The 57,671-nt window shown below is 61.5% G+C and carries 50 protein-coding genes and 1 tRNA gene (2 of these 51 running past the window's edge); 36 read left to right on the forward strand and 15 right to left on the reverse strand.

Translation table 11 applies throughout. The features are described 5' to 3' along the window. On the forward strand, positions 1 to 519 hold the 3' portion of the coding sequence (locus PR017_RS01425) for a 2'-5' RNA ligase family protein (RefSeq protein WP_111217427.1). 3 nt of this gene lie to the left of the window's left edge; only the last 519 of its 522 coding nucleotides appear in the window; the start codon falls outside the window, past its left edge; the stop codon is at positions 517 to 519. A 121-nt stretch (positions 520 to 640) separates the two neighbouring features. Here PR017_RS01425 and edd read toward each other — a convergent pair whose 3' ends face one another. The 5 genes from edd to PR017_RS01450 all read right to left on the reverse strand — a co-directional run bounded on the left by edd (position 641) and on the right by PR017_RS01450 (position 7,590). Beyond that, positions 641 to 2,458 carry a phosphogluconate dehydratase gene (edd, locus tag PR017_RS01430; RefSeq protein WP_111217429.1) on the reverse strand — a complete coding sequence of 606 codons (1,818 nt, stop codon included), beginning with the start codon at positions 2,456 to 2,458 and terminating at the stop codon, positions 641 to 643. A 68-nt stretch (positions 2,459 to 2,526) separates the two neighbouring features. After that, positions 2,527 to 3,225, reverse strand: coding sequence for a 6-phosphogluconolactonase (pgl, locus tag PR017_RS01435; RefSeq protein ID WP_111217431.1), 699 nt, complete (start codon positions 3,223 to 3,225; stop codon positions 2,527 to 2,529). A 10-nt stretch (positions 3,226 to 3,235) separates the two neighbouring features. Further along, complete coding sequence (gene zwf / locus PR017_RS01440) at positions 3,236 to 4,711, reverse strand: glucose-6-phosphate dehydrogenase (protein ID WP_111217433.1); 1,476 nt, start codon at positions 4,709 to 4,711, stop codon at positions 3,236 to 3,238. 128 nt (positions 4,712 to 4,839) lie between these two features. Beyond that, on the reverse strand, positions 4,840 to 6,138 hold the full coding sequence (locus tag PR017_RS01445) for an NAD(P)/FAD-dependent oxidoreductase (protein ID WP_111217435.1): 1,299 nt from the start codon (positions 6,136 to 6,138) through the stop codon (positions 4,840 to 4,842). 15 nt (positions 6,139 to 6,153) lie between these two features. Then, positions 6,154 to 7,590, reverse strand: a complete 1,437-nt coding sequence (locus PR017_RS01450) for a glutamine synthetase family protein (protein ID WP_111217437.1) — start codon at positions 7,588 to 7,590, stop codon at positions 6,154 to 6,156. 144 nt (positions 7,591 to 7,734) lie between these two features. Here PR017_RS01450 and PR017_RS01455 point away from each other — a divergent pair, with 144 nt between their 5' ends. The 7 genes from PR017_RS01455 to PR017_RS01485 all read left to right on the forward strand — a co-directional run bounded on the left by PR017_RS01455 (position 7,735) and on the right by PR017_RS01485 (position 16,432). Beyond that, positions 7,735 to 8,916: a BaiN/RdsA family NAD(P)/FAD-dependent oxidoreductase gene (locus tag PR017_RS01455; protein WP_111217439.1), complete on the forward strand. Its 1,182-nt coding sequence runs from the start codon at positions 7,735 to 7,737 to the stop codon at positions 8,914 to 8,916. A 150-nt stretch (positions 8,917 to 9,066) separates the two neighbouring features. Further along, positions 9,067 to 9,210 (forward strand): hypothetical protein, encoded by a 144-nt coding sequence (locus tag PR017_RS01460; RefSeq protein WP_164498229.1) that lies wholly within the window; start codon positions 9,067 to 9,069, stop codon positions 9,208 to 9,210. Positions 9,211 to 9,526: 316 nt separating this feature from the next. After that, positions 9,527 to 12,064, forward strand: coding sequence for a methyl-accepting chemotaxis protein (locus tag PR017_RS01465; RefSeq protein WP_111217443.1), 2,538 nt, complete (start codon positions 9,527 to 9,529; stop codon positions 12,062 to 12,064). A 294-nt stretch (positions 12,065 to 12,358) separates the two neighbouring features. Beyond that, on the forward strand, positions 12,359 to 13,456 hold the full coding sequence (locus PR017_RS01470) for a polyamine ABC transporter substrate-binding protein (RefSeq protein ID WP_111217445.1): 1,098 nt from the start codon (positions 12,359 to 12,361) through the stop codon (positions 13,454 to 13,456). Between the two features lie 98 nt (positions 13,457 to 13,554). Further along, a complete protein-coding gene (locus tag PR017_RS01475; RefSeq protein ID WP_111217883.1) occupies positions 13,555 to 14,697 on the forward strand; it encodes an ABC transporter ATP-binding protein in 1,143 nt (380 codons plus the stop codon). A 4-nt stretch (positions 14,698 to 14,701) separates the two neighbouring features. Then, positions 14,702 to 15,613, forward strand: a complete 912-nt coding sequence (locus PR017_RS01480) for an ABC transporter permease subunit (protein ID WP_111217885.1) — start codon at positions 14,702 to 14,704, stop codon at positions 15,611 to 15,613. Positions 15,614 to 15,616: 3 nt separating this feature from the next. Continuing rightward, complete coding sequence (locus PR017_RS01485; protein WP_111217447.1) at positions 15,617 to 16,432, forward strand: ABC transporter permease; 816 nt, start codon at positions 15,617 to 15,619, stop codon at positions 16,430 to 16,432. On the opposite strand, the gene PR017_RS01490 is transcribed toward PR017_RS01485, so the two are convergent. Beyond that, entirely contained in the window at positions 16,433 to 18,322 is a 1,890-nt protein-coding gene (locus PR017_RS01490; protein ID WP_111217449.1) for an AsmA family protein, read from the reverse strand. It abuts the gene before it with no gap. Between the two features lie 162 nt (positions 18,323 to 18,484). On the opposite strand from PR017_RS01490, the gene PR017_RS01495 reads away from it, so the two are divergent. Further along, positions 18,485 to 20,437, forward strand: a complete 1,953-nt coding sequence (locus tag PR017_RS01495; protein ID WP_111217451.1) for an acetoacetate--CoA ligase — start codon at positions 18,485 to 18,487, stop codon at positions 20,435 to 20,437. A 217-nt stretch (positions 20,438 to 20,654) separates the two neighbouring features. Here the strand turns inward: PR017_RS01495 and PR017_RS01500 are convergent, their stop codons facing one another. Further along, a complete protein-coding gene (locus PR017_RS01500; protein ID WP_111217453.1) occupies positions 20,655 to 24,650 on the reverse strand; it encodes an ATP-binding protein in 3,996 nt (1,331 codons plus the stop codon). A gap of 453 nt (positions 24,651 to 25,103) precedes the next feature. Between PR017_RS01500 and PR017_RS01505 the strand changes: the two genes are divergently transcribed. From PR017_RS01505 to PR017_RS01535, 7 genes are all read left to right on the forward strand, one after another. Continuing rightward, positions 25,104 to 25,180: transfer RNA gene (locus PR017_RS01505), tRNA-His, on the forward strand. 223 nt (positions 25,181 to 25,403) lie between these two features. After that, on the forward strand, positions 25,404 to 26,060 hold the full coding sequence (locus PR017_RS01510; protein WP_111217455.1) for a response regulator: 657 nt from the start codon (positions 25,404 to 25,406) through the stop codon (positions 26,058 to 26,060). Next, positions 26,057 to 27,436, forward strand: a complete 1,380-nt coding sequence (locus PR017_RS01515; protein WP_111217457.1) for a sensor histidine kinase — start codon at positions 26,057 to 26,059, stop codon at positions 27,434 to 27,436. Before PR017_RS01510 ends, PR017_RS01515 begins: the two co-directional genes overlap by 4 nt. An 85-nt stretch (positions 27,437 to 27,521) precedes the next feature. Next, positions 27,522 to 28,187, forward strand: a complete 666-nt coding sequence (locus PR017_RS01520) for a glycosyltransferase family 29 protein (protein ID WP_111217460.1) — start codon at positions 27,522 to 27,524, stop codon at positions 28,185 to 28,187. Positions 28,188 to 28,250: 63 nt separating this feature from the next. Next, positions 28,251 to 29,084: a glycosyltransferase family 25 protein gene (locus PR017_RS01525; protein ID WP_111217462.1), complete on the forward strand. Its 834-nt coding sequence runs from the start codon at positions 28,251 to 28,253 to the stop codon at positions 29,082 to 29,084. A gap of 9 nt (positions 29,085 to 29,093) precedes the next feature. Next, the gene (locus PR017_RS01530) at positions 29,094 to 29,795 is read left to right on the forward strand and encodes a polysaccharide deacetylase family protein (RefSeq protein ID WP_111217464.1); all 702 of its coding nucleotides are present in this window, start codon (positions 29,094 to 29,096) and stop codon (positions 29,793 to 29,795) included. A gap of 16 nt (positions 29,796 to 29,811) precedes the next feature. Then, positions 29,812 to 31,152 (forward strand): O-antigen ligase family protein, encoded by a 1,341-nt coding sequence (locus PR017_RS01535; protein WP_279619509.1) that lies wholly within the window; start codon positions 29,812 to 29,814, stop codon positions 31,150 to 31,152. A gap of 7 nt (positions 31,153 to 31,159) precedes the next feature. Here the strand turns inward: PR017_RS01535 and PR017_RS01540 are convergent, their stop codons facing one another. Continuing rightward, the gene (locus PR017_RS01540) at positions 31,160 to 31,435 is read right to left on the reverse strand and encodes a hypothetical protein (protein WP_111217468.1); all 276 of its coding nucleotides are present in this window, start codon (positions 31,433 to 31,435) and stop codon (positions 31,160 to 31,162) included. A 188-nt stretch (positions 31,436 to 31,623) separates the two neighbouring features. On the opposite strand from PR017_RS01540, the gene PR017_RS01545 reads away from it, so the two are divergent. Continuing rightward, positions 31,624 to 32,052 (forward strand): DUF4174 domain-containing protein, encoded by a 429-nt coding sequence (locus tag PR017_RS01545; RefSeq protein WP_111217470.1) that lies wholly within the window; start codon positions 31,624 to 31,626, stop codon positions 32,050 to 32,052. A 33-nt stretch (positions 32,053 to 32,085) separates the two neighbouring features. Beyond that, positions 32,086 to 32,241 carry a hypothetical protein gene (locus PR017_RS01550; RefSeq protein ID WP_164498230.1) on the forward strand — a complete coding sequence of 52 codons (156 nt, stop codon included), beginning with the start codon at positions 32,086 to 32,088 and terminating at the stop codon, positions 32,239 to 32,241. Positions 32,242 to 32,250: 9 nt separating this feature from the next. On the opposite strand, the gene PR017_RS01555 is transcribed toward PR017_RS01550, so the two are convergent. Then, a complete protein-coding gene (locus PR017_RS01555) occupies positions 32,251 to 33,132 on the reverse strand; it encodes a LysR family transcriptional regulator (protein WP_111217472.1) in 882 nt (293 codons plus the stop codon). Between the two features lie 118 nt (positions 33,133 to 33,250). Here PR017_RS01555 and PR017_RS01560 point away from each other — a divergent pair, with 118 nt between their 5' ends. The 8 genes from PR017_RS01560 (at position 33,251) to PR017_RS01595 (ending at position 41,852) form a co-directional block, all read left to right on the forward strand. Beyond that, positions 33,251 to 34,747: a CoA-acylating methylmalonate-semialdehyde dehydrogenase gene (locus PR017_RS01560; protein WP_111217474.1), complete on the forward strand. Its 1,497-nt coding sequence runs from the start codon at positions 33,251 to 33,253 to the stop codon at positions 34,745 to 34,747. A 170-nt stretch (positions 34,748 to 34,917) separates the two neighbouring features. Next, positions 34,918 to 35,406 carry an iron-responsive transcriptional regulator RirA gene (gene rirA, locus PR017_RS01565; RefSeq protein WP_111217476.1) on the forward strand — a complete coding sequence of 163 codons (489 nt, stop codon included), beginning with the start codon at positions 34,918 to 34,920 and terminating at the stop codon, positions 35,404 to 35,406. Between the two features lie 345 nt (positions 35,407 to 35,751). After that, a complete protein-coding gene (locus tag PR017_RS01570) occupies positions 35,752 to 37,347 on the forward strand; it encodes an ABC transporter substrate-binding protein (protein WP_111217887.1) in 1,596 nt (531 codons plus the stop codon). Between the two features lie 84 nt (positions 37,348 to 37,431). Next, positions 37,432 to 38,436 (forward strand): ABC transporter permease subunit, encoded by a 1,005-nt coding sequence (locus PR017_RS01575; protein ID WP_111217480.1) that lies wholly within the window; start codon positions 37,432 to 37,434, stop codon positions 38,434 to 38,436. A gap of 10 nt (positions 38,437 to 38,446) precedes the next feature. Beyond that, positions 38,447 to 39,337: an ABC transporter permease subunit gene (locus PR017_RS01580; protein WP_111217482.1), complete on the forward strand. Its 891-nt coding sequence runs from the start codon at positions 38,447 to 38,449 to the stop codon at positions 39,335 to 39,337. After that, the gene (locus PR017_RS01585) at positions 39,337 to 40,353 is read left to right on the forward strand and encodes an ABC transporter ATP-binding protein (protein ID WP_111217484.1); all 1,017 of its coding nucleotides are present in this window, start codon (positions 39,337 to 39,339) and stop codon (positions 40,351 to 40,353) included. Before PR017_RS01580 ends, PR017_RS01585 begins: the two co-directional genes overlap by 1 nt. Continuing rightward, positions 40,350 to 41,303, forward strand: a complete 954-nt coding sequence (locus tag PR017_RS01590) for a peptide ABC transporter ATP-binding protein (protein ID WP_111217486.1) — start codon at positions 40,350 to 40,352, stop codon at positions 41,301 to 41,303. The genes PR017_RS01585 and PR017_RS01590 overlap by 4 nt, the downstream gene beginning before the upstream one ends. Positions 41,304 to 41,327: 24 nt before the next feature. Further along, on the forward strand, positions 41,328 to 41,852 hold the full coding sequence (locus PR017_RS01595; protein ID WP_111217488.1) for a gluconokinase: 525 nt from the start codon (positions 41,328 to 41,330) through the stop codon (positions 41,850 to 41,852). Positions 41,853 to 41,862: 10 nt separating this feature from the next. Here the strand turns inward: PR017_RS01595 and PR017_RS01600 are convergent, their stop codons facing one another. The 4 genes from PR017_RS01600 to PR017_RS01615 form a co-directional block, all read right to left on the reverse strand. Further along, a complete protein-coding gene (locus PR017_RS01600; protein ID WP_111217490.1) occupies positions 41,863 to 43,083 on the reverse strand; it encodes a YeeE/YedE family protein in 1,221 nt (406 codons plus the stop codon). A gap of 133 nt (positions 43,084 to 43,216) precedes the next feature. Further along, positions 43,217 to 44,464, reverse strand: coding sequence for an NAD(P)/FAD-dependent oxidoreductase (locus PR017_RS01605; protein ID WP_111217493.1), 1,248 nt, complete (start codon positions 44,462 to 44,464; stop codon positions 43,217 to 43,219). A gap of 87 nt (positions 44,465 to 44,551) precedes the next feature. Continuing rightward, complete coding sequence (locus PR017_RS01610) at positions 44,552 to 45,049, reverse strand: isoprenylcysteine carboxyl methyltransferase family protein (RefSeq protein WP_111217495.1); 498 nt, start codon at positions 45,047 to 45,049, stop codon at positions 44,552 to 44,554. After that, the gene (locus PR017_RS01615) at positions 45,046 to 46,143 is read right to left on the reverse strand and encodes a type III polyketide synthase (RefSeq protein WP_275113009.1); all 1,098 of its coding nucleotides are present in this window, start codon (positions 46,141 to 46,143) and stop codon (positions 45,046 to 45,048) included. Before PR017_RS01615 ends, PR017_RS01610 begins: the two co-directional genes overlap by 4 nt. Before the next feature lie 154 nt (positions 46,144 to 46,297). On the opposite strand from PR017_RS01615, the gene PR017_RS01620 reads away from it, so the two are divergent. The 6 genes from PR017_RS01620 to PR017_RS01645 all read left to right on the forward strand — a co-directional run bounded on the left by PR017_RS01620 (position 46,298) and on the right by PR017_RS01645 (position 51,231). After that, entirely contained in the window at positions 46,298 to 46,834 is a 537-nt protein-coding gene (locus tag PR017_RS01620) for a tetratricopeptide repeat protein (protein ID WP_111217499.1), read from the forward strand. A 62-nt stretch (positions 46,835 to 46,896) separates the two neighbouring features. Next, complete coding sequence (locus PR017_RS01625) at positions 46,897 to 47,550, forward strand: RNA polymerase sigma factor (protein WP_111217501.1); 654 nt, start codon at positions 46,897 to 46,899, stop codon at positions 47,548 to 47,550. Further along, complete coding sequence (locus PR017_RS01630) at positions 47,547 to 48,347, forward strand: anti-sigma factor family protein (RefSeq protein ID WP_111217503.1); 801 nt, start codon at positions 47,547 to 47,549, stop codon at positions 48,345 to 48,347. Before PR017_RS01625 ends, PR017_RS01630 begins: the two co-directional genes overlap by 4 nt. A 145-nt stretch (positions 48,348 to 48,492) precedes the next feature. Then, a complete protein-coding gene (locus tag PR017_RS01635) occupies positions 48,493 to 50,049 on the forward strand; it encodes a Ppx/GppA phosphatase family protein (RefSeq protein ID WP_111217505.1) in 1,557 nt (518 codons plus the stop codon). 13 nt (positions 50,050 to 50,062) lie between these two features. Beyond that, positions 50,063 to 50,782 (forward strand): RlmE family RNA methyltransferase, encoded by a 720-nt coding sequence (locus PR017_RS01640; RefSeq protein ID WP_111217507.1) that lies wholly within the window; start codon positions 50,063 to 50,065, stop codon positions 50,780 to 50,782. A gap of 65 nt (positions 50,783 to 50,847) precedes the next feature. Further along, entirely contained in the window at positions 50,848 to 51,231 is a 384-nt protein-coding gene (locus PR017_RS01645) for a VOC family protein (RefSeq protein ID WP_111217509.1), read from the forward strand. A gap of 15 nt (positions 51,232 to 51,246) precedes the next feature. Here PR017_RS01645 and PR017_RS01650 read toward each other — a convergent pair whose 3' ends face one another. Then, positions 51,247 to 52,674 carry a DHA2 family efflux MFS transporter permease subunit gene (locus PR017_RS01650; RefSeq protein ID WP_111217511.1) on the reverse strand — a complete coding sequence of 476 codons (1,428 nt, stop codon included), beginning with the start codon at positions 52,672 to 52,674 and terminating at the stop codon, positions 51,247 to 51,249. Between the two features lie 286 nt (positions 52,675 to 52,960). Between PR017_RS01650 and PR017_RS01655 the strand changes: the two genes are divergently transcribed. The 4 genes from PR017_RS01655 to PR017_RS01670 all read left to right on the forward strand — a co-directional run bounded on the left by PR017_RS01655 (position 52,961) and on the right by PR017_RS01670 (position 56,790). Further along, positions 52,961 to 53,833, forward strand: coding sequence for an MBL fold metallo-hydrolase (locus PR017_RS01655; RefSeq protein ID WP_111217513.1), 873 nt, complete (start codon positions 52,961 to 52,963; stop codon positions 53,831 to 53,833). Positions 53,834 to 54,097: 264 nt separating this feature from the next. Next, positions 54,098 to 55,603, forward strand: a complete 1,506-nt coding sequence (gene guaB / locus PR017_RS01660; RefSeq protein ID WP_111217515.1) for an IMP dehydrogenase — start codon at positions 54,098 to 54,100, stop codon at positions 55,601 to 55,603. A 60-nt stretch (positions 55,604 to 55,663) separates the two neighbouring features. Beyond that, positions 55,664 to 56,173, forward strand: coding sequence for a hypothetical protein (locus PR017_RS01665; RefSeq protein WP_240538885.1), 510 nt, complete (start codon positions 55,664 to 55,666; stop codon positions 56,171 to 56,173). A 200-nt stretch (positions 56,174 to 56,373) separates the two neighbouring features. Further along, on the forward strand, positions 56,374 to 56,790 hold the full coding sequence (locus PR017_RS01670) for an MAPEG family protein (RefSeq protein WP_111217517.1): 417 nt from the start codon (positions 56,374 to 56,376) through the stop codon (positions 56,788 to 56,790). Here PR017_RS01670 and PR017_RS01675 read toward each other — a convergent pair whose 3' ends face one another. Further along, positions 56,791 to 57,671, reverse strand: the 3' portion of a protein-coding gene (locus tag PR017_RS01675) for a hydrogen peroxide-inducible genes activator (RefSeq protein WP_111217519.1). Its footprint extends 19 nt past the window's final position; 881 of the gene's 900 nt are visible here — the last part of the coding sequence; its start codon lies off the right edge, out of view; its stop codon occupies positions 56,791 to 56,793.

Raw genomic sequence — 57,671 nt, forward strand, 5'->3', positions numbered from 1 at the left:
CCGCATGCAATCAGTATCAAATGCCTGAATGACACAGCCGCACCGCTATTCAGGCTTTGGGATGAAGCCAGCCGGTTTGAGGCTGTCCCTTCCATGCGCGAATTGATTTACCCTCCGCACATCACGCTCGCGGTCTTTCCGGACGATAGCGGCAGCCTAGACACAGTGCTTGACGATGTCTTCACATCCCAAAGCCGATTGCCCCTGACCTTTGACAGCATCGGCTATTTTGAAAACGATCTGCTCGTTCTATGGGCCAGGCCGCATAGGTCTGACGCACTGCTCGCGCTCCATGAACGGCTGCATCAACACATTGATCCTGCCATTTGCCATGAGCACTACCGTCGCGGGCAATGGGTGCCTCATTGTAGCCTCGCGACCAATGTGCCGAAGGTCCACGCCACCGCAGCTATCCAGTGGGCTGAAAATAGAAAAGAAGAATTTTCCGTAGACTTCGATGCCGCTGACCTCGTCTGCTTCCCACCGGTTATGGTTATGAAAGAATACAAACTAGTCTGAGAAGTGCGAAAAGTTGCGACGGAGAGGGCTGAGAGGGGCACCGCCGATAGTTTCGCTATGTGGAGTGAAATCATTGCAGGGGAGGGCTACCTTACCTCCCCCACAATATCGGCCGTCTGCCTCAGGAAAACACGCCCGCGCCCTGGTCGGCCGGGCCGGCGGCGCGGCGGAAGGGGGCGAACAATTCGCGGCCCATACCGAATTCGTTGTCCGACAGGTCGATCATGACTGGTGTGCGTTCCGCAAGGTCAGCGGCATCGACCATCAATTCAAGAGTGCCGGCGATGGCGTCGATGCGGATCATGTCGCCTTCCTGGATGCGCGCGATCGGGCCGCCGTCAACGGCTTCCGGAGTTACGTGGATCGCTGCCGGGATCTTGCCGGAGGCGCCGGACATGCGCCCGTCGGTGAGCAGTGCCACCCGGAAGCCGCGATCCTGAAGGACTCCGAGCGCCGGTGTCAGCTTGTGCAACTCCGGCATCCCGTTGGCTTTAGGTCCCTGGAAGCGCACCACGGCGACGAAGTCGCGGTTAAGCTTGCCGTCCTTGAAGGCTTCCTGCAACTCCTTCTGGTCGTGAAAGATCACCGCAGGGGCCTCGATGACGTGGCGCTCCGGCTTGACGGCAGAAATCTTGATGACTGCCTTGCCGAGATTTCCGCGCAGCATCTTCAGCCCACCATTGCCCTGGAACGGCATTTCGATACTGGCGAGCACCTTCGGATCGGCACTCTTCTCGGCCGACGGCTGGCGTGTGACCGTGCCGTTTTCGCCAAGCAGGGCGTCGACGGTATAAGCCTCCAGCCCATGGCCGAACACGGTTCTGACGTCGTCGTGCACGAGCCCGTGCTTCAACAGCTGCTTGATGAGGAAGCCCATGCCGCCGGCGGCATGAAAATGGTTCACGTCGGCCTGGCCGTTCGGATAGACGCGGGCCAGCAGCGGCACGGCGTCGGATAGCTCGGATATGTCCTGCCAGGTCAGCATGATGCCGGCCGCCCGTGCCATGGCGACGAGATGCATGGTGTGGTTGGTCGAGCCGCCGGTTGCGTGCAGGCCAACGACGCCGTTGACGATCGAGCGCTCGTCGATCATTTCGCCAGCTGGCGTGTATTCGTTGCCGAGCGCCGTGATTGCCAGCGCCCGTTTGGTCGCCTCGCGGGTGAGCGCCTCGCGCAAGGGCGTGCCGGGATTGACGAAGGAGGCGCCGGGCATGTGCAGGCCCATGATCTCCATCAGCATCTGGTTCGAGTTGGCGGTGCCGTAAAACGTGCAGGTACCCGGCCCATGGTAGGATTTGGACTCTGCTTCCAGCAACTCCGCCCTACCGACTTTACCTTCGGCGAACAACTGGCGGACGCGTGATTTCTCGTCGTTCGCAAGGCCCGATGTCATCGGCCCGGCGGGAATGAAGATCGCCGGCAGATGACCGAAACTCATGGCGGCAATGAACAGGCCCGGCACGATCTTGTCGCAAACGCCGAGATAGACCGCGGCATCGAACATGTTGTGCGACAGGCCGACGGCCGCCGACATGGCGATCAGGTCGCGCGAAAAAAGCGACAGTTCCATGCCCGGCTGTCCCTGCGTCACGCCATCGCACATGGCTGGAACGCCGCCTGCCACCTGCGCGATGCCGCCGGCCTCGGTGGCAGCGGCCCGGATGATATCGGGATAGCGCTCGAAGGGCTGGTGGGCCGAAAGCATGTCGTTGTAGGACGTAATGATCCCGAGATTGACAACCTGATCTGCGGCCAGGGCATCCTTCTCGGAGGGGGAACAGACGGCGAAGCCGTGGGCCAGATTGGCGCAGCCGAGCGTGCTGCGCTGCGCGCCCTTGCTGCCCATGCTTCGCAGGCGACCCAGGTATCGTTCGCGGCTTGCCTTTGAGCGTTCGACGATGCGGGAGGTGATCGCAGATATGCGTGCGTCAGCTGACATGAGGAACCCCTGTCTTCAATCGGTTGCCGTGTTTTTGTGGCGGCGCGGACGCGGCCTCCGGGCTCCGGTCAGGGAGCCCAATAGATTTCGACTGACGAGGCAGCCCGGCGCAGGATGGCGCGGATCGGCATCTCGGTCTCTTCGCCGGCAGCTTCTGCCTTGGCGAGAACGTCTTTCTTGCTCTCGCCCTCGATATGCAGCACCAGAAGGCGGGCATCGTGAAGGCTGGCAAAGGTGAAGGTCAGGCGCGGTTCGCCGGCCCCTTCGGCTTCCATGGTGATTATGCCGCGTGGTGTCTGGGGATCCAGCGCCTTGGCAAGATTGCTGCCGCCTGGAAAGAAGGAGGCCGTATGACCATCGCCGCCCATGCCGAGAATGGCGATATCGAACGGATCGTCGATGCCCCTGGTCTCGGCCGTCGCGATGACGGCGGATTTTTCGGCATCGGCCGCCGGCTGGTATAGCGGCAGGAATTTGGCTGCCGCCGCATTGTTCTTCAGAAGGTGCTGCTTGACCAGAAGATGGTTAGAACGTGGATTGTCGGCGGGCACGAAGCGCTCGTCGACCAGGGTTATGGTCACCTTGCTCCAGTCAATGGCGCGCGATGACAGCGCTTCGAAAAAAGCCTTTGGCGTCGAACCGCCGGAGACCGCGATGCTGGCCGTGCCCCGCGTGGCAACGGCAGCCGAAAGAGTTTCGGCAACCTTGTCCGCCAGACCGGTGGCGAGCGCCGCGCCGCTTTCAAAAGCATGCATGTTTGCTGTCATCGCAGTTGCCTCAGATTTCGTCGTGCCAGGTGCGTCCGTCGCGCTCGATCAGCGCGATCGATTGGCTTGGTCCCCAGGTGCCGGATGTGTAGCCCTGAACCTGCTGACCGGTGGTTTCCCAGCCCTTGAGGATCGGATCCACCCACTTCCAAGCGGCCTCGACTTCGTCGCGGCGCATGAACAGAGTCTGGTTGTTGCGAATGACGTCCATCAGCAGCCGCTCGTAGGCATCGGCGCTGCGGACGTGGAACGCATTGGCAAAGCTCATGTCGAGCGAAACGTTGCGCAGGCGCATGCCGCCCGGGCCCGGATCCTTGATCATCAGCGACTGCTTGACGCCTTCGTCAGGCTGCAGGCGGATGATCAGCTGGTTCTGCTGAACGCGGCCGGCAGCGGCGTCGAAGATAACGTGCGGCAAAGACTTGAAGGTGATGATGATTTCAGACATGCGGCCGGCAAGACGCTTGCCGGTGCGGATGTAGAAGGGAACGCCGGCCCAGCGCCAGTTGCCGATTTCGGCCTTTATGGCAACAAAGGTTTCGGTGTTGGAAACGCCGCCCTCGAGTTCGTCAAGGTAGCCCTTGACTGGGCCGCCTGCCGAAGCGCCGGCACGGTACTGGCCCCGCACGGTTGCCTGCTCGACGTTGGAGGCGTTGATCGGCTTCAGGGCGCGCAGCACCTTGAGCTTCTCGTCGCGCACCGCTTCCTGGTCCATCGACGAGGGAATTTCCATCGCAACCAGGCAGACGAGTTGCATGATGTGGTTCTGCACCATGTCGCGCAGCGCGCCGGCGGTGTCGTAGTAACCGGCACGACCTTCGAGGCCGACGGATTCGGCAACGGTGATCTGCACGTGGTCAATGTGATTGGCGTTCCAAAGCGGCTCATAGAGCGCATTGGCAAACCGCAGTGCCATCAGGTTCTGGACGGTTTCCTTGCCGAGATAGTGGTCGATGCGGAAGATCTGTTCTTCCTTGAACACCTTGCCGATCGTGTCGTTGAGTTCGAGTGCCGAGGCCAGGTCGCGGCCGATCGGCTTTTCGACGACGATGCGCGTCGACTTTGTGATCAGCTTGTGATCGCGGATCTTTTCCGAGATGTCGCCGAAAATGCCAGGCGCAACGGCCAGGTAGAAAGCACGGACGCGGTCTTTCCCGTCGTCGAGAAGCTTCTTCAGCTTGTCCCAGCCGGCATCGGACTTGGCGTCGACCGGAATGTAGAACAGGCGCGCGAGGAATTTTGCGACTTCTTCCTCTTTGTACTCGCCCTTCTTCAGGTGTTCCTTGAGGGCGGCCTTCGCGAAGTTGCGATATTCCTCATCGGAAAGTGCGCTGCGGGATGCGCCGATGATGCGGGTCGGCTCGGTGAACTGGCCTTCGATCTGCCGATGATACAGGGCGGGCAAAAGCTTGCGCTCGGCAAGATCGCCACTGCCACCGAATACGACATAGTCAAAGGGTTCGACGGGGATGATTTGGCTGCTCATGAGGTGTCTCTCAATCAGACTGGGGTGGCGCCTTTTTAATCTAATCGATTTAAAAAGGCCAGTGTGCGTTGCAAGGAATCTCTACTCTGCTTGTAAAACGAATTGTGATCGACGCAAACGGCAAAAGGTCAAAACCTGTCGCGCAGCGCAAACCATGTCAGTGCGAGGAACAGAAGCGGCGCCCGGAAGCGACCGCCGCCGGGGAAGGCGGGGATGTCGAGCGACCGGAACAGATCGAGGTCCGTCGAGCCGCCAAGCACCATGTCGGCATAGAGCTTGCCGCAATAGTTCGCCAGCATCACGCCATGGCCTGAATAGCCGCCGATCGAGGTGACGCCGGGCATGACCTCACGCACGAACGGTTGCCGCGTCATGGTGATGCCGACCGATCCGCCCCACGCATGGCTGATCTCGATGTCTATCAACGCCGGATAAATCTCCGAGATCTGCCGGACGATGTGTTGCTTTATGTCGCGCGGATTGTCAGCCGTATAGGCCTCGCGGCCGCCGAACAGCAGCCTGCCGTCCTTGGACTTGCGAAAATAGCGCACCACAAAGCGCGAATCAGCCACGGCTTCCCCACCGGGGATGATGCCGGGGAACTTGTCGAGCGGCACTGTCGTTCCGATGAACGAGCGCAGCGGCATGACATGGCCGGAGGTCACCGGTTCCAGATTGCCGATATAGCCGTTGCAGGCGATGAGCACGCGGCGGGCTGTTATCGTCCCGGACGGCGTGTCGATCATGGTCTTGCCGCCGGATTGGCGGATGGCGGTGGCCTTGGTCATCTCGAAGATCGAGGCGCCTGCCGCCTGCGCCACGCGGGCCAGCCCGATCAACAGCTTCAGGGGGTGGATATGGCCGGTGCCGACATCGCGCACGCCGCAGAAATAGCGCGTCGATCCGAGCCTCTCCTGCGTTTCCGCCTGGTCCATGAACTTCATGTGCGGATAATCGTAGCGCGTGGCGGCGATCTCGGCATTCTCGACATAGGCCTGTCGGTACCCCTTCTTGTGGGCAACATTCATCTGGCCCGGCATGTAGTCGATGTCGATCCCGTTTTCCTTGGCGAAATCGAGAAGGTTGTGCTTGGCGCGCTCAGCAAGAGCGAACAGCGCCTTGGAGCGCTCGTAGCCGAGCGTCTCCTCCAGCTCTTCCGGCCACCAGCGCTGGCCCGTGCCCAGCTGGCCGCCGTTGCGCCCCGAAGCGCCATCTCCAAAACGCTCTGCCTCGATCAGCACGACGTCGACGCCTGCCTTGGCAAGATTATAGGCGGCCTGCAGCCCGGTATAACCGCCGCCGACGATGGCGACGTCGGCGTTGCGCGAGCCGTCGAGTGTCGGATAGGTCGGCCGTTCGCCCGAGGTCGCCTGGTACCAGGACAGGCCGGGGGCGATGGGGCTTTGCCACGTATCGGATAATGCCATCAGCAGTGTCTCGTTTTAAACGTTGAGCAGCAGGAACTCGCGTTCCCACGGGCTGATCACCTGCATGAAGGTTTCGAACTCGCCGCGCTTGACGCCCGCGTAGAGGCCGATGAACTCACGCCCGAATACCTCCTCGAAAGCTGGTTCGCCTTCCAGAAGGGCAATGGCCTCCAGCAGGCCGCGCGGCAGGTCGATCGATCCCTCGTTGGCCGAATCCTCGGTCGGCGCCGTCGGTTCGATCTCGCGGGTGATCCCGAGCAGGCCGGAGGCGAGCGATGCCGCGAGCGCCAGGTAGGGGTTGGCATCGGAACTTGGAAGGCGGTTCTCGACGCGACGGGCCTGCGGGTCCGAGACGGGTACCCGGAAGGCGGTGGTGCGGTTGTCGTAGCCCCAGGCATTGTTCACCGGGCAGGACATGTTCGGCATCAGCCGGCGATAGGAATTGACGTAGGGCGCCAGCATCGACAGCGCGCTTGGCACGTATTTCTGCATGCCGCCGATGAAGTGGAAGAACGCCTTCGATGGCGAGCCGTCTTCGTTTGAAAACACATTGCGGCCAGTCTCGATATTGACGATCGACTGGTGGATATGCATCGCCGAGCCCGGCTGCGCCTGCATCGGCTTGGCCATGAAGGTGGCGTAGATATTGTGTTTCAGCGCCGCCTCGCGGATGGTCCGCTTGAACATGAAGACCTGGTCGGCGAGTTCGATCGGGTCGCCGTGACGAAGGTTGATTTCCAGCTGCGCCGGACCTTCCTCGTGGATCAGCGTGTCGATCTCGAGGCCCTGCTTTTCGGAGAAGTGGTAGATATCGTCGATCAACTCGTCGAATTCGTTGATGCCGGCGATCGAATATCCCTGGCCGGCAAGGATCGTCCGTCCGGACCGGCCCTTTGGCGGATGCAGCGGATAGTCGGGGTCGTCGTTCTTGGCGACGAGATAGAACTCGATTTCGGGCGCCACCACCGCTTTCCAGCCACGCGCCTGGTAGAGCGCCATCACCCGCTTCAACAGGTTGCGCGGCGTATAGGACACCTGCTGGCCGTCGGAGTCGACGATGTCGCAAATGACCTGCGCCGTCGGGTCGCTTTCCCACGGCACGACAGAAAGCGTCGACAAGTCCGGCACCAGCTTGAGGTCGCTGTCGCGCGGCTCGTAGCGAAAGCTCTCGGTCTCCTCGGGATACTCGCCCGAGATCGTGTGGCGGTAGATCGCCGAGGGCAGGGCCAGCGAGGTGTTGGAGGTGAACTTCGATGCCGGCATCATCTTGCCGCGCGGCACGCCGGCAAGGTCTGGGGTGATGCATTCGATATCCTCGATGCCCCGCACCCTCAGCCATTGGACCGCTTCCTTCCAATCGGACACGCCTCGAGCCGACCGCAGGCTCGGCGGAACGCTCTTCGATTTGGATACGGGCTTGGCGGGTTTAAGCAGGCTCTTTTTGGATGGCATGAAACACCGGGTTCGCATTGATCTAAGGCGACATCATAACGGCAGTTTGCTAATTGGCGAGTGACAACCTGCCGTGTTTTCCGCAAATGACAAGTCGGAGGCCGGCTCCGAAGCCTCAAGCTGGCATGCGAGAAGGAATTTAGCGTGGATCGCAAATGTGATGTCGTCATTATCGGCGCGGGCGCTGCCGGCATGATGTGCGCCATCCGCGCCGGCCAGCGTGGACGCTCGGTGATCGTGCTCGATCATGCCGCTGCTCCCGGTGAAAAGATCCGCATCTCCGGGGGCGGGCGCTGTAATTTCACCAATATCCACACGACGCCGAAGAATTTTCTCTCCGCCAATCCGCATTTCGCCAAGTCCGCCCTGGCGCGTTTCACGCCGCAGGAATTTGTCGCCATGGTCGATCGCCATCGCATTGCCTGGCATGAAAAGACGCTTGGCCAGCTGTTTTGCGACGACAGCGCCAAGGACATTGTCCGGATGCTGATGGAGGAGATGCGCGATGCGGGTGTCATGCTGAAGCTGAAGACGACCGTATCGGACGTCACACCTTCGGTTGGCGGCTTTCTTGTCTCGACCGACGAAGACACGATAGAAGCAACGTCGCTGGTCATTGCCACCGGTGGCAAATCTATCCCCAAAATGGGGGCGACCGGCTTTGCCTACAGGATCGCCGAGCAATTCGGGCAGCCGCTGATCGAGACACGCCCCGGTCTGGTGCCGCTGACGCTCGATCCGTCGCTGCTGGAGCGTCTGGCACCTCTTTCCGGTATCGCAGCGCCCGCCGAGATCCGCAGCGGCAAGACCGGCTTTCGCGAGGCGCTGCTGTTCACGCACCGCGGCCTCAGTGGCCCGGCCGTCCTCCAGGCCTCTTCCTACTGGCGGGAAGGCGAGGAAATCACACTGGTCATCGAGCCCGAGATCGACGTGTTCGCAAAGTTGAAGGCTGCGCGACAGGCAAACGGTCGCATTGCGGCGCAGACTGCACTCGCCGAATTCCTGCCGAAGCGCCTGGCGCAATACGTTGCCGAAGCGGAGGGTTTCACCGGCAATCTCGCCGACCAGCCCGACAAGCAGTTGCAGCGACTGGCCGCAGCAGTCCAGGATTGGAAGATCAAGCCCGCCGGCTCCGAGGGATATCGTACTGCCGAGGTGACACTCGGCGGCGTCGATACGAAGGCGCTCGATTCGCGCACGATGCAGGCAAAGAATGTGCCGGGACTGTTCTTTATCGGCGAATGCGTCGATGTTACCGGCTGGCTTGGCGGCTACAATTTCCAGTGGGCCTGGGCTTCGGGCTACGTGGCTGGCGAAGCGGCGTAAGCTTAATTAGCTGCGAAGCACATTCAAGACTTGTTAACAGCCGTGCTGCATGATGTACTTTACCGGTGTTGAAGGTCTGCCCAATATTAGTGGTTGCAGGCTGGCCGCATCAGCGGTTATCGTGTCAGTGTCGAAATGGGATACGTGCTCATGAACAAGACATCGCGTCGCGCTCGCGCAATCGCCATCTCTCAAACCCAGGACAGTGCCAAGCTATTTGCTATCCGCTTGGCAATGCTCGCGACCGGTGCGACGGCTGCCTGTATCGCCTATATGGTGTCGCGCGCCATCTGACCGGATTCATTCAAGACTTCTTAGTCGCCCCGGTGACACCGCGTTCTCCAGTTGTGCCCGGCTCTGACCTTCGTATCTCCTCCCTGGCAAAAGAGTTTCTTTCAAACTTAGCGTACTAACCTTCTTTATCCGAATATTAACGGGTTTTCGGCAGTATTCGCCTTACAAAGGGGCGTTTCTCCGGCAAGCAGAAACGACGCAATGATTGCCTCCCGCCGCCACGCGGGACCCCACCTGTGATCCAAAATTCAGGGGATACACCCAGTCAGCGCCGCCGCGCCGACGGAGCGGTTGTGTATTGGAAGGCAAGGCCCGAATGTTGATTGATAAAGTTCTGTCGCGTTTCAAGATCAAGACCAAAGTCCTACTCTTCGTATTGCCATTCGTGATCAGCATCTCGGCCGTTGGGTTGACCGGTCTCTACGCCTCAGGACTGTTGCAGGGACGCATGGAGATTTCCAACAGCGTGTTGCAGTCGCTGACGGGCTTCAAGAACCTCTACGCTTCCATGGACGACTTCCTGCGCATCACCAACGAGCAGGCGCGCGATAAGCTGTATGCCGACGTCAAGTCGCAGCAGGCAGTGCTTGCAGCGACGCTCGACCAGGTCGGCGTGGGCGCACAGGGCCATGATGAACTGGCCGATGCAACGACCAGAACGGCCGATATCGGCAATGTCGTCGGCAGCCTCTGGACCCTGCACGATCAGGAACTCAATTTCCGCAAGTCGATAGACGATGCGCAGCGCGTGCTGATCGGCACCCGCTTCAACGTCAATTTCCAGGCACAGCAGTTGCAGGACGCGATGCGCAGCGACGAGGCCGATGCCACCGCGACGCTTCGGTCCGCAGACCGCCTGCTCAAAGGCGGAGACGCCCTGGCAAGCGTAACCGATGATTTCGGCAAGGGCGCCACGCCGGCCGACAAATTGAAGATAGTCAAGGATCGCTTGCCGGATATCGCCAAGGCGCAGCGCTCGATCGAGCTGGCCATCCCCCAGAACCAGAAGAGCATGGTGACGTCGCTTGCAGGCACGATCAAGGACCTGACGACCCTGGTCAATGGTGTCGACGCCGCTGCCGCCACGGATCAGACGGTGACCGATGTCGGTCGGTTGCTTTCCCGTTTCCGCCAGATGTCGACCTACACGCAGCTTGCCGCTACCCAGATGATGCGCAAGGCGACGACCACCTTTGTCGAGATCGACACCCGCATCGTCCAGACCAACTCCGTTCTCGAAGACATACGCCGCCTTGAAGCATCGATCTACTCGCTGCAGCTCGTGCTCGGCGAATTCCTCGCCAACACCAGCAAGGACAACCTCGTTCGTCTCCGCCAGGAGATCGCCAAGCTCGGTACGGACATGAACACACTCGACCAGAGCGCCAAGGGCATGGACTTTGCAGCAGACCTCGACACAGCGATCGTTCCGGTTCTGACCTCCATGGACAGCGACGGCGGCAAGCTGGTCGACGTCATCGACCAGCGTATTGCGGAATATGCCAATGCCCGCCAGCAGCTCGACCAGATCTGGGGAAAACTGACCACGTTTGCCCAGACGCAGAAGCAGAGCGCCGGCGCCGAACGCGAGCAGGCAAACTCCATCTCGGTGCTCGCAACGGTCCTCGGCATCATCCTCTCGATTGCCGGCGGCATCGCCTTGGTGCTGACGCTGCAGCGGCCGATCGGCCAGATCACCGCCGCCATGCGCCGCATCGCCGATGGCCGGCTTGAAACCGCCATCTCTGGCGAACAGCGCCATGACGAAATCGGCGACATCGCCCGTGCTCTCGGCATCTTCAAGGAAAATGCCATCGCCAAGATCCGCATTGAGGAGCAGAGCGACGAAGAACGGACCGCTGCCGAACACGAGCGGCAGCGCAACGACGCCGAAAAGCGCGAGCTCGACCGCCAGATCGACTTCGCCGTCAACGCCCTCGCCGGTGGCCTGGACCGTTTGGCCCAGGGGGATATCTCCACCACCATCGAAACGCCGTTCATCGGTCGCCTCGAACAACTCCGCCGCGACTTCAACGCATCGATGCTTCGCCTGCAGCAGACACTCAGCCAGGTCCGCGACAATGTCGAACTGATCCAGAACAACGGTAACCAGATGGCGGCCTCCGCCGAGGACCTGTCGAAGCGCACCGAGCAGCAGGCAGCCTCGCTCGAGGAAACGGCCGCGGCCGTCGAGGAGATCACGGTCACCGTGCGCTCATCTGCCGACCGTGCCAAGGACGCCGATGTCATCGTGCGCGAGGCCAAGCGCAGTGCCGACGATAGCTCCGTCGTCGTCAACAATGCCATCGACGCGATGTTGCGTATCGAGGATGCCTCCACCGAAATCGGCAAGATCATCGGCGTCATCGACGAGATCGCCTTCCAGACTAACCTCCTCGCTCTCAATGCAGGCATCGAAGCGGCCCGCGCCGGAGAGGCCGGCAAGGGCTTCGCAGTCGTCGCCATGGAGGTTCGCGAACTGGCTCAGCGTTCCGCCGCAGCCGCACAGGAGATCAAGACGCTGATCAACAAGTCGACCCGCGAGGTCACCGCCGGTTCGCAGTTCGTACAGCAGACCGGGACCGTCCTGTCGCAGATCAGCAGCCAGATCGTCACCATCAGCCAGCACGTCGAGATGATCGCCCGTGCCAGCCACGACCAGTCGAATGCCCTGCAGTCGGTTAATTCGACGGTCAACCAGATGGACCAGATGACCCAGCAGAACGCAGCGATGGTCGAGGAAACATCGGCAGCCAGCCGCGAACTGGCGACCGAGGCGGACTCGCTGATGCACCTCATCCAGCAATTCAAGATCGAGGCCGAAAACGAACGCGGCTACCACCGCGCGGCCTGATCGGGCATTCCATTGACCGCAATTAGAAGGACCGGGGGAATTGCCTCCCGGTCCTTTTCCGTTTGCAATTCTGTTGCCGGACAAGGCCAGAGACAACTGCACTGCGCGCCCAAAACGGATCGGCTCCGCCCGGTCGATGTAGCGCAAGCGCAAGACCGATGAGTGCATTGCGGTAAAAAGCCCAGTTCGACTGACGGTTTCCCCCTTGTGGCCTTCTGAAATCCTTTCTAGTCTGACTAGAAAAACAGAGGGTTGGGTATTGTCGCAATGCCCGTGAACGGAACAGGAGAGAAAATGAAAGCCATTATCGCACGCCTGGCTGCCACAGCTTTTGCGGTGGTCGGCCTGGTTGCCTCGGCGGAGGCTGCCGACCGTGTCGTCAATGTCTACAACTGGTCGGACTATATCGACGATTCCATTCTCGCCGATTTCACCAAGGAAACCGGTATCAAGGTCGTCTACGACGTCTATGATTCGAACGAGACGCTGGAGGCCAAGCTTCTGGCCGGCGGCACCGGCTACGACGTCGTGGTACCGACCGCGACCTTCCTGCAGCGTCAGATCGCTGCCGGCGTCTACCAGAAGCTCGACAAGTCCAAGATCCCCAACCTCTCCAACATGTGGTCTGAAATCACAGATCGCGCCCAGAAATACGATCCGGGCAACGACTATGCTGTCGACTACATGTGGGGCACCACCGGGATCGGCTACAACATCGACAAGATGAAGGCGATCCTCGGCACCGACGAGCGGCCGAACTGGGATGTGCTCTTGAAGCCGGAAATGGCCGCCAAGTTCAAGGATTGCGGTATCTACATGCTGGATTCGCCTTCCGATGTGCTGCCCTCGGTGCTGGCCTATCTTGGTCTCAATCCAGACAGCCGCAATCCGGCCGAGCTGAAAAAGGCGCAGGACGTCCTGACGGCCGTCCGCCCCTATGTTCGCAAATTCGATTCGTCCAACTACATCAGCGCTCTGGCCCAAGGCGACATCTGTCTGGTGCTCGGCTATTCCGGCGATATCTTCCAGGCTCGCAGCCGCGCGGAAGAAGCCAAGAACAATGTCAAGATCGGCTACTCGATCCCGTCTCAGGGTGCCCAGATGTGGTTCGACATGATGGCTATACCAAAGGATGCCCCACATGTGGCCGAGGCGCATGAGTTCATCAACTACATCATGAAGCCCGAGGTCATTGCCAAGGCATCGAACTTCGTCTTCTACGCCAACGGCAACAAGGCCTCGCAGGCGTTCGTCGACAAGGCGATCCTCAGCGATCCCGTCATCTACCCGCCGGACGACATGATGAAGAAGCTGTTCACCACGACGCCCTACGACAACAAGATACAGAAAACCGTGACCCGGTTGTGGACCACGATCGTCACCGGTCAGTAGCAAAGCGAATACCGGCCCGGGCCTCTAAAGTCCGGGCTTTTTCATGCAATGGCGCCCGTGGGGACGTCGACAATGCATCGCATCATTCGGGGATCATGATGAAGTCTCTCGGCAACATCCGCCGCTCTTTCGCGCCATGGACGGATCCTGCGGCTAAACCGTTCATCTCGGTGCGCAATGTCACCAAGAAATTCGGTGACTTCACAGCCGTCGACAATCTATCGTTGGATATCTACCACCGCGAATTCTTCGCCCTTCTCGGCGCATCCGGCTGCGGCAAGTCGACGCTTTTGCGCATGCTCGCCGGCTTCGAACAGCCGACATCGGGTGAAATCATCCTCGATGGCCAGGATCTTGCCGGCACGCCGCCCTATCGCCGGCCGGTCAACATGATGTTCCAGTCCTACGCGCTTTTCCCGCACATGACGGTCGAGAAGAACATCGCTTTCGGCCTGCGCCAGGATGGCATGAGCAAGGCCGAGATCGCAGAACGCGTCGCGCAGATGCTGAAGATGGTGAAGCTCGAGCAATTCGCCACCCGCAAGCCCAACCAACTGTCCGGCGGCCAGCGCCAGCGCGTCGCCCTGGCGCGTTCGCTCGCCAAGCAGCCGAAGGTGCTGTTGCTCGACGAGCCCCTTGGCGCGCTCGACAAGAAGCTGCGCGAGGAAACCCAGTTCGAGTTGATGGACCTGCAGCAGAGCCTCGGGCTCACCTTCGTCGTCGTTACCCACGACCAGGAAGAAGCGATGACGATGGCAGATCGCATCGCCGTCATGAGCCACGGCAAGGTGGCGCAGGTGGCGACGCCTGCGGAAATCTACGAGGCGCCGAATTCCCGTTTCGTTGCCGGCTTCATCGGCGATGTCAATATTCTGGACGGCAATGTCGTGTCTTCGCAGCCGGGCTTCGCCGAGATCGCAGTCGATAACGCCTTCACGCTGCGCACGGCCACATCAGATGCGCCTGCCGTCGGCAGCCGCGCCGGCTTTGCCATCCGCCCCGAAAAGCTCCGTGTGACCCGTAACCCGCCGGCCAATGCCGGCGTCAATGCGGCCGAGGGTGAGATCTGGGACATCGCCTATCTCGGCGACATGACGGTCTTTCACGTCAAATTGCAGGGCGGCCAGGTGGTCAAGGCGTCATCGCTCAACGCGGTGCGCTCCGTCGACGACCCCTTCGGCTACGACCAGCAGGTATGGGTCTCCTTCGATGAAAATGCCGGCGTGCTGTTGAAGGATTGAGATGATGGGAACGTTCGGTTCAGCGCTCTACCGCCGCCTTGTGATCATCATCCCCTATCTGTGGCTGCTGATCTTCTTCCTTGCCCCGTTCTTCATCGTTTTCCGCATGTCGCTGTCGACTTCGGCGACCGCGATGCCGCCGTACACACCCGTCTTCTCGACGTCGAACGGCCTCAGCGGCTTCATCGATAACCTCCGGCAGCTTTCCTTCGACAACTATGTCTGGTTGACCGGCGATCCCCTCTATTTCAAGTCATATGTCTCGAGCGTCACCATCGCCGCCATCTCGACATTGCTGACGCTGCTGATCGCCTATCCGCTGGCCTATGGCATGGCACAGGCGCCGCGCACGATCCAGCCGACCCTCTTGATGCTGGTGATCCTGCCGTTCTGGACGAGCTTCCTGATCCGCGTCTACGCCTGGATCGCCATCCTGAAGCCGGAGGGCCTGCTAAACCAGGTGCTGCTCTATCTCGGGCTGATCCACGAGCCCTTGATCATCCTCAACACCAACACCGCCGTCTATATCGGCATCGTCTATTCCTACCTGCCGTTCATGGTGCTCCCGCTCTACTCCGCGCTCGAAAAGATGGATCACACGCTGATCGAGGCAGCCCAGGATCTCGGCTGCCCACCGATCACGGCTTTCTGGCGGGTGACCTTTCCGCTGTCGTTGCCGGGCGTCATTGCCGGCTGCATGCTGGTCTTCATTCCGGCTGTCGGCGAGTTCGTCATACCCGATCTGCTCGGCGGTTCGCAGACACTGATGATCGGCAAGACGCTGTGGAACGAGTTCAACGCCAACCGTGACTGGCCGGTATCCTCGGCGGTGGCGACCATCCTTCTCCTCATCCTCGTCGTACCGATCGTGTTCTTCCAGAATATCCAGGCGAAAGCCGACGAGCAGGGGAGATAGACGATGGTCAAATGGTCCCGCTTCAACATCGTCTCGGTCACCCTCGGCTTCGCCTTCCTCTATTTGCCGATAGCGCTGCTGGTCATCTTCTCGTTCAACGAGTCCAAGCTGGTAACGATCTGGACCGGCTTCTCGGTCAAATGGTATGTCCAGCTGATGCACAATCAGGCGCTTCTGGATGCGGCCTGGGTCACGGTGCGGGTCGGCCTGCTGTCGGCGACGCTGGCAACCGTGCTCGGTACACTCGCCGCATTCACGCTTGTCCGCTACACCCGTTTTCGCGGCCGGATGCTGTTTTCCGGCATGGTCTACGCGCCGCTGGTCATGCCGGATGTCATCACCGGCCTGTCGCTGCTGCTGCTGTTTGTCGCCATCGGCTTCGACCGGGGCTTCTGGACAATCACGCTTGCCCACACGACGCTGACCATGTGCTTCGTCGCCGTCGTGGTGCAGTCTCGGCTGATGAGCTTTGACCAGTCGATCGAGGAGGCGGCGCTCGATCTCGGCGCCACGCCGCTGCGCACGTTCCTGGAGATAACCCTGCCGATCATTTCGCCGGCTGTGTTTTCAGGCTGGATCCTGGCGTTCACGCTGTCGCTCGACGACCTCGTCATCGCGAGCTTCACCTCGGGCCCCGGGGCCACCACGCTGCCGATGAAGATTTACAGCCAGGTGCGGTTGGGCGTCACGCCGGAGATCAACGCCGTCTGCACCATCCTGATCGCCATCGTGGCGATTGGCGTGATTTGCGCCTCGGTGGTCACGAAAAGACGGGAAATCCAGCGTCAGCGCGACGAGCATGCCGCCAACGCGCTTTGATTACGGCTGCGTTGCCTTTTGCTGAACCGGCGATACCGGCGAGACGATCGCGTCCGGCCATGTGCCGCCGATGAAGAATGGCAGCACCGGCAAGTCGGTTCCCTCCGCCGCGTTGGTCGCATCCAGCACACCGGACAAAGCCAGCGAGTTGGTGCGGAACGGCACGATGCCGGAAAGCGACAAGGTCTCGTTTCGCCCGACGATCCTGGCGTTCTGCACATCGACCGACCCCTTGGCAAAGCTCGCATCGAGATCGATGGTCTGGAAGTCGAAGGTCGAGTCCGCGACGTCGCTGAGGCGGAAGAATTTCTTCTGAGCGGCAAGGGCACGGAATGTCGAGACATTGAACTGGCGGAAGGCGCCGGCCTTCGACCAGTAGCGCAGCTTGCCGGCGACGTCCCCGAGATTGGCGGCCCAGATCGGCTTGTTGGTCATCAGCGACAGGTCGAGCGAGCCGTTGGCAAGAGGCAGCGGTCCCTGCAGGTTGAGGCGAGTGATGAGGCTGGCAAAATCGGCGTCGCGGATGGAGATCTGCAACTTGCCGCCGCCGTCGAAATTGCGCTCGGTGACTTCGAGATGGGCGGTCAGATCGCCGCCTTCAAAGCCGCTGTCGCCGATGTCGAACTTGGCCGTGCCGCCAGCCACCAGCAATCCGGCGCCGATGTTGTCGAAATTGAATGGCCCGAGCGATGCGCTTTTTGCCGACAGGCGCAGATCGAGATCCAGTCGCTGCAGTGGATTGCCGTTCAGCAGCGTGTCGATTGCTGTGCTGGCGGCAAGTCGCATCGAAAAGGCGGCAAGGAACGGATTGAGGTTCATCTTGTCGAAGGCAAGCGTGCCTGAAATCTTCGGCTTTCCGGTGCTGGTGTAGCCATAATCCATGACGCCGGAAGCGGCGGCGTCGTTGAGCACGAAGTTCAGGTTGTTGAAGCGAATGCCGTCCGTGACAGTCAAAACATCTGCATTCATCGACAGGTTCTTCAGCGTAGCGCTGCCGGGCAGGCGCTCGCCGCTCCAGGCGAGGAAGGACGGCATGTCGGGAATGGCGAGGTCGAGATTTCCGGACAGCGCCGAAAAATCGGACATATTGGTAATGCCGGTAAAGGTTCCGCGGATCAGCGGTGAGGAAAACGTCGTCTTGGCATCGACATTCTTGCCGGCAAACAGCAGCAGCGGCTGTTCCGAGAAGAAATCGACCTTGATGTCCTGGCCGTTGAGGCGGGCAAGCAGCACGGCGCTCATCGGCTTCGACAGTCGTGGCCAGGAAATATCGGCATTGACCCCGTCGAGCCTGAAGAGCCTGCCAGTCTTGTCATCGGTCAGTTCGACCACGCCATCCTCGACCGTGACGCCGCCGATCTTGGCATCCTGCGATTTGGTGATCACGGTGCTGCCGGTGGGCGATCTCTCGACCCGGTCGATGGCCTTGCCTAGCAGCCCGGCATTGGTCCAGTCGATCAGACCGGTATCGTCGCGGCGCACGTAGACGACCGGTCGCAGGAAATGGAATTCGTGGAAATCGGCCTTTCCGCGCAAGGCGGCCAGCAGCGAGAAGTCTGCGGACAGGCTGTCGACATGGCCGAGTACCTTGCCGCCGGCAGCGCGCTCGCGGATCGTCACCTGGTTCAGCGTGACACGCGGCGTCGGCCAGAAGTCGATCGCCGGGGATCCCTCGATTTCGGCGCGATAGCCGGTCCAGCGCGACAGAGCTTCCTCGATCCCGGAGCGCACCAGGCCGCTGGAAATCAGAAAGGGTGCCGTGGCTCGAAACACGACGGTAACGATGATGATGGTCAGAACGACGATGCCGGTCGTGCGCGCGACGGCTGGCAGCCAGCGCTTCATCGACCGCAAGGCGGGCCGCCACCTTTTGTTACCTGACGCCGTCATGTTGATGCAGAAACTTTCAAACTGTTGCGCATGAATTCGCCTGCGTTTGGCGGATATAGGAAATGCCGATCATATGCAAACGTCGCATCCTGACACGCCGCCAACCTCTGATATCAATAATGCTGCGCGGCGTGGTAGAAAGCGTTGAGCGGGGGGGATGAAATGCAGGACGAGCAGCCGTTATGGTCTTTGTCTGAGGTCGAGCGCCGTAAGACGCCGATGTTCGCGTTCATGCAGCACTGCAATGCGCGCCATGGGCTTTCCCTCGATGATTTCGAAAGCCTGCATGCCTGGTCGATTGCCGATCGCGAAGGCTTCTGGACCGCCGTCTGGGAGTTTTGTGACATCAAGGGCACCACGGGTGCGCGGGCTCTGGTCGATGGCGACGACATGCTGGACGCGCGCTTCTTCCCCGAAGCGGAACTGAATTTTGCCGAAAACCTCCTCACCAAAAGCGGTCCCGGGGATGCACTGATCTTTCGCGGCGAGGACAAGGCCAGTTCACGCTGGTCCTGGGACCGGCTGCGCGCCGAAGTGTCGCGTCTGCAGCAGGCCTATCGTGCCATCGGCATCGGCAAGGGCGATCGCATCGCGGCAATGATGCCGAATATGCCGGAGACCATCGCCTGCATGCTGGCTGCAGCATCCGTCGGGGCGATCTGGTCGTCGTGTTCGCCCGACTTCGGCGAGCAGGGCGTCATGGACCGCTTCGGCCAGATCGAGCCTAAACTGTTTATCGCCTGCAGCGGCTACTGGTACAATGGCAAGCTCCAGGATGTCGCAGACAAGGTGCGCGCCGTGACGCAGCGCCTCGGTGTAGCCTCTGTCGTCGTGCCCTATGCCGGGGATGCGGATGCCGTGGCTGCGATGACGCCGGATGCCAGGACACTCGATGCCTTCCTGAAGCCGTTCACGCCGAAGCCTGTCGAATACGAGGCTCTGCCCTTCGCCCACCCGCTGTTCATCCTGTTTTCGTCGGGCACCACGGGCGTGCCGAAGTGTATCGTCCACTCGGCGGGCGGCACGCTGCTGCAATTGGTCAAGGAGCATCGCCTGCACTGCGGTGTCGTGCCTGACGACAGGGTATTCTATTTCACCACCTGCGGCTGGATGATGTGGAACTGGCTAGCGGTCGGCCTCGCCGCCGGCGCAACGCTCTGCCTCTTCGACGGCTCACCCTTCGCGCCCGATGGAAACGTCCTGTTCGACTATGCCGCAGACGAGAAATTCGCCATTTTCGGCACCTCGGCGAAATATATCGATGCGGTGCGCAAAAGCGGATTGCGGCCGGAAGCATCGCACGACCTTTCCAGCCTGCGGCTTATCGCCTCCACCGGTTCGCCGTTGTCGCCGGAGGGTTTTTCATTCGTCTACCAAGGCATCAAGGCCGATGTCCAGCTGGCATCGATCTCCGGCGGAACGGATATCGTTTCCTGCTTCGTGCTCGGCAATCCGCTGCAGCCCGTCTGGCGCGGCGAGATACAGGGCCCGGGACTGGGGCTGGCCGTCGACGTCTGGAACGAAGACGGCCAGCCGGTGCGGTTGGAGAAGGGCGAACTGGTCTGCACCAAAGCCTTCCCGTCGATGCCGATCATGTTCTGGAACGATCCCGACCGTGTCAAATATCGCGCCGCCTATTTCGAGCGCTTCGACAACGTCTGGTGTCATGGCGATTTCGCCGAATGGACGCGGCACGGAGGCCTCGTCATTCATGGCCGATCCGACGCGACCCTCAATCCCGGCGGCATTCGCATCGGCACTGCGGAAATCTACAATCAGGTCGAGCAGATGCCGGAAGTGGCGGAAGCGATCTGCATTGGCCAGGACTGGGAGGATGACGTGCGGGTCGTGCTGTTCGTCAAACTTTCCACCGGCGTCACGCTGACTGATAAACTCGCCCACGCGATCAAAGCCCGCATCCGAACCGGTGCCACACCGCGCCACGTGCCGGCGAAGATTGTTGCCGTCGCCGATATTCCCCGCACCAAATCCGGAAAGATCGTCGAACTCGCGGTGCGCGAAGTGGTGCATGGCCGGGCAGTGCGCAACAAGGAAGCGCTTGCCAATCCGGAGTGCCTGGCACAATTCGCTGATCTGGAGGCACTGAAAAATTAACCGAACGCAAATGCGCAATAGTGATGGGTGAGAGATTGCCGGTCATTTTTAAGATTGTGTTAGGAGATAGCGATCAAGCTACCCTCAGTTGCGCGGCGTCTAATATTCACTCCGCGCACGGCCCGACCATGGAGAACTCCCGGATCTGCGGGTCTCTGTCTCCAATCAACAGCATGACTTAGGGCGGCCCTCGGCCGCCCTTTTTTAATGCATCCGGTTAATCGGCAAGAACGCGGGGCGAGGGGAAGGTAACTTCCACCAGCGTGCCTTCGTTGGGAGCTGAGTGGATCGAAAACAGCGCCCTGTTGGCATCCACCATCGCCTTGGTCAGCGGCAGGCCGAGACCGGTGCCGTCGCCGCGCTGGCGCGAGTTTGTTGCCACCTGGCGAAACGGCTTCATCGCCTGTTCCAGTTCTGTGCGCGTCATACCGACGCCTGTGTCGCGAATGCGAAGCACGACGCTACCATTTCCCTCGTAGGACGTCGAAACCACGATCTGGCCACCGGATGGCGTGAAGCGGATCGCGTTTGAAAGGATATTCAGGGCGATCTGCTTGATCGACCTGAGATCGGCAACGACATTTGGCACCGACTGCGAAAGCCCCGTGCGGATGATAACGCGTTGTCCGTTTGCCTGCGGCTGGACGATCGACACGGCTTCGGCGATTGCCTCGTTGAGGCCTACGGCGCCGAACTCGAGCTCCATTTCGCCGGCTTCGATCTTCGAGATGTCGAGAAGATCATTTACGATATCGAGCACATGGCGGCCAGAGCGCCCGATGTCGCCGGCATATTCGACATAGCGTCCGTGGCCCATCGGCCCGAGGCGCTCGCTCGCCATCATGTCGGAAAAGCCGATGATGGCATTGAGGGGTGTGCGGATCTCGTGGCTGACGCGGGCAAGAAAATCGCTTTTGTGGGCGTTGGCCGTTTCGGCCGCACGCTTGGCATTGCGCAGGTCTTCCTCCGTGCGCTTCCACTGGGTGATATCGCGGATGACGGCGCAGTAACCATTCGACGATGTCAGCACGCCCATGGTCATGAACAGCGGCACGAACCCGCCCGATGCTTCGCGCCCGATGACCTCGCGTCCGTCGTTCAAAACGCTTGCCACGCCGTTGCCAGTGAGCCCGCTGAGGTAATCGAGCACGGCCTTCTGGCTCTCATGGGCAAATAGCATGACGAAGGGTTTGCCGCGCGTCTCCTGCTCATCATAGTTGAACAGCGCGCTCGCCGAGCGGTTCATAGACCGGATATCGCCTTCCGGCCCGATGATGGCGACGCCATCTGTCGCGGTCTCGAGGATCGATTGCAGTTCCTCGACCTCGACCTGCAGCTTGGCAACCTTTTCCAGCATGCGTTCCGGACGAGGCTCCTCGCGGCTGTCGATCCGCGTCGCCAACAGCGTCTCTCCATCCTTCTCGACAGGCATCAGCGCCAGCATCAGTGCGCTCGCATCCTCCCACCGGATGGATTGCAGCCGTGCGGTGACCGGTACCAGCGCGTCGTCGGCTCTCACCACCATCATGACGCCGGAGCGTTCTGTCTTGTCTTGCAAATCCTCCCGCTGCAGCAGCGCATCGATGCCACCAACCCCGTCCAGCTCCGCCAGCGAGGCATAGCCCGTCAGCCGCATGAACTCGGGATTGGCGTGGATCAGCGTGTCGCCGGCATGGACGAGGACTGCGACCGGCAACTGATCGACAACTGAAGCCGACAGCCCGTCGGTCATTTTCACCCGCGGCGGAATGGCGGTGTTGAGAACGTCGAGCGCGTTGAATTCGTCGCCGCCTTCACGTCCCTCGGCAGCATCTGCAGGCTCGGGCGTCTCGGAGCCCTGGATATCGTCGTTAGCTGCCTGCAGCGCGGTCGGGTAAAACGCCTCGATCTCTACCTCGGGCGCGTCCGGTTGCTCGCTCTCGTCGTCTGTCGGGCCGACAGGGGCGGCATCCGTCGGCCCCTCTGGCTCTTCGCCACGCTTGCCGAACGGCTCGAGTTGCTTGGCGATCTCGCGGAAGGCAGCCTGCTCGGCAAGAGACAGCCCTTCATTGAGGTTCTGCCGCCGTTCATGCAGCTGGATGATCTTGTCGGAAAGCCTGCGAGCGGGCGTCTCGGCTATCTTCAATGCGGGCGGTTCGACGTGGAACGGCAGTTCCGGCTCGTTGGGTTCGAATATCCGCTCGGACGGTTTGTCAAAAGGCTCGACGCTATCCGGCACAGTCTCTGTCTCGCCAGCGGTCGTTTCGTTCTCGCCATTGCTTTCGTCGAAAACGATAGGATCTGCGACCGGCGCTTCCTCATCCGGACGCTGCGGGGGAAATTCCTCAGCTGTTTTGCTGCCTGATGCCGAATCGTCGTTGGCGGGCAGCCCCAGTGTCAGCCCCGTCCGCAGCGGATCCTCCGCCGCGTCCGATAGGCGGACGACGCCAAAGCCGCGAAAGCCGTCGAACTCACGGCTGCGCGTATAGGTCGGCAGCGCCGCAAGGTCGACAGGAACCGTCAAGGTCGTTCCCTCGACCGGCCAATGGATGGTCCGCCCCGACCATGTGTCGCGACGGGCGAGCAACTCGGCAATCCTGCCATCGGGATCGAGGTGGAACAGTGCCGCGATATCGGCAAAGGCGACGCCCGCGAGCGCCTTGGCATGCGGCCCCACGGCCTCGGCGAATTCCCGCGAAATCTCGCTGAAATGGCCCTCGGCATCGATCTTCCAGACAAAGCGCGTCGCGCGTCCCTGCCGATTGAAAACGAAGTGCTGCGGCTGATCGGTCTCAGGTGCTGAAGCCGCAACGGCGTCCGCTCCGGCTGCAGGCTGGGCGATGTCGCCCGATGCAGCCGGCGCTGCTTCCTGTTCGGACGCAGCCGGCTCCGGTGGCTCGATCTCAGCATTGGCAGTGAGGGGTTGCTCTTCACTTGGCTCCCGATCCGGCACTTCCCGCTCGACGCTTGCGTCACCCATCGAAGCACCCTCGGTGTCGTCCGCTGAAAGCTGCAGGTCTGACGTCAGTTCCGAGCCCCGCTCGGTCGATACATCGGTCGGATCCTCGACATGCGTTTCCGCATCCTCATTCGTCAGGGCCGTGGTCTGCTCGTCCTCGGCAATCTCGTGATCGGCATCGCCTTCGTCTTGCACGACAGGTGTCGCCGGTTGCTCGGGCTCTTCGACAGCGCTCGGCTCGCTCTGTTCTATGTCGGCAATTTCTTCCGGTTCGTCTTCGACATCTTCGATCTCGGCAACAGCATCGATCGCCGCCGCGAACTCCCGCTCGCCGGTGTCTATCCCACCAGCCTGTTCGTCGGCGCTCGAAGCAGGGACGGCAGACGCCGTTGCGGCTTCTTCCGGCACGCTCTCGACGTCGGCATCATCTTCACGGGCATCGACGGGCGTTTCTGCTGCAGTTGCTACCGCAGCATCGGTTGGCTCGATCCCGGCGGAGTCCACAGCTGCGACATCTGCCGCCGTTTCTGTCTGGACCCCTGGCGTCCCCAAGGTTTCAGCCTGCGCTGGCACCACTGCTGAAACGGTTTCAACGGGATCGAGATGGCCGATGACCATTTCGACGACAAACAGCAGATTGAGCGCAGGCGTATCCGACAGGCGGCCGATGGCGGCGGGCAGGTAGCCTTGGCCGGTCCGGATCGGCCTTTTGATCAGCCGCTCCGGCTGGCCGCCGGCCATTGTCACCAGCATGCCCGCAGTTTCAGTCGTGATACCGAGGGCTGAGAAACCCGGCGAGGCGGCGATGATCTCGCCGTCGCGGCCGATGACGGCGATATGGGTGTCGGGGTCGTCGAACCCGTCGAGCATGCGCTGCGCACGCTCGCTGGTCTCCAGCGGTTTTGCGGAAACCGGGCAGGAAAACAGGATTGCGTCTTCGCCGGCCGGCGTGCGGATCTTTTCGACAGCCGCATTGGCAACGACACGCTGGAACCCTGCCGCTATCCGGATCAGGAAGCTGCGGGTATCGCCGACGGCGACCAGCTGGTGCGCAGTTGCTGCAATCTGGCGGAAGGATACGTCACCGGGCCGGGCACCCTGGTCGAGAAAATCATAGATTGCAGTATAGCCGAACAGGTCGGCGCCGGCGCCGTTCGCCCACAGCACCCGGTCGAGTTCGACCGAGAACAGCGCCATCGCCTCGCCGCGCGCAAACCGCTCGCGGATGCTCGGATGAACGGCAATGTCGATGAACGGATACTGTACTGCCGGCATTGTCCAACCTGATGTTCGAGCCGAGACCTTCTCGCATTAACGTTTTGTTAATATAGGTGCTGCTCCGTCCGGTCCAGCAAGTGCGGATGCTTTCGCCAGAAAGGGTTAATGGACGGCCCCGGTATGCCGCCGCCAGCATCTCGGCGATGCCGAAGGCACGGCAATCCGACTTCATGACATCATCACCGGCTTTGCTACCTTATCCACAGCCGGCCGATTTTCAATCGCCCCCGAGGCGTCATCCACGGCCTTGAGGCCCCGTTGACGCCCAATCCGGCAGCCAATGTCCGTGCGGCGCGAAAAAAGGTTCTTTCAAGCACGACCGAACTCGACCTTGCGCAGCCGGGCCGGGCCCGGAGGCTCAGCCGCATTTTTCTCAATTCGCCGAGATAGGGCTTGAAAAAAAACTGAACTCCCAGTATTTCACCCGAGTTGCGTCCAGACGCGGCATGTGCGGTTGTAGCTCAGTTGGTTAGAGCGCAGGTTTGTGGATCCTGAGGTCGGTGGTTCGATTCCACCCAACCGTACCATTATTTCTCCTTTCTTTATTGTGCCTCTTTTCCCCAGCGAACGTGCGGATGCATGATCTGCTTGATGCCCTGATCATGCGGCACAATACCCAACCACCAAAAAAACCTCATAAACCACGCTTTGCCTGATGGCGTTGACGCTTTTCGGTCTTAAACTGGGCGCAGATGCGGATTGGCGACTTTGTCGTCTCCAGTCCAGTTCTCAAGCCCGGTGAAGGTTTCCATGCGTATCCTGCTTATCGAGGACGACCATATCCTTGGCTCATCGTTGAAGAAGGCCATGGAGAAGCATGCCTATGGCATCGACTGGCTGCGGGACGGCGAGGCGGGGCTTGCGGCGGCCGAGGCGTCGGAGTTTGCAGCCATCGTGCTGGACCTCAACCTGCCGAAGCTGAATGGCATCGGCGTCCTCAAGGCGCTGCGCAAGCAGGGGAACGATGTGCCCGTCCTGCTGCTGACCGCGCTCGACAGCGTTCTCCAGAAGGTCGACGGCCTCGACCAGGGCGCGGACGACTACATGGTCAAGCCCTTCGATCTCGACGAGCTGCTGGCCCGTTTGCGCGCCCTGATCCGCCGCCGCGAGGGGCGCGTCGAGACGACCATCCGGTGTGGCGAGGTCGAGGTCGATCCCGCTGCGATGGTAGCGCGCCGCAACGGGCAATCGGTGCCGTTGACGGCCAAGGAATTCCATTTGCTCAAGCTGCTGATGGAACGCAGCGGCCGCTATGTCACAAAGAACGATATCGAGTATGCGCTTTACGACGCCCAGAACGCTGTCGAGAGCAACACCACCGAGGTGACGATCTACAATCTGCGCAAGAAGCTCGGATCGGAATTCATCAAGTCGATCCGCGGTGTCGGATACATGATCGAGCGATGACCCGGGCAACGCTCACCAGCAAACTCTATCTGCGCATCATTCCGGTCATCGTCATTGCCATCAGCGTGATCGGATTGCTGGCGTTCAAGAGCGCCCGGCACGAAATCGACAATATCTATGACGCCCAGCTGATCAACGAGGCCAATGTCCTGTGGGGATTGCTGCAGCGGCCGCTCCTGCGCCATACGGACGATCCGCCCCGCAGGATCGACGATATCGACTTCAAGATGGACAACCAGCTGTCTTTCAATCAGGACGCCGACGACTACGCCGACGCGCATATGGTCCGGGCCTGGAAAGACGGAAAAATTCAGGTTTTCAGCAGCACCGCCTTCCAGGCCGACATGCCCGAACAGAAGGCCGGGTTTCATACCATCAACTACAAGGGCGAGCGCTGGCGGGTTTATGCATTGCCCATCCCCAACACGACGATTGCCATGGAGGTCGGCGAGAAGATCGCGCTGCGCGACAGGCTGATATCGAATATCCTGCGCAACCTGGTGTTTCCGCTCTTTATTCTGCTGCCGATCATCGCCTTCCTGATCTGGCTCGGCATCAACAGGGGCCTTGCCCCGATGAGCGACTTCGTTCGGCAGATCCGCCTGCGCTCGCCCGACGACCTCTCGGCCATCCCCGTCGAGGGATTGCCGCTAGACCTGATGCCGCTCGGCACCTCGATCAACCAGCTGCTCGACAAGCTCGGCCACTCGCTAACCCTCGAGCGGCGGTTTTCGGATCTCGTGGCGCATGAGTTGCGCACGCCGCAGGCAGGCGTCAAGCTGCTCCTGCAGATGCTGCGTGACACGGAGGCGGGTCGTGAGAGGGATGCCATCGTCGCGGATCTCGTCGAAAGCAACAATCGGGCGATGCACCTGATCGAACAGCTTCTGCGACTGGCGCGGGTCAGCCATCACCCGCTCAAGCTCGGTGCGGTTCCGCTCTACCACCTTGTGGCGTCCATCGCGGCCGGTTTCGGCAGCCGCATCACCGCCAAGCGGCTCGACCTTTCCCTGCAGGGCAGCGAAGACGCCGAGGTGCTGACGGACGAATCCCTGCTGCAGCTGATGATCAGCAACCTGCTCGACAATGCGCTGAAATATACGCCGGAGGATGGTAGGGTCGAGGTGACGATCATGCCGGATGGCGAGGCATGGCTGCTGTCCATCGACGACACCGGTCCAGGCATCCCGGCAGACCAGAGGTCGGCGGTTTTCCAGCGGTTTTACAGGGTGGACTCGCCGCAGGAGCAGGGATCGGGACTGGGCCTGGCGATCGTGGCAGACGTGGCGACCCGCCTGGCTGTCACCATCGATCTGTCGACGCCCAGCTGGGGATACGGCCTCAGCGTCCGTGTCCGCCTGCCCGCACCTGCGTGAACAGCCTCCGCGCAGCTGCATCCATCAGTTTCATATCATCGACGCTTGCTAGTCACGCGCGCTCTCACCAACAGGAAACCAGACGTTGTCGCGCAAAACGGCCATTATCGTCGGCAACGGAGAATTGCCGACAGACCTATCGCCTGTTGTCGATGCGGCCGATTTCGTCTTGCGGTTCAACGAGCCGAAACTCTCCATCGGCATGAGCGGAACGAGGACAGACCTTCTTATGCTGGCGACCTCCAGCAAGCCGATGCAGCGGCGCCTCCGCGATCCGGCCTTTTACACCAGTCCGACATTCCAGGCGGCCAAGGCCGTCATGCTGGTCTATCATCCGGCGATCCTGCGCACCTATCATCCGAAGCCAAATATCTTGTCGTGGCTGAAGGGTCGCAGGTCTGACTGGACGCAGCAGACCATCGAGCGCGTCGGGTCGGCGGGAAAAGAGATCCGCATCATGCCGCCGCAGTTCTACAAGGCCGGGTGCACAGAGCTTGGCGTCTCCGAGGCCGATATGCATCGGATATTCCCGAGCACCGGATATTTCGGACTTTACCATTGTCTGCAGCAGTTTCCCGCCGACCGGTGGGACATAAAACTCTGCGGTTTCAGCTGGGAGGGATGGAAGCGCCACAGCTGGGACGGCGAGCGGCAGTGGGTGGCAAACCACGTTGCCGAGGGCCGGCTCACATTGATCGACTCTTCACCGACGACGAGGCTGCCGCCGCTTTTCAGTTTGGCTTCACTTTGACCTAAGGCATCGATCAGATCCATCTTCTAGACCGTCCACGGCCATGAAACCGAGGACGTATCGATGCACAACGCCTATCACCTGGAACGGCCGCAAAGCTTGGGCCTGCAGAAGCGTGCGACGAGCGTCGAGTCCAGCCTGTCCTTGAAGGTGGAGCCATCTGCAAGGCCGCAGACGATCAAGGCATTCATCGTCCACCTCGGTCGGGCAAAGCAGCGTGCGGGCCAGGTCGAGCGGCTTGTGGAAGCCTTGCCGGTGCCGGCCGAAATCATCGATGCCGTCGATGGCCTCGCTCTCAGCCAGGCCGACAGGGAGCGCGTCTACCATCGCAACCTGCACAAGCCGGCCTATCCCTTCCCGTTGAGCAACTCCGAGATCGCCTGCTTCCTGTCCCACCGGAAAGCCTGGGCGGCCATCGTCGAGCAGGGGCTGGATGCGGGCTTTGTCATCGAGGACGATGTCGAGCTGACTGCAGCTTTCCCGGCAGCTTTTGCGGCTGCCAGCGCATGCCTGACGCCGGGTGCATTCGTCCGCTTTCCGTTCAGGGACAATCGCGAGAGCGGCGAGGAAGTGTTTTCGCAGGATACCGCCCGCGTTATCCGCCCGCAGGTCATCGGCCTCGGCATGGTTGCCCAGCTCGTCAGCCGCGGCGCCGCCATCCGCCTTCTTCAGGCAACGGAAATATTCGATCGGCCGGTCGACACGATGGTCCAGATGGAGTGGCTTTTGCATCTGTCACCGCTTACGGTGCTGCCGGGTGGCGTTCGCGAGATATCGTCCACCCTCGGAGGCACAAGCATGAAGCGCCACAGCACCTTCGCCGAGAAACTGACCCGCGAGGTCATGCGCCCGCTGTACCGCGCCAAGGTGGCATTTCGTTCGCGATACTTCGTCTGAGGATCAGGATTGCCCGTTCCCATCCTCACCTACCACCAGATCGCCGTTCCCCCGTCGCGTCGGATACCGTTTCGGAGCATGGCCGTGCACCCGGATGATTTCCGGCGGCAGATGCATTTGCTGAAACGGCTTGGTTTCCAGGGACTGTCGCTGCGCGAGGCGCTGCCCTACGTCATTGGCAAGAAGAAGGGTAAGGTCGTCGCCATCACCTTCGACGACAGCTACGCCAACGTTCATGAAAATGCCTTGCCGGTGCTGCGCGACTGCGGATTTACAGCGACGAATTTCGTCGTCGCCAATCAGATCGGTGGCCGCAACGAATGGGATATTCCGCTAGGCGTCCCGCCGTCGGCCTGCATGAACCTTGCACAATTGCGCGAATGGACGGCGCTCGGCAACGAGATCGGCTCCCACACGATGGATCACGCCCGCCTGCCGGACCTGTCGGCCGAGGACGCGTGGAACCAGATTTTCCTGTCGCGGGTTGCGCTGGAGGATACGATCGACGACGAAGTCTCCTCCTTCTGCTTTCCCTACGGCGACGAGCGTTCCCTGCATCGCCAACTGGCGATAGAAGCCGGCTACAGCGTCGCGACGACGACCTGGCGCCGGCGGGCGGGCAAGTGCGATGATCCTTTCGGGCTGCCGCGGCTGACGATCCGCCGCAACGATTCATGGCTGCATTTCCTGAAGAAATGTCTTGTTGGCTAATCGGGGGGGCGTGAGTTTGCCGGGATATGAGGCGCTGAAGCGAAACGCGTTGGAATGGCTTGTCGTCCTGCTATGGGTTGTGACCGCATCCGCGACGCTGATCGAGAACGACGCCTATCGCTACAGCGGCGTTCTTCTTTTCGCCTACGGCCTGTATCGCTATCTCGCAATGGCAGAAAGACCGGCTGTCGGTTTGCCGGCATGGCTCTGCGTCGGATGGGGCAGCTACGCGCTCGGCCGCTTCCTGCTGCAATATCTTCTGGGGACGGGTCATCCCGAGGGGGATGGTGAGCTGATGTATGCGATGCCGCTGGCGTTCCCGAGCCTCGGCTTTGCGATGTTCATCGGCTGGCAGCAAATGCAGAAGGTGATCGCCACCTATTTCGGCGTTGCCCTTGCCACCTTGCTGCTCACCACCCGTTACCGGGCGATCATGGCCGGTGAAACCGTGCGGCCGCTGATCCAGCACAATCAGATCCACGGAGCGGTATGCTGCGGCGTCATCCTGATCTCCGCCTGCTTCTGGTTCATCCATTGCCGCAAATGCCCGACTGTTTCGAGGCAGTTAAAGACCTATGCCAGCATCGTCGCGCCACTGGTCGCCATGCTCTGCATCTTCTGCATCTACGGGGCAAAATCCAAGGGCGTCTGGCTGGCGCTCGGCTTTTCCGGCCCCTTGCTGCTCCTGTCCATCGTCGGCTGGTTTCGCTCGAAGGCCGGACTGGCCTTCATCGGCTGCTTCGTGCTGTTGCTCGCAGCCGGCGGTTACTTCGTCTGGGGCAATCTGGAGAAAACCGCCGGACCGACCTTCATGGCGACCACGGGGCTCTATCAGGACATTGCTGCCGGAGAGCCGATCGGCAAGGCCGTGGCGGCCCGTATCGATGATGCGACGACGCCAAGGGCCATGGACGAGCGCCTGCAACTCTGGTCGAACGCCTGGGAACTCGTTGCCAGTGCGCCGCTATTCGGCCTTGGAAACGCCTGGGAACCGCGCTGGCACAAGACCCACTATACGTCGGTCGACTACAACGCCATGCACAACGGATATCTGGAAATTCTCGTGCGGTATGGCGCGGTTGGCAGCGTATTTCTGGCTTTCATGGCTGTTGTCATGCTGCTTCAGGTCCAACGTGCCGCAAAGCTCGATCTCGTTCCGCAAGCGGCCTTCCATGGCTACCTTCTCGTGCAGATATTCTTTGCCATCACGCTTCTCAGCAACTCCAACAATCGGCTGGCAATTGGTGAAACCATCATCATGCTGAGTTTCACGTTCGCGTTGGCCTGCAATCTCAGGATCCGTGCCACCGCCACCGCGCCACGCGACGGCATCGTCCTGGCGCCAGCTCGCGCTTAAGCCTTACTCAAGCCCAACCGCCCATCGCCTGTGCGGCAAGACGAGCCGCGGGGAGGGCAATCATGGCAAGCGGAAGCAAAAACCGAGGGTCCGGTTTGTGGCCAGGAATAAAGCATCCGACCATGCCGAGGCAAAGCGACAGCCAGAACACCTTCAGTGTGCTGACATCGGCACAGACGAGAAAAGCATGGGAAGCGAAAAACATCGCCGTCCCGCAGGTAGAGCGCGCAATGATGGCACACGGGTCGTTTGCCATCTCCGTGAATGTTATCTTCGAATGCATGCTGCCGCTCCCCGTCTATACGCTAGCAAAGACGAAGTCGCCGATCCAGTCGTTCTGCAGCGGTACGTGGAGTTATCGCTTCTCTCGCCGATCGCCGATCGCCAATCCGCTCAGTCGCAGTCAAGGTTGCGGATTTGTCATGGAACTGCTCCGACCGATTTCCGTTGAATGGATGACGGGAGATTTACATGAACAAGACACTTCTCTACGGCGCCACGAAAGTCGATGGTTCCACCGCCGTATCAAGCCTGGATATCTACCAATGGAAAAGCCGTGTGCTGGTGATTTTCACGGACACCGACAACACGCGCGGCAGCCGGCAGGAAAACCTGCTGCTCTCCGACCGGGAGGGACTGCAGGAGCGCGATCTGGTCGTCCTGAAAGTGACGCAAGACAACGTGGTTGCGGTTTTCGGTGATGCCGGCCCGTTGGAGGCGGACCGTCTCCGGGAAGAACTGGAAGCTCCGGAATCCGGCATCTTTGCCGCGATCCTGATCGGCAAGGACGGCAGCGTCAAACTGCGTGCGGTCGAGCCCGTCGCCTGCGAGGAACTGTTCGAGATCATCGACGGAATGCCGATGCGCGCCGCCGAGACCACGCGCCAGCAAGATCGCTGATTTCCAATCCGCACCCCTGTGAAAGGAGCACCAATGTCTCAGCCCCTGAAGCCAGAAGAACAGCCCCCGATGCCGGCGCCGGGATGGACGCCTGTTCCGCCCATCGGCGAGCCAGAACCTGACACCCTGCCGGACGAGGTGCCGCTGCCCAATCCAGACGAGAACGACGATCCGCCGATGCAGGTGTAATCCGGCTCGTCAGAGAAACATGCCCCTTTCGTCGGTGACCAGTTCCTGAAGATAGTCAACGACGGTCCGGACGCGTATCAGGTCGCGTGCGGACTCGTGATAGGTCGTCCAGTAGGCCCGGCGTATGCTGGCATCCGGCAGAATCTGAATCAATTCCGGATATTGGCGGGCAATGTAGTCGTGGAGGATACCCACCCCTGCGCCAGAACGCACCGCTTCGGTCTGGCCGATCGCGGTCGATATCTCGAACGATGCATCCCAATTGCGCATTACCTCGTTGGTGAAGGCGAGGGACGCGGTGAAGATCAGATCCTCGACGTAGCCGATCCGGAGATGCGATTTCAGGGCGTCCACGCTGCCTGGCACTCCGGCGCGGTCGAGATAGGCCTGCGAGGCATAGAGTCCGAGCGAATAGTCGGTGAGTTTCGCCGATATCAGGCGGCCTTGCTCCGGTCGCTCCAGCGTGATCGCGATGTCGGCCTCGCGCTGCGAGAGGGAGAACGAGCGCGGCACGGGGACAAGCTGGATGCGCAATTCCGGATGCCGCGCAATGAGCCTGCCGAGCCTCGGTGCCAAGAACGAGACGCCGAAACCGTCGGGTGCGCCGATCCGCACCGTGCCAGCCACCGTGCTGTCGAGATGCCCAACGCTTGCCTGCGCACGCAGCATCTCGGCCTCCATCCTCTCCGCAGCATTCAGGAAGATTTCACCTTCGGCCGTCAGTTCGCAACCGTTGGTCCGGCGCACCAGCAGCCGCGTCTTCAGCCGCTGCTCGAGCGTCGTCACCCGGCGGCTCAGCGTTGCGTGGTTGACGCCAAGCCGTTTCGACGCGGCGAGGATCTGCCCAGTCCGGGCGACGGCGAGAAACATGCGAACGTCGTCCCAGTCCATGATCGACCTTATGTCTATTTATGCACAACAGTTGATTACAGCAGCGCATTGATTTGTGCAAATTGAAGTGCGAATGTCGGCCATCGCAAAACCAAGAGAAACCAGGGTAGGAGGCACTATGCGCGAGATCGGTCATTTCATCGGCGGCAAGGCCGTAGCCGGCACTAGCGGCCGCACTAACAATATCTTCAATCCGGCCACCGGCGAGATCCAGGCGACCGTCGCGCTGGCAAGCGTCGAGGAGATGCGCGCCGCCGTTGCCAACGCCAAGGCAGCCCAGCCGAAATGGGCTGCCACCAACCCGCAGCGCCGCGCCCGCGTCTTCTTCAAGTTTGTCGAACTGCTCAACAAGCACATGGATGAACTGGCCGAACTGCTGTCGCGCGAACACGGCAAGACCATCGAGGATTCCAAGGGCGACATCATTCGTGGCCTCGAAGTCTGCGAGTTCGTATGCGGCATCCCGCACCTGCAGAAGGGTGAGTTCACCGAGGGCGCAGGTCCGGCCATCGACATGTATTCCATGCGCCAGGCCGTCGGTATCGGCGCCGGCATCACGCCGTTCAATTTCCCGGCCATGATCCCGATGTGGATGTTTGCGCCAGCCATCGCTTGTGGCAACGCCTTCATCCTGAAGCCCTCGGAGCGCGATCCGTCCGTGCCGATGCGTCTGGCCGAACTCATGATCGAAGCCGGTCTGCCGGCCGGCATCCTCAACGTCGTCAACGGTGACAAGGGCGCGGTCGACGCCATCCTCACCGATCCCGACATCGGCGCGATCTCCTTCGTCGGCTCTACGCCGATTGCTCGCTATGTCTACGGCACGGCAGCGATGAACGGCAAGCGGGCGCAGTGCTTCGGCGGTGCCAAGAACCACATGATCATCATGCCCGACGCCGATCTCGACCAGGCTGCGAACGCCCTGATGGGCGCCGGCTACGGCTCGGCCGGCGAACGCTGCATGGCAATCTCGGTCGCCGTCCCGGTCGGCGAGGAGACAGCCGACCGGCTAATCGCCAAGCTGACACCGATGGTCGAAGCCCTGCGCATCGGCCCCTACACAGACGAAAAGGCTGATCTCGGCCCGCTCGTCACCAAGGAAGCCCAGACCCGCGTCACCGGCCTGATCGATCGCGGTGTGGAAGAGGGCGCCAAGCTCGTGGTCGATGGCCGCGGCTTCAAGCTGCAGGGCTATGAAGACGGCTATTTCGTCGGCGGCTGCCTGTTCGACAACGTCACGCCGGACATGGACATCTACAAGACCGAAATCTTCGGGCCGGTTCTCTCGGTCGTGCGCGCCAAGAACTACGAGGAAGCGCTCGAACTGCCGATGAAGCATGAGTATGGCAACGGCGTCGCCATCTATACCCGCGACGGCGATGCTGCCCGCGACTTCGCCTCGCGCATCAATATCGGCATGATCGGCATCAACGTGCCGATCCCGGTGCCGCTTGCCTACCACTCCTTCGGCGGCTGGAAGGCATCGAGCTTCGGCGACCTCAACCAGCACGGCTCGGACTCGATCAAGTTCTGGACCAAGACCAAGACGATCACCGCCCGCTGGCCATCCGGCATCAAGGATGGAGCCGAATTCGTCATGCCGACGATGAAGTAAAAGTCTTCAACTGATCGACAAACCGACGGGCTCCCATCAAGGGAGCCCGTTGACGTTGAGAGCAGATGATGAAAACGAGTAAACGTGAACGAAAATTTCATCTTTTGGAATTGTTCAAAACTACCGTTGGTCCTATATACCTCCTTGAGGCTTTGATTCAGGAGACTGGCATGCGTTTGACCAAACAGACCAACTACGCGGTTCGCATGCTGATGTACTGCGCTGCCAACGAAGGCTACCTCAGCCGTATCCCTGAAATCGCCAAGGCCTATGGCGTTTCCGAGCTTTTCCTCTTCAAGATCCTGCAGCCGCTGACCAAGGCCGGCCTCATAGATACCGTGCGTGGTCGAAACGGCGGCGTGCGTCTCGGTCGTGCAGCCGACAAGATCAGCCTTTTCGATGTCGTCAAGGTAACCGAGGACAGCTTTGCAATGGCCGAATGCTTCGAGGAGGGCGCTGTCGAATGCCCATTGGTCGATAGCTGCGGCCTGAACTCCGCGTTGCGCAAGGCCCTCAATGCCTTTTTCGACGTGCTGGCTGACTATTCGATCGACGATCTCGTCAAGGCCCGACCGCAGATCAACTTCCTGCTCGGCATCACCGATCGCGACCACAACGCCCTGAACAAGCGCATCGCCATCGCCGCCCCGGCAGCCTGAAGCGCGGTCCGTCGAAAGCGGTTCGGCTTCAGCGCATCCACAGCCGGTAATACTCTCCATTTTTTCAATTCGTGATCGCGGAGGCTACAGCCGCGACGGTCGGCTTTGCGCGTTAAAATTCTGGAGCCGGACTCCGCGCAACGCGCAAATCGAGGCTACTCCAACGGTAAACTCGCTGGATTTCCGTCACATTCCCAAAACTCTCGAGAAACTTGACCGTCTGGAAAATTTTTAGTTGCGGCATGTTGCTTTCACTCGTCAAATATCGTTCCATCTGCCGTCTTTGCGGATTGTACTCCGGGAAATACACAACTTCGAATAATAACAAATTTGGGAAACGGCATCATGAAAAAGATTTCTGTCCTCCTGGCAGCGACGGCTTTGGCTTCGGTCATGGCAACGTCCGCCTGGTCTAAAACGCTGGTCTACTGCTCGGAAGCATCGCCGGAGGGATTTGATCCGGGTCTATACACCGGCGGCCAGACTTTCGACGCCTCTTCGCGTACGGTCTATAACCGTCTTGTCGAGTTCAAGCATGGCGGCACCGAGATCGAGCCTGGTCTCGCTGAAAGCTGGACGGTGTCCCCGGATGGCAAGGAGTATACGTTCAAGCTGCGTCCCGGCGTCAAGTTCCAGACCACCGACTTCTTCACGCCGACCCGCGAGCTCACTGCTGACGACGTCATCTTCTCATTCGACCGCCAGCTGAAGTCCGGCACTCCGTGGAACAAGTATGTCGAGGGTGCTTCCTGGGAATACTCCGCCGGCATGGGCTTTCCCGATCTGGTCAAGTCGATCGAGAAGGTCGACGACCTGACGGTGAAGTTCGTGCTCAACAAGCCGGAAGCGCCGTTCCTCGCTGACCTCGCGATGGACTTCGCATCCATCCTGTCGAAGGAATATGCCGACAAGCTGCAGGCCGACGGCAAGATGCCGATGCTCAACCAGCAGCCGCTCGGCACCGGTCCGTTCACCTTCGTCGCCTACCAGCCCGACGCCGTCATTCGCTACAAGGCCAACGACACCTATTGGCATGGCAAGGAAAAGATCGACGATCTCGTTTTCGCCATCACTACGGACGCTGCCGTTCGCGCCCAGAAGATGAAGGCCGGCGAATGCCACATCATGCCTTACCCGAATGCCGCAGACGTTCAGGACCTCAAGAAGGATCCTAACCTCAACGTCCTCGAGCAGCCTGGCCTGAACGTCTCGTTCCTCGCCTACAACACGATGGTAGCCCCTTTCGACAAGCCTGAAGTCCGCCGTGCGCTGAACATGGCCGTCAACAAGCAGGCCATCGTCGACGCGGTGTTCCAGGGTGCGGCTGCCGTTGCCAAGAACCCGATCCCGCCGACAATGTGGTCCTACAACGATGCCATCCAGGACGACAAGTACGATCCGGAAGCTGCCAAGAAGGCCCTCGAGGCTGCCGGCATCAAAGACCTGAAGATGAAGATCTGGGCTATGCCCGTCTCGCGTCCCTACATGCTGAACGCTCGTCGTGCAGCAGAACTGATGCAGTCGGACCTTGCCAAGATCGGCGTCACCGTCGAAATCGTGTCTTACGAGTGGGCTGAATACCTCAAGCTGTCGAAGGACAAGGCCCGCGATGGCGCCGCCATCCTCGGCTGGACAGGCGACAATGGCGATCCGGACAACTTCCTCGACACGCTGCTCGGCTGCGATGCCGTTGGCGGCAACAACCGCGCGCAGTGGTGCAACGCCGAGTTCGACAAGCTGGTCAAGGCTGCCAAGCAGACTGCAGACCAGGGCGAGCGCACCAAGCTCTACCAGCAGGCCCAGGTCGTCTTCAAGCGCGAAGCTCCATGGAACACGCTCGACCACTCCATCGCCTTTGCGCCTATCAGCAAGAAGGTAACGGGCTACTTCATGGATCCACTCGGCATTCACCGCTTTGACGGCGTGGATATCGCTGAGTAAGATAGTACCCTAAAATCCGGTTCCCGGGCTTCATCCGGCGGTCAGGTCTCCTGATCGCCGGTGAATTTTTTGGATATATACGCCATGCTGCGCTTTCTCCTCGGACGCATCGCCATTCTGATCCCCACATTCCTCGGGGTCTCGCTGATCGCGTTCTCCTTCATCCGGCTTCTCCCCGGCGATCCCGTCATGCTGATGTCCGGCGAACGGGTGATGTCCGATGTACGTCATGCCCAGATCATGCACGATCTCGGCTTCGACCGGCCGATATGGATCCAGTATTTCTCCTATCTCGGCAATTTGCTGCACGGAGACTTCGGCACCTCGATCGTCACCAAACGGTCGGTTCTCGGCGAGTTCCTGACGCTGTTTCCGGCCACGCTGGAGCTGTCGCTCTGTGCCATCCTCCTTGCAATCTGTCTCGGGGTGCCGGCCGGCGTGTTTGCAGCCGTCAAGCGCGGCACCTGGTACGACCAGTCGATCATGGGCGTGGCGCTGGTCGGCTATTCCATGCCAATCTTCTGGTGGGGCCTGCTGCTGATCATCTTCTTCTCGGGCTATCTGCACTGGACGCCCGTGTCCGGCCGTATCTCGCTAATGTATTTCTTCAAGCCGGTCACCGGCTTCATGCTGATCGACAGTCTGTTGTCTGGCCAACCCGGAGCCTTCAAGTCGGCTCTGAGCTACCTGATCCTGCCGACCGTCGTGCTCGGCACCATTCCCTTGGCGGTCATCGCCCGCCAGACGCGCTCGGCGATGCTCGAAGTGCTCGGCGAGGACTATGTCCGCACCGCCCGTTCCAAGGGCCTGACGCCGTTCCGCGTCATCGGCGTGCATGCGCTGCGCAATGCCATGATCCCGGTCATCACCACCATCGGCCTGCAGATCGGCGTGCTGCTGGCCGGCGCCATCCTGACCGAGAGCATATTCTCATGGCCCGGCATCGGCAAATGGATGGTCGATTCCGTGTTCAAGCGCGATTATGCGGTGGTGCAGGGCGGCCTGCTGCTGATCGCCGGCGTCATCATGCTCGTCAATCTGCTGGTCGATGTCACCTACGGCTTCATCAACCCCCGCATTCGTCACTAGGAGAGGCTGCATGAGCTCGGTCAGCACCAACACCGGCCATCCCTCCGCGCTTTCGGAGTTCTGGTATTATTTTTCCCGCAACAAGGGCGCCGTTATCGGTCTTGGCGTCTTCCTCGTCGTGCTGTTTCTCGCCGTCTTCGCGCCGTGGGTGGCGCCGCACGGACCGAGCGATCAAATCCGCGAAAAGCTCCTGATGCCACCGGCCTGGATGACGGGCGGCGAGTGGTCGCATCTGCTCGGCACCGATGCCGTCGGTCGTGACATCCTGTCGCGACTGATCTTCGGCGCCCGCTTCTCGCTGTTCATCGGCTTGGTGGTGGTAACGCTGTCTGTGCTGACGGGCGTCGTCATAGGCCTGATCGCCGGCTTCTTCCGCGGCTGGCTCGATATCGCCATCATGCGGGTGATGGACATCATTCTCGCCTTTCCGTCGCTGTTGCTGGCACTGGTGCTGGTGGCCGTCCTCGGCCCCGGCCTCGTCAATGCGATGATAGCGATCTCGCTCGTCAACCAGCCGCATTTCGTGCGTCTCGCCCGGGCCTCTGTCATGACCGAGCGCGAGAAGGAATATGTCATCGCCTCCCGCGTTGCCGGTGCCGGCACGATGCGGCTGATGTTCAAGACCATCCTGCCGAACTGTCTCGGGCCGCTGATCGTCCAGGCGACGCTCGCCTTCTCGGCGGCGATCCTCGATGCGGCAGCGCTCGGCTTCCTTGGCATGGGTGCCCAGCCGCCGACGCCGGAGTGGGGCACGATGCTTGCCGAGGCACGGGAATTCATTCAGCGCGCCTGGTGGGTGGTGACCTTCCCGGGTCTTGCCATCCTGATCACGGTGCTTGCCATCAACCTGATGGGCGACGGCCTTCGCGATGCCCTCGATCCAAAATTGAAGAGGTCGTGATGTCCCTTCTCGATATCCAAAATCTGACCGTCGAATTCCAGACCTCGTCCGGTGTGTTCCGGGCCGTGGATGGTGTGTCGCTTGCCTGCGACAAGGGTGAGATCCTCTCGATCGTCGGTGAATCTGGTTCCGGCAAGTCGGTCGCGATGCTCGCTGTCATGGGCCTGCTCCCATGGACCGCGCGTATCACTGCCGACCGGATGATGTTCGATGGCAACGACCTGCGCGGCATGTCCGGTCGCCAGCGCCGCAGCATCATCGGCAAGGACATGGCGATGATTTTCCAGGAGCCGATGTCCAGTCTCAACCCGTGTTTCACTGTCGGCTTCCAGATCGGCGAAACGCTGCGGGTTCACATGGGCCTCGACCGCAAGGCCCGCCGTGCCCGCTCGATCGAGCTTCTGCAACTGGTCGGCATTCCAGCGCCCGAAGAACGCCTGTCCAACTTTCCGCATCAGATGTCGGGCGGCATGAGCCAGCGCGTGATGATCGCCATGGCGCTTGCCTGCGACCCGAAGCTTCTGATCGCTGACGAACCGACGACTGCGCTCGACGTCACCATCCAGGCCCAGATCCTCGACCTGCTCGTGCGCCTGCAGCAGGAAAAGGGCATGGCCCTTGTCCTCATCACCCACGACATGGGCGTGGTGGCCGAAACCGCCGAGCGCGTCCAGGTGCAGTACGCCGGCCAGAAGGTCGAGGAGCAGCCCGTCAAGGAGCTGTTCCGCGATCCGCATCATCCCTATACCGCAGCGCTGCTGTCGGCACTTCCGGAACGGGCCGTCGTCGGCCAGCGCCTGCCGTCTATCGCCGGTGTCGTTCCCGGCCAGCACGACCGTCCGCCGGCATGTCTGTTTGCTCCGCGCTGTTCGTTCGCGACGGCTGAATGTGATCGCGCGGTCGTCCGCCAGGGCGCCGATCTTGGCAATGCCCTGTGCAATTATCCGCTGGTCAAGGGCGTCCCGCTCAACCACCCCGGCGTTCGTGTCGCAGAATCCGCAGGAGACGTCCGATGAGCGGCGCCGTTCTCGAAGGGCGCGATCTCGCCCGCTATTACACCGTCAATCGTGGCATGTTCAAGCCGGACGCTACCGTGAAGGCGCTGAACGGCGTCAGCTTCAGCCTCTATTCCGGCAAGACGCTGGCCGTCGTCGGCGAATCCGGCTGCGGCAAGTCCACACTCGCCCGTCTCGTCACGATGATCGAGGACCCAACTGCCGGCGAATTGCTGATCGACGGCAAGCCGGCCCGCATCGGCGACCGCAGCCTGCGCAGCCAGGTCCAGATCGTCTTCCAGAACCCCTATGGCTCGCTCAATCCGCGCCAGAAGGTCGGTGCCATCCTCGAAGAGCCGCTGAAGATCAACACCTCGCACGACTCTGCCACCCGCCGCGCTATGGCCGAGGCTATGATGGAGCGCGTCGGCTTGCGTCCGGAACATTACGACCGCTATCCGCACATGTTCTCCGGTGGCCAGCGCCAGCGCATCGCCATCGCGCGCTCGCTTATGCTGCGGCCGAAGGTGCTGGTGCTCGACGAACCTGTCTCGGCGCTCGATCTGTCGATCCAGGCCCAGGTGCTGAACCTGCTGATGGATCTTCAGAAGGAGATGGGGCTGGCCTATCTCTTCATCTCGCACGGCCTGTCTGTCGTCCGCCATATCGCCGATGAGGTGATGGTCATGTATCTCGGCCGCCCGGTCGAGACCGGAAGCGCCGCCGATGTTTTCGCTCATCCGCGCCATCCCTATACGGCAGCCCTGCTGTCGGCGACGCCGATCGCCGATCCCGAGCGCGCTAAGACCCGCATCCGCCTTCAGGGCGAACTGCCGTCGCCGCTCAATCCGCCCTCCGGGTGCCACTTCAATCCGCGCTGCTGGAAAGCGCAGGATCTCTGTCGGACAAGCGAGCCGCTGCTTGACCAGGCTGCGGCGCATGGGTTTGCCTGCCATTTTCCGCTGGACTGAACACGAGTAACAGGACCGCATGCAATGAGTGAACCAATCGGCCCCCGGGCTATCGTCGTGATGGGCGTCAGCGGCAGCGGCAAGACCTCGATTGCCGAGGCAATTGCCGGCAAGCTGGTCTTCAAATTCGTTGAAGGGGATGCCCTGCATCCGTCGGCCAACGTCGAGAAGATGAGCCGCGGCACACCTTTGACGGATGAGGATCGCTGGCCCTGGCTCGACCTGATCGGTGCCGAGATCGCCGCAGCCGTGGCTCGCGGCGAAGGCATCGTCGTGACATGCTCGGCGCTGAAGGGCACCTATCGCGACCGCCTGCGCCGCGAAGCCGGCGGCGCGCTTGCCTTCGTCTATCTCGAAGGCTCCCGCGCCTTGCTCAACACCCGCATGGGCGAGCGCAAGGGCCACTTCATGCCGACATCGCTGCTCGAAAGCCAGTTGGCGACGCTGGAAGTGCCGACCGGCGAACCCGGCGTGGTCACCGTCGATATCGACGACAGCATCGACGGCATCGTCGCTGCGGCAGTCAAGGGTCTCGCTGCAATCGGCTGACGAGAATCGGTTAGCCGTCTGCCCGAGACAGCACTCTGCGCTCGAAGAAGAAGTAGGGACGGAGCCGCACGCCGAGCACGTTGCCGGCGAAAGCGGCAACGGCCCAGAGATAGCCGTGAAGACTGCCGGAGGCGATACCGGAGAAATAGGCGCCGATATTGCATCCGTAGGCGATGCGGGCGCCATAGCCGAGCAAAAGCCCGCCAACGACCGCCGCAAGGATGGAGCGCAGCGGAATGTCGAGGCTCGGCGCAAACCGCCCGGCAAGCGACGATGCCAGCATCGCGCCGGCAATGATGCCGAAATCCATCACCGAGGTGACATCGGCAAAGACGCTGTCCGTCAGAGCCTTCGCATTGGCCGGTGTCTGCCAGTAGGCCCAGGCGGTCGGATCGATGCCGATGAGTGCTGCGCCCTTGGCGCCCCAGAGCGCGAATGCGGATGTGATCCCCCAGGGACGACCGGCAATCGAAAGCGTTGCGAAATTCAGCAGGGCCAGCGCGACCGCACCGAGGACGAGCGGCCATGGACCGCGCAGCAGGCGCTGCAGGCCGTGATGCCTGGCTGGCGTTTCGGTTTCGAGTGCCCCATGGCGGCGCTTTTCGACTAGGACCGTCAGTCCGGCGATGACTGCAAAGATGGCGAGCGAGACCCCAATGCCGCCAACTGCGCCGAAACTCTGTACCAGCGAAATCGGTGGAAGCGCCGGCAGGCTCACCCACCAGTCAAAATTGACGGTGCCCAGCACCGAGCCGACGACAAAGAAGAACAGGGTGACCAGCATGCGGGCATTGCCGCCGCCGGCGGTGAACAGCGTGCCTGAAGCGCAACCGCCGCCGAGTTGCATGCCGATGCCGAACATGAAGGCACCGACGATGACGCCGATCCCGGCCGGCGAGACCGAGCCCTTCACCTCGTGGCCGAACAGCGACCCGCTTGCAAGGAATGGAAAGAACAGGATGACGGCAAGCGCCAGCAGGATCATCTGCACCCGTAGCCCGCGTCCGCGGCCATCGACGATGAATACCCGCCACGCGGAGGTGAAACCGAAGGCAGCGTGGTAGAGCGCAATGCCGAGTGCTCCGCCGACGAGGAACAGCGCGCCCTGTGCCGGGCCGTAGAAGTAGCCCAGAAGCACGGTGCCCATTATCAATACGGCGAGCGATCCTACACCCGGCGCTCCCAGCAGTGGGGCTTTGGTCTCGTTTATGGACGGCAAGGCGACAGACATGACATGCTCCTGTTTGCAGGAAGCACTTTTACGCCTGTTCCTATCCGGGCGAGAGGAACACTATTCTTCAGTTGAGCGAAAAAGCGAACGAGCATGCCACGACCGCGGGCTACGGGGACATGATTGTCGCCCCTCAGGGCCGAAAGCGCTCCGGTCCATAGGCCGAAATATCGATGAACGGCGTCTCGCCTGTGATCATCTCTGCAAGCACCCTGCCGGTGACAGGTCCGAGCGTCAGGCCATGATGGGCGTGGCCGAAGGCAAACCACAGGCCCTCGTGCCTCGGCGCTTTGCCGATGACCGGCATCATGTCCGGCGTGCAAGGCCGCGCGCCCATCCAAGGCTCCGGGCTCAGCCGTTCGCCGAGCGGGAAGATGGTGCGGGCGACCTTTTCGGCGCGGTCGAGCTGCACCGGCGTCTTCGGCGCGTCGCGGGAAGCAAATTCGGCACCGGTCGTCAGCCGGATACCCTGGTTCATCGGCGCCAGGAAGTAGCCGCGCTCCTTGTCCAGCGTCCAGTTGTTGAGAACCGCGTTGCCCTCTGTCGCATAGTGCATGTGATAGCCGCGCTTGACGCCGAGCGGAAAATTGTAGCCCAGGCGGTAGGTGGCGGTGTCGGCCCAGGGACCGAGCGCCAACACGGCATCGTCGGCCTGCAACGGGCCGTCCGTAGTCATCACCCGCCAGCCCGATCCCGACTGGCCGAGCGAGGCTGCGTCGCCGCGCACGAAGCGGCCGCCGAGGCTCTCGAAGTAGCGCATATAGGCGTTTGTCAGCCCGGCCGGATCGAGCACCGACCACGGATCCTTCCAGCGCAGACCGCCGACGAACTGGCCCATGATGTTCGGCTCGGCACGAGCGACGTCGGCAGGGGTCATCGCCTCGAAATCCACCGCGTATTCGCGTTTCAGCTTGGCGGCCTCGGCAAATTCCTCGTCGCGCTTGACCTCGGTGCGAAAGATCTCCATCCAGCCGTCCTTGCGGATAAGATGTTCGGCGTCTGAGGCCTGGATCAGGTCGGCATGTTCGAGGATCGAGTTCTCGATCAGCGGGGCGTAGGCCCGCGAGATCAGTGCGTGCCGCTTGGCATTGGAGTTCCACCAGTATTTTGCGAGGAACGCCAGCTGGCCGGGCAGGGCGCTGAGATGATAGTGGGCATCGATACGGTTATTAAGAGCGTATTTCAGCAGCAGGCCGAACTGCTGGGGGAAACCATAGGGAACGACGCCTTCGCGCTGGATCAGCCCGGCATTGCCGAAACTCGTTTCCTGACCGGGCTGCTTGCGGTCGATCAGCGTCACCTGCCGGCCGCGGCGCTGCAGGTGGATGGCGGTCGATACGCCGACTATGCCGGCGCCAAGCACGATTGCGTCTTTTGTCATAATTCCCTGCGGTCGGTCAGCATTTTCAAACCCGGAAAGTGCCTGTCGATTTGCTGCGTTGCAAATTAAAAATGTGACCGTGCAAGCTTAAAGCATCGCGTCCTTCAATGCCTTGTTCTCTGCCTTGATGCGGACGGTCAGCATCGCCGCGTTGAGCAGCGAGAAAACGAGCGCAAACAATGGCAGTCCGAACGCCAGCGGCATGGCTGCGATCTCGCCAACGACGATTACATAGTTCGGATGGCTGAGGAAGCGGTAGGGTCCCGTGACGATCCTGGGGGTATCCGGCAGGACGATGATCCGCGTCGTCCACCGCCCGCCGAGTGTGGCAAGAATCCAGACGCGCAGCAGCTGCAGAACCGCGAAAATGGCAAGCCAGAACAAGTCGATGGGCTGGTTCCAGCCGAAGATCCACAGACCGACCAACCAGGCCGCGTGCATGACGACCATATAGGGATAGTGCTCCGCCCCGATCTCGCGTCCGCCTTGGGCCATCAGCGCCTTGGTGTTCCGCTTGGCATGCACCAGTTCGGCCAGGCGCTGCAGGGTGACGAAGGTCAGGAGTGCAATTGCCGGCAACATCAGGCGACCCTCTTCAGCGTGACGCAGCTGGCCGTGAAGCCTGGCCCCATGGCGACCATCGCTGAGCGCTCGGGCAGGCCTGCGGCAATAGCCCTTTCGAGCACGAAAAGTACGGTCGGCGACGACATGTTTCCATATTCGGCGATGACGGCGCGCTCATGGTCGAGTGATCCCGGTTCCAGCCCGAAGGTCGCTTCCAGCGCGACCAGGACCTTTGCCCCGCCGGGATGGCAGATGAACCGGTCGATATCGGAAAGTGCCAGTCCCGAACGCGCCAGGATCGAGGCGATTGCCGGGCCCACCTCTGCCTCTGCGAACGGCGGCAGGGATTGTTCGAGGATGATACCGAAGCCGGCGTCATCGATCTGCCAGCCCATGATGCCGAGGGTGTCTGGAAACAGGTGCTCGCCCGTCGTTTCCACCTCTGCCAGCCCGCCGGGCCCTGCGCGCAGGATGCAGGCAGCGGCACCATCGCCGAACAAAGCGGTGGCGATGATATTGGGCTTGGTCGGGGCATCCAGCCGGAACGACAGCGAACAGAGTTCGATGGCAACGAACAGCACGGTCGCTCCTGGCCTGCCGCGGGCCATGCGCGTGGCGATGGCAAAGCCGGAGACCCCGGCAGCACAACCCAGCCCGAAAACGGGAACTCGCTCGATATCGGCGCGGAAACCCATCTGGACGGCCAGCCGCGCCTCGAGGCTCGGAGTCGCAAAGCCGGTGGACGATACGGTGACGATGCAGTCGATATCGGCCGCCGTCAGACCCGCATGATCGAGCGCCCTGGTGGTGGCCTCAACGAACAGTGTGCTGGCGACCTCGGCATAGGCGGCGAGACGGTCTTTCCAGGCATGCGGTTCGGAGAACCATGACAAAGGTCTCGCCGAATGCCGTTTGGTAATCCCGGCATTGTCGAAGACGCGCGAGAGTGGCTTAAATTCGCGGTAGCGATCCGAAAACAGGCGGGCGGCCATCTCCTTGGCTTCCGACTGCAGGATGATGTGCTCGGGCGTGGCGACGGCCAGTCCGACGAGCTTAACTTGGTCTGTCAAAAACTGTCTCCTTTGGCGCTGTTCGCGCGCTACTGCCGAGAACACCTGGTAAGCTCGAATATTCGATGTGGGGCGATCACTTGGTCGTGAAAGCAGGCAAACGAGTGATGGATGAAAATAGTTGCTCGGCCACCGAATAATCCACCTCGCTCGGGTGTTCTCCTGCCGCAACGTTCCATTCAGCCAAGGAGACCTTCCCATGACGAACACTGCAATTCGCTTCGCCACCATTGCTCTCGGTGCCTGCCTGACCCTCGGTACCCTGACAGTGCCTGTCTTTGCCGCCGGCGATAGCGAGAGCGCGCCGCCGACCTGCAAGAAAGGCGAGGTCTACGACAAGAAGGAAAAGAAGTGCATCAAGCAGTCCGGTGCCAATATCAGCGATGAAGATCGCGCCGACTATGCCTATGCGCTGGCCAAGGAAGGTCGTTACGAGGAAGCGCTGGCCATGCTGGATACCGTGAAGGACCAGAAAAACGCCGAGGTGCTGAACTATCGCGGCTATGCGACCCGCAAGCTCGGCCGCACCGACGAGGGCATTTCCTATTATCTGCAGTCGGTCAAGCTCGATCCGAAATACGCCAAGGTCCGCGAATATCTGGGCGAGGCCTACGTCATCAAGGGGCAGGTCGATCTCGCCAAGGATCAGCTGGCCACCATCCAGTCGATCTGCGGCACCGGCTGCGAAGAGTATCAGGACCTCCATGAGGCCATCGAGCATCCGGCCAAGATCTGATCTCCCCCTCCCGGCATCGCCAGGCCGGTCACGATCAACGGCGTCTGTGAAAGGGCATCCGCTTGTCAGTCGCTCCTTTAACATTTCCGCCCTATGGTCGGGTAACGGTTCCGGCCTATAGTCGGACAACAGCGCAGTCGCCGGCCAAACCGGCGGCTCGCAGCATAACCTTGCCTGCGGAGGATGCCATAGCCAGCGAAGACGACATCAGAGCCGGCCTCTCACAGCATCTGAAGCGCCTCTGGCGCTATGCCATCGTGCTCTCCAGGCAGCGCGATGTCGCCGACGATCTCGTCCAGGCAACGTGCGTGCGCGCCCTGGAGCGGGCCGGGCAATACGATCCCGGTACAAGGCTGGATCGCTGGCTGTTCGCGATCCTGCATTCGATCTGGCTGAACGAGGTGCGTTCGCGGCGGGTGCGGATGGGCCAGGGCTTCGTCGAGGCTGACGAAATCCTGGTGTTCGACGGCGCCGCGCAGACGGAAACGCATCTCATGGCCGTACAGGTCATGCGCAAGGTTCAGGACCTGCCGGAGGCCCAGCGGACTGCTGTCTTTCTGGCCTATGTGGAAGGCCTTTCCTACCGCGAGGTGGCCACTGTCCTCGACGTACCCATTGGCACGGTGATGAGCCGGCTGGCAGCCGCAAGGGCGAAACTGGCGGAGAACATGGCGCCATCGGACGGCGAGAGACGATCGAACGAGGAACGGCGATGAGCACCCGCGACAGAAATCATGGTCTCTCCGACGAATTGCTGACTGCCTTCATCGATGGTGAACTCGGCGCCGACGAGGTTGCAAGGGTGGAGGCGCTGATTGGCGCCGATCCTTCGGTTGCCGAGCGCTTCGACCAGCTCAGCCGCGCCGATCTTCCCTACGCAGCTGCCTTCGAGCCGCTTCTGGAAGCAGCGCCGGGCGACCGGCTGGAGGCTATGCTTGCATCCATTCCACCGGTAAAAGCCAGTCATAGCTTTTCCACAGGTCTAGGCCGGCGCGGTTTCTTCGCCGCTGCCGCCTGCCTCATTGCCGGTATTGCCATCGACCGCGCCGTGATCGGCGTCGATCGTCGCTTGAGACAGCCGGGTGAGGGCGCCGAATGGCGCGCTGTCGTCGCCGACTATGTCGCGCTCTACAGCCCGGATACGCTGAGTGCGCCCGCCGGCGACAGGGCGGAGCAACTGGCGGAACTCGACCGGGTCGGATCGAAGATAGGCCTTTCCCTCAGCCCCGAGGCCATCGCTCTGCCCGGTGCCGATTTCAGGCGCGCGCTAGTGCTTCAATACGACGGCGAACCGCTGGCGCAGATCGCCTACCTCGACCCGGAGGACGGCCCGATGGCGCTGTGTATCGTCAAATCCGCAGCCGCTGCCGCAGGGCCCGAAACGGAGCGCCGTCACGGCATGAATGTCGTTTACTGGTCTGCCAGAGGGCACGCCTTCATGCTGATAGGCCACGCTGCACCCGACCGTATGAAGACCGCGGCCGAGCAGGTGCGGGCCAGACTTTCCGCATGAGACGGTAGCATGTTGGCTCAACCGGCACTGTATTCAAAAAGAATTTGGCGAAAGCCGCGCATGCTGGTATCCTTGCACCAACGAAAATCAAATGAGTGCCAGCTGCATGCCGTTACGGCCTTGCGCGGTGCGATGGAAGACACACGTGGAAGACCCCGACAGCGGCTCAAAGCCGCAAACAGGCGGGGCGTCGGTAGCAGAGCGTGGGAAAAAACCTTCCCGGCGCGCGAGGCGAAAGCGTGGCGGACCTCCGCGCGAAATAGCCTCCCCTGCTGAACCAGGCCCGATCAGCGCCGCTGATCCCGCCGTGCGCCCCAAGGATAACAAAAGTACCCAGCCGCATGGAAAGCGGAAGCGTCGTCGTCGTGCCAATGGCGGCGAGCGCGCGACCGTCGCGGTGGCTGATGGGTCGATCCAGCTCGTGCCCGTCGTTCAGGCACATGCCGAACGGCCATCGCTGGCCCAGGCTCCCAAAAACGGCGCAAATCGACGCAAGCATCGTGGCAAGCGCGGTCTTCAGGGGCGTCCCCTCGCGCAGGAAAAGCCGGCGCATGTGGTCCCCCCAGCCCACGGCGCCCCAAATGCCCGCAATGCGGCGCAACACCATGTGCATGGCCGGCATCAGCCGCAGACCCACGCCGATCCGAAGCCCGCCGCCGACAGCATCGATCATCATCACCAGCAACCGGTCGATCTCTATGCGGCGCTGGATCTCGGCACCAACAATTGCCGGCTGCTGATCGCCCAGCCGACGCGTCCCGGGCAGTTCCGCGTCATCGATGCATTCTCGCGCATCGTCAGGCTCGGCGAGGGCCTCGGTGCCAGCGGGCGGCTTTCGACAGATGCCATGGACCGCGCCGTGGAAGCGCTGCGCATCTGTGCCGCGAAATTGAAGGCGCGCGATATCCGCCGGATGCGCCTGATCGCCACCGAAGCCTGCCGCGCCGCCGAAAATGGCGAGCTGTTCCTCGCGCGCGTTCTCGAGGAAACGGGCCTCGAACTCGAGATCATCGACCGGGAGACCGAAGCACGTCTTGCCGTCTCCGGCTGCTCCTCGCTGGTCGGTCCGGAAGCGCGCTCCGTGGTGCTGTTCGACATCGGCGGTGGCTCGTCCGAGATTGCCGTCATTCGCATCGACGATCACCGCTCCAGCCGCCTTGCCAACCACATCACCCACTGGACATCGCTGCCGGTCGGCGTCGTCACCCTGTCCGAGCGTCACGGGGGCCGCGATGTCAGCCCTGTCGTCTTCGAGGCGATGATCAACGAGGTCGAGGGTATGCTCGACAAGTTCGATTGCCCGCCGTCGCCGCTTGCCATGCGCGACAGCAAGGATTTCCACCTGATCGGCACCTCCGGAACGGTGACGACGCTTGCCGGCGTCCATCTCGATCTGCCACGCTACGACCGCCGCAAGGTGGACGGCGTCTGGCTGTCCGACGACGAGGTGACGGCAATGCAGGCAAAGCTGCTTTCCTGGGATTTCGCAGGTCGCGCTGCCAATCCCTGCATCGGGCCCGATCGCGCCGATCTGGTTCTGGCCGGCTGCGCCATTCTCGAGGCGATTCGCCGCCGTTGGCCGAGCCCGCGCATGCGCGTCGCCGATCGTGGATTGCGTGAAGGCCTGCTCACCGACATGATGGCAGATGACGGGGTCTGGCGGCGCGGTCGCTCGCGCCGCGGCTATCGTCCGAACAATTGAAGGGGTCGTATTGATGACCAAACCACCCGTAGGTGCCAACCGCACCGGCCGCAAGCTCGGCCAGCGCGTCACCAAGAAGAAGATGAAAGCCTCGTCGCGCCAGTGGCTGCATCGTCATATCAACGATCCCTACGTGCAGCGTGCGCAGCTCGAGGGCTATCGCGCCCGTGCCGCCTTCAAGCTGCTGGAGATCGACGAGAAGCATCACATTCTCAAGGGTGCCCAGCGCATCATCGACCTCGGTGCGGCCCCCGGCAGCTGGTCGCAGATTGCTGCCAAGGTGACCGGCTCGACCGACGAGGACATCCGCGTCGCCGCAATCGACTTCCTCGAGATGACGCAGCTGCCGGGCGTCAAGATCCTGCAGCTCGACTTCCTCGACGAACACGCACCGCGCCTCCTGATCGAGGCCGTCGGTGGGCAGCCGGATATCGTTCTCTCCGACATGGCCGCCCCGACCACCGGCCATCATCGCACCGACCATCTACGCACCATGCATCTCTGCGAAGTCGCTGCCTATTTCGCCATCGAGGTGCTGGCTGAAGGTGGCCATTTCCTGGCAAAGACCTTCCAGGGCGGTGCCGAACGTGACCTGCTGACACTGCTCAAGCAGAATTTCAAGCAGGTCGTACACGTCAAGCCGGCGTCGTCGAGGCAGGAATCTGTCGAGATGTTCCTGCTTGCCAAGGGCTTCAAAGGTCGCAAGGCGGATATCGAAGAAGAGGCGAGTTAAGCCTAGTTTCCAAATTATTCAAAGCATGGCTATGAATAGCCAGTCTCTCTGGCTAATCTTTGCGGATGCTGCTTTACGTCACCATCGGAACCAACGATATCCATCGCGCCGGCGATTTCTACGATGCCGTTCTGGCGGGCCTCGGCTACAGGCGCCAGCGGGATTCGGAGGAAGAGATCGGCTATGCTGCCGATGGCGACAGCCGTTGTCGCCTGTGGGTGGTGATGCCCTTTAACCGGCGCGCGGCCAGCATCGGCAATGGCTCGATGGTGGCGCTGGATGCGGAAAGCCGCGCCGCCGTAGATGCCTTCCATGCGCAGGCGCTGGCCCATGGCGGCAGCGACGAGGGTGCCCCCGGCCTGCGCTCCTATCACGCCAACTTCTACGCCGCCTACGTCCGCGATCCCGATGGCAACAAGCTCAGCGCAGTCTGCGAGCAACCGTCCTGATCGAGGGCTGACGCGTCACTCTGCGGCGGGCGTCTGCGGCACGGCCAGAACCTCTGCCTTGCTGGGTACTGCCGCGTGGCCAGAGAGCAGGGCACCGGCGTTGCGGTCGAGCCGCAGGAACGGCAGCGTCGCGATAACGGTGAGCACCGAGAGCGTGAAGAAAGCGATATGGAAATCGGCGACCTGCAGGCCGGTGCCGCTGAAGAAGGTCGTCGTTTCCAGGATCGCGGCGGCCACGGCAACGCCGAGCGCCAGACTGACCTGCTGCATTACCGAGCTCATCGACGTCGCCTGGCTTGCCTCCCGGTCATCGACATCGGCAAAGGCCAGCGCATTGATCCCCGTAAAGAAGAACGACCGCGAAAAGCCGCCGAGAAGCAGCACGCCGATGATCACGAGGTGAGACGTCGTTGGCTCGAAGAAGCCGATGGCAACCGTGGTCATGGTCGTAACGCCGGCGGCCGTCAGCAATGCGGTCCGGAAGCCGAAGGCGGCAAAGACGCGCTTGGCGATGAACTTGGTGCTGATCGCCCCGATTGCGCCGGCAAAGGTGATCAGCCCCGATTGGAACGGGTTCAGCCCGAATCCCAGTTGCAGCATCAGCGGCAGCAGGAACGGCATGGCGCCGATGCAGATGCGAAAGAGAATGCCGCCCGTGACCGACGCGCGGAAGGTCGGCTTCCGCAGCAGTTTCAGGTTGAGGATCGGCGACGGATGATTGCGGGCGTGGCCGACATAGAGAAATCCGCAGACAAAGCCGATGACCACTGCCGAGATGCCGACATAGGAGGGCAGGGCCGGCAGGCTGATGACGGACATGCCAAAAACGATGCCGGCAGCAGCAAATGAGGTCAGCAGGAAGCCGGTGATATCCAGCTTCGGCGGCGCTATGGCCTCGACTTCCGGCAGGAATATGGTCGCGAGGATAACGCCGACGATCCCGACCGGCACATTGATCAGGAAGATCCAGTGCCAGGAGAAATAGGTGGTGATGAAGCCACCGAGCGGCGGGCCGGCCAGCGGTCCCACAAGCGCCGGTATGCTGAGCAGCGCCATCGCCGAGACCAGATCGCTGCGCTTGGTGGTGCGCACCAGAACCAGTCGTCCGATCGGCGTCATCATTGAGCCGCCGACGCCCTGCAGGAAGCGCGAGCCGACGAACTCCAGCAGGCTGCCCGATGCGGCGCAAAAGATCGATCCGACGACGAAGACGCAGATGGCAATGCGGAAAATCCGCTTGGCGCCGAAACGGTCTGCCATCCAGCCGCTGATCGGAATGAACACCGCGAGCGCCACCATGTAGGAGGTCAGTGCAAGCTTCAGCGTGATCGGCCCGACATGCAGATCCGCTGCAATCGCCGGCAGCGCTGTGGCGATCACCGTCGAGTCCATCTGTTCCATGAAAAGTGCGATAGCGAGGATGAGCGGGACGATGCGATTCATAGGCTGGTGCCTTGCATGGGATGCCGTCGTGGAGATGCCGCCTCGGCGGTAGCCGCTCTCTATTCCTCCGGACTTGCTCTGCCAATCCCCTAATAAGCCTGCTGTCGCCATCCGGTTCACGTCTTCGTGAAATCGCTTGCTAACCCCGCTGCTTGTCTAGTTTTGACATGTGCCATCAGCATGAAAATGCTAATCGCACCGAGCCGCGCGAGTATGCATTCGACCTTTGGTCGGAAACTTCGCGCGCATTGTTGGCGGCATTGCCGCACTGTAGGAGCAAGACTGTATGACTGTTTTATCGTTGCCGGAAATCAACCAGTTCAAACTGGGTGCGCTGAAATTCACGGTCATCAAGGACGGCGTCAGCATTCTGGATAGACCCTGGGAAACTTTCGGCGTCAATCAGAGGCCCGAGACGGTGCAGGCACTACTGGCAGACAACTTTCTGCCGACCGACCGCTTCGTCAACAGCTATTCGCCGGTCATCATCGACAGCGGCACGGACGTGATCCTGGTCGATACCGGCTTTGGCGCGGCGATGCGCGAAAAGGGCGGCGGTCGCCTGGCGGCTGGCATGAAGGCGGCCGGCTATGCGCCCGAGAGCATCACCCGCGTCCTGCTCACCCACCTGCACGGTGACCACATCGCAGGCTTGATGGAAGACGGAAAGCCGGCCTTCGCCAATGCCAGCTACACAGCCGGTCGCATCGAATATGACTTCTGGACCGATGAGGCCCGGCAGGGAACTCCCGCTGAAGGCAACCAGAAAAGCGTGCTCGCCAACGTCGTGCCGCTGGCGGAGAAGATCACCTTCGTCAACGACGGCGATACCGTTGTACCGGGCATGACCGCCATGCTGGCACCCGGCCATACGCCCGGCCACATGGTCTTCCACGTCGAGTCCGAGGGCGAGCAGATCGTGCTGACGGCCGATACCGCCAACCACTACGTCCTGTCGCTGCAGCAGCCGGACTGGGAGGTTCGTTTCGATCTGGACAAGGTGCAGGCCGCCCAGACCCGCCGGCGTATCTTCGACCTGATCGCCAAGGACCGGATCCCGTTTCTCGGTTACCACATGCCGTTCCCTGCGGTCGGTTTCGTCGAGAAAATCGATACCGGCTTCCGCTTCGTGCCGAAAAGCTATCAATTCGACTTCTGACGGCTGCGGATAGGGCACGGCCCCAATACTCGCAAACGCGCTCTCCAGAAAACTCCGACCGGTGCCCATCGGCTCCGGTCGTTGCGGCCTCTCGCCGTCTCTTGCATAGCTGCGTTGCAACCGCGCGACTGCGTTTTGCTATTTCCATCGGTCCGCGGACGTGGTACCAGCCCTCGCCAACTTCTTAATCAATTCTTGCATCACCGCCGGGGCGGATAATCATTCCGGGGGTGCTCCGCATTTTCTTAAAGACGAGGAATTGGCATGGCCCGCATCATTGAAACAGCAACTGGGCTCGAAGCCCTGACCTTTGACGACGTGCTTCTGCAGCCCGGACATTCCGAAGTGATGCCCGGCGAGACCAATGTTTCGACCCGCATCGCCCAGGATATCGAACTGAACCTGCCGATCATCTCGGCGGCGATGGACACCGTCACAGAGGGTCGCCTAGCCATCGCCATGGCACAGGCCGGCGGCATCGGCGTCATCCACCGGAACCTGACCCCCGTCGCCCAGGCCGAGCAGGTCCGCCAGGTGAAGAAGTTCGAAAGCGGCATGGTCGTCAATCCGGTGACCATCGGCCCCGATGCCACGCTCGCCGATGCGCTTGGCCTGATGAAGCACTACCACATTTCCGGGATCCCGGTCGTCGAGAGCCCCGGCAGCGATACCCAGAAGCCGGGCCGCCTGGTCGGCATCCTCACTAACCGCGACGTCCGCTTCGCCTCCGATCCGAACCAGAAAATATATGAGCTGATGACCCGTGAAAACCTCATCACGGTCAAGGAGAACGTCGATCAGCAGGAGGCCAAGCGTCTTCTCCACTCGCACCGCATCGAAAAGCTGCTGGTGGTGGATGCCGAAGGCCGCTGCGTCGGTCTGATTACCGTCAAGGACATCGAGAAGTCGCAGCTCAACCCGAATGCCTCCAAGGACAGCCAGGGCCGCCTGCGCGCCGCGGCTGCCATCAACGTCGGCGACGACGGTTTCGAGCGTGCCGAACGCCTGATCGAGGCCGGCGTCGACCTGCTCGTCGTCGATACCGCCCATGGCCATTCGCAGCGCGTCCTCGATGCCGTCACCCGCGTCAAGCGGCTGTCAAACTCGGTTCGCGTCATGGCCGGCAACGTCGCCACCTATGACGGTACGCGTGCCCTGATCGATGCCGGCGCCGACGCCGTCAAGGTCGGGATTGGCCCGGGCTCGATCTGCACCACCCGCATCGTCGCCGGCGTCGGCGTGCCACAGCTGGCCGCCATCATGTCGGCAGTCGAGGCAGCACAGGCACAGAACATCCCGATCATCGCCGACGGCGGCATCAAGTTCTCTGGCGACCTTGCCAAGGCCATCGCCTCCGGTGCGTCAGCCGTGATGATCGGCTCGCTGCTGGCCGGCACGGACGAAAGCCCCGGCGAGGTCTATCTTTACCAGGGTCGCTCCTTCAAGGCCTATCGCGGCATGGGCTCCGTCGGCGCCATGGCGCGTGGCTCGGCAGACCGCTACTTCCAGGCGGAGGTTCGCGACACCCTGAAGCTGGTGCCCGAGGGCATCGAGGGCCAGGTGCCCTACAAGGGGCCGGTCTCGGGCGTCCTTCACCAGCTCGGCGGCGGCCTGAAGGCGGCCATGGGCTACGTCGGCGGCAAGGACATCGCGGATTTCCAGCAGAAGGCGACCTTCGTGCGCATCTCCGGCGCTGGCCTGCGCGAAAGCCACACCCACGACGTGACGATCACCCGCGAAAGCCCAAACTATCCTGGCGGCGGTCTCTGATTGATGCAGCCGGACGGCGGGCCTCTGAAACGGTGGATCTCGGGCCTGGCGGCGCTTTGCATGGCGCTGGCAGCCTGGATCTATATGGTTTTCGTGCTGCCATTCCGGGCTGCTGCTGCGGGTCGCAATCCGTTGTCGCTCCGCGTACAGGGCTATGAGAGTGGCGACGTCCTCGACATGCTGCAATTTCTCCGCAGCCATCCCGATGCGGCGGCCATCCAGCATGGACTGGATACAGGGCCGGCACTTGTCTTTGCCGTGGCGTCAACCGCTCTGCTTTTCCTGCTGCTGAAGCTGGTGAAACCGGGCGGCATCTTTTTCGGCAGGCCGATCCCACCGGCCGGCGTCACATTGCTGTTCTCCCTGCCCATCCTCTACGGGCTGGTCGCCTGCGGCGAGACGATCCTCGCAATACTGGTCTTCCCGCCAGCTCTGCCTTCGGAGCAATCACTGGCATTTGCCGCCGTTGTCATGCCTGTGCTCGGGCGACTCAAATTCCTGACGCTGGTGGTGGCCATCATCCTGCTCATTCGCTTTGCCGTCCTCAGTCGCCAGCCCGAACTGGATTGATAGGCCAGCTGCTGGGCTCGCGCCTTTACCGGTGGGGCCCGCGACCACCGCGTGACAAACTGCAGTGCACGCTTTGGCAGCGTCCAATCTGTCACGAGGTATCCGCCTGGAGATCTTCGGATACCCGCTGCAGGCGCTGGCAGGCGCCCGTTTTTTCGACTAGAGCAGCATCATGTTCCCGCAGTCCCTGGAGTTGCTGCATGACCGGCTACGAAATGTTTTGGCCCTTGGTTGCACAGACCGTTCTGGTGTTTATCCTCTACGGCCTGCTGAGCCTGCGCCGCTCTGCTGCCATGAAGAGCGGCAGGGCTAAGATGGAGCAATTCCGAGAAAATCGCGACGAGCCGGCCGAAAGCCTGGTGGTGCGCAATGCCATCGCCAACCAGTTCGAATTGCCGGTACTGTTCTACGTCGTCTCCGTCGTCCTGTTCATGACCCAAGCCGACAATCTTCCGGCAGTCGCCCTTGCCTGGTTTTTCGTGGCAATGCGCTATGGCCACGCCTATGTGCATGTCACCAGCAACAACCTGCGTTATCGCGGCCCCCTGTTTGCCTTGAGCTTCCTGGCGCTCGTCGGCCTCTGGGTGTGGCTGGCAGTCTGGCTCGCCTTTTCCTGATCAGCCTGCCACCGGCGCTGGGCTTGCCGCAATGACGGCGTCTGCCAGCGCCTGCATGTCGATGTCGCTCTGGTTGTTGCGCCGCCACGCCAGCCCGATCTCGCGTGACGGCTGAGGCTCCGCGAACGGGACGATACGGATACTGGTGCGGCCGGTCTCGGTGGCCACGGCCATTTCGGGGATCAGCGTCATTCCCATGTCGTGCGACACCATCTGCAGCAGCGTCGTCATCGACGTCGCCCCGAAATTGACAAGGCTGCGCTTGCCGGCGCCACAGACGGAGAGCGCCTGGTCTCGAAGACAATGGCCCTCTTCCAGCAGCAGCAGGCGGTCGACATCCACTTCGTTTTCGGTGAGCGGCGACATCAGCACATCATCGCCGTTCTCGGCCATCGCCATGAAGAACCGGTCGGTGAAAAGCGACCGGGTGCGAATGCCTTCGCCCTCGAGCGGCAGCGCCGCAATGACTGCATCCAGCCTCCCTTCGCCGAGATCCGCCAGCAGCCGGCTGGTCACCGCCTCCTTCAGTTCGATCTCGACGTTCGGATAGGCCCGGCGCAGGTAGGGCACGAACTGCGGCACCAGGTAAGGCGCGACGGTCGGGATGATGCCGATGCGGATCAGCCCGTCGAGCACGCCGCCCTCCCGCCGGACCGACCGCTCCAGCCGGTCGACCTCATGCAATATGGTGTGGACATGGGCCAGCACCTCCTCGCCCTTGCGGGTCAGGATAGTGCCGCCACGCGTGCGTTCCACCAGCTTGGCGCCGAGATAATTCTCCATCTCCATGATCTGCGCGGAGAGTGCCGGCTGGCTGATGTGGACGAGATCGGCGGCCCGGCCGAAATGTCGGGTGGTGGCAAGGGCTTCGAAATAGCGCA

The sequence above is a fragment of the Rhizobium tumorigenes genome, assembly GCF_003240565.2.
Taxonomy (GTDB): domain Bacteria; phylum Pseudomonadota; class Alphaproteobacteria; order Rhizobiales; family Rhizobiaceae; genus Rhizobium; species Rhizobium tumorigenes.

What these genes read in the sequence shown, in the direction of transcription:
- PR017_RS01575 (WP_111217480.1), top strand. Translation starts at nt 37,432, where the DNA reads ATGCTGCGCTTTCTCCTCGGACGCATCGCCATTCTGATCCCCACATTC.
- zwf (WP_111217433.1), bottom strand. Translation starts at nt 4,711, where the DNA reads ATGAGCAGCCAAATCATCCCCGTCGAACCCTTTGACTATGTCGTATTC.
- PR017_RS01460 (WP_164498229.1), top strand. Translation starts at nt 9,067, where the DNA reads ATGAACAAGACATCGCGTCGCGCTCGCGCAATCGCCATCTCTCAAACC.
- PR017_RS01470 (WP_111217445.1), top strand. Translation starts at nt 12,359, where the DNA reads ATGAAAGCCATTATCGCACGCCTGGCTGCCACAGCTTTTGCGGTGGTC.
- guaB (WP_111217515.1), top strand. Translation starts at nt 54,098, where the DNA reads ATGGCCCGCATCATTGAAACAGCAACTGGGCTCGAAGCCCTGACCTTT.
- PR017_RS01580 (WP_111217482.1), top strand. Translation starts at nt 38,447, where the DNA reads ATGAGCTCGGTCAGCACCAACACCGGCCATCCCTCCGCGCTTTCGGAG.
- PR017_RS01550 (WP_164498230.1), top strand. Translation starts at nt 32,086, where the DNA reads ATGTCTCAGCCCCTGAAGCCAGAAGAACAGCCCCCGATGCCGGCGCCG.
- PR017_RS01650 (WP_111217511.1), bottom strand. Translation starts at nt 52,674, where the DNA reads ATGAATCGCATCGTCCCGCTCATCCTCGCTATCGCACTTTTCATGGAA.
- PR017_RS01515 (WP_111217457.1), top strand. Translation starts at nt 26,057, where the DNA reads ATGACCCGGGCAACGCTCACCAGCAAACTCTATCTGCGCATCATTCCG.
- PR017_RS01545 (WP_111217470.1), top strand. Translation starts at nt 31,624, where the DNA reads ATGAACAAGACACTTCTCTACGGCGCCACGAAAGTCGATGGTTCCACC.
- PR017_RS01540 (WP_111217468.1), bottom strand. Translation starts at nt 31,435, where the DNA reads ATGCATTCGAAGATAACATTCACGGAGATGGCAAACGACCCGTGTGCC.
- PR017_RS01450 (WP_111217437.1), bottom strand. Translation starts at nt 7,590, where the DNA reads ATGCCATCCAAAAAGAGCCTGCTTAAACCCGCCAAGCCCGTATCCAAA.
- PR017_RS01485 (WP_111217447.1), top strand. Translation starts at nt 15,617, where the DNA reads ATGGTCAAATGGTCCCGCTTCAACATCGTCTCGGTCACCCTCGGCTTC.
- PR017_RS01605 (WP_111217493.1), bottom strand. Translation starts at nt 44,464, where the DNA reads ATGACAAAAGACGCAATCGTGCTTGGCGCCGGCATAGTCGGCGTATCG.
- PR017_RS01495 (WP_111217451.1), top strand. Translation starts at nt 18,485, where the DNA reads ATGCAGGACGAGCAGCCGTTATGGTCTTTGTCTGAGGTCGAGCGCCGT.
- pgl (WP_111217431.1), bottom strand. Translation starts at nt 3,225, where the DNA reads ATGACAGCAAACATGCATGCTTTTGAAAGCGGCGCGGCGCTCGCCACC.
- PR017_RS01595 (WP_111217488.1), top strand. Translation starts at nt 41,328, where the DNA reads ATGAGTGAACCAATCGGCCCCCGGGCTATCGTCGTGATGGGCGTCAGC.
- PR017_RS01560 (WP_111217474.1), top strand. Translation starts at nt 33,251, where the DNA reads ATGCGCGAGATCGGTCATTTCATCGGCGGCAAGGCCGTAGCCGGCACT.
- PR017_RS01640 (WP_111217507.1), top strand. Translation starts at nt 50,063, where the DNA reads ATGACCAAACCACCCGTAGGTGCCAACCGCACCGGCCGCAAGCTCGGC.
- PR017_RS01475 (WP_111217883.1), top strand. Translation starts at nt 13,555, where the DNA reads ATGAAGTCTCTCGGCAACATCCGCCGCTCTTTCGCGCCATGGACGGAT.
- PR017_RS01630 (WP_111217503.1), top strand. Translation starts at nt 47,547, where the DNA reads ATGAGCACCCGCGACAGAAATCATGGTCTCTCCGACGAATTGCTGACT.
- rirA (WP_111217476.1), top strand. Translation starts at nt 34,918, where the DNA reads ATGCGTTTGACCAAACAGACCAACTACGCGGTTCGCATGCTGATGTAC.
- PR017_RS01620 (WP_111217499.1), top strand. Translation starts at nt 46,298, where the DNA reads ATGACGAACACTGCAATTCGCTTCGCCACCATTGCTCTCGGTGCCTGC.
- PR017_RS01480 (WP_111217885.1), top strand. Translation starts at nt 14,702, where the DNA reads ATGGGAACGTTCGGTTCAGCGCTCTACCGCCGCCTTGTGATCATCATC.
- PR017_RS01445 (WP_111217435.1), bottom strand. Translation starts at nt 6,138, where the DNA reads ATGGCATTATCCGATACGTGGCAAAGCCCCATCGCCCCCGGCCTGTCC.
- PR017_RS01645 (WP_111217509.1), top strand. Translation starts at nt 50,848, where the DNA reads ATGCTGCTTTACGTCACCATCGGAACCAACGATATCCATCGCGCCGGC.
- PR017_RS01665 (WP_240538885.1), top strand. Translation starts at nt 55,664, where the DNA reads ATGGCGCTGGCAGCCTGGATCTATATGGTTTTCGTGCTGCCATTCCGG.
- PR017_RS01465 (WP_111217443.1), top strand. Translation starts at nt 9,527, where the DNA reads ATGTTGATTGATAAAGTTCTGTCGCGTTTCAAGATCAAGACCAAAGTC.
- PR017_RS01490 (WP_111217449.1), bottom strand. Translation starts at nt 18,322, where the DNA reads ATGACGGCGTCAGGTAACAAAAGGTGGCGGCCCGCCTTGCGGTCGATG.
- PR017_RS01670 (WP_111217517.1), top strand. Translation starts at nt 56,374, where the DNA reads ATGACCGGCTACGAAATGTTTTGGCCCTTGGTTGCACAGACCGTTCTG.
- PR017_RS01570 (WP_111217887.1), top strand. Translation starts at nt 35,752, where the DNA reads ATGAAAAAGATTTCTGTCCTCCTGGCAGCGACGGCTTTGGCTTCGGTC.
- PR017_RS01500 (WP_111217453.1), bottom strand. Translation starts at nt 24,650, where the DNA reads ATGCCGGCAGTACAGTATCCGTTCATCGACATTGCCGTTCATCCGAGC.
- PR017_RS01510 (WP_111217455.1), top strand. Translation starts at nt 25,404, where the DNA reads ATGCGTATCCTGCTTATCGAGGACGACCATATCCTTGGCTCATCGTTG.
- PR017_RS01555 (WP_111217472.1), bottom strand. Translation starts at nt 33,132, where the DNA reads ATGGACTGGGACGACGTTCGCATGTTTCTCGCCGTCGCCCGGACTGGG.
- PR017_RS01525 (WP_111217462.1), top strand. Translation starts at nt 28,251, where the DNA reads ATGCACAACGCCTATCACCTGGAACGGCCGCAAAGCTTGGGCCTGCAG.
- PR017_RS01590 (WP_111217486.1), top strand. Translation starts at nt 40,350, where the DNA reads ATGAGCGGCGCCGTTCTCGAAGGGCGCGATCTCGCCCGCTATTACACC.
- edd (WP_111217429.1), bottom strand. Translation starts at nt 2,458, where the DNA reads ATGTCAGCTGACGCACGCATATCTGCGATCACCTCCCGCATCGTCGAA.
- PR017_RS01585 (WP_111217484.1), top strand. Translation starts at nt 39,337, where the DNA reads ATGTCCCTTCTCGATATCCAAAATCTGACCGTCGAATTCCAGACCTCG.
- PR017_RS01655 (WP_111217513.1), top strand. Translation starts at nt 52,961, where the DNA reads ATGACTGTTTTATCGTTGCCGGAAATCAACCAGTTCAAACTGGGTGCG.
- PR017_RS01600 (WP_111217490.1), bottom strand. Translation starts at nt 43,083, where the DNA reads ATGTCTGTCGCCTTGCCGTCCATAAACGAGACCAAAGCCCCACTGCTG.